Origin of the sequence: Polaromonas sp. JS666, from assembly GCF_000013865.1 — a bacterium.
In the GTDB taxonomy this organism is placed as follows: domain Bacteria; phylum Pseudomonadota; class Gammaproteobacteria; order Burkholderiales; family Burkholderiaceae_C; genus Polaromonas.
The window spans coordinates 4,455,001-4,512,334 of record NC_007948.1; the positions used below are offsets into that span (position 1 = coordinate 4,455,001).

Genomic DNA, 57,334 nt, shown 5'->3' on the forward strand with positions numbered 1-57,334 from the left:
TGGGCTACAAAGTCCACCTCCAGCCGCCGCCCAAAGCCGCCGCCCAGCAAGGTGACGGTCAGTTTGACATCCTTCACCGCCACCCCCGCCACCCGCGCCGCCGCCGCCACAGCCATCTGCGGCACCTGTGTGGGTGCCCACAGCAGCACCTTGCCATCCACCACTTGCGCCGTGCAGTTCATGGGCTCCAGGGTCGCATGCGCCAGGTACGGCGCACGGTACAGCGCGTCGATCTTGCGTACAGCGCCCGCTTCGGCAGTTTCCACGGCGCCTGTTTCATAAAAGGTAAAGCCATCCGTGCGCGTCAGGACGGTTTCCAGCTCTTTTTCGATCAGCCGGCTGTCCAGCGCGCCGGCGGGGCGCTGCTGCCAGTCGACCTGCACGGCCAGCGCGCCCTGCTGGGCATGCCACCAGGTTTTACCCACCACGGCAAACCCGGCGGTGGAGCCGGCGTAGGCGGGCAGGCGCACCAGGCGTTCCACACCGGGAAGGCCCAGCGCGGCATGGGGGTTGATGGCGCCAGGCGAGCCTCCGAGCATGGGGCACAGGCGGACTGAGGCAAACACCATGCCGGGCAGGCGCACGTCCAGCCCGAACAGGGCGCTGCCGTTGACCTTTGCCGGCACGTCCTGGCGCGGGGCACTCTGGCCTATCAGTTTCCAGTCTTTGCGGTCCTTGAGCGTGACCTCACCCGGCGGGGTGGCGGCGGCAAACCTGGCCAACTCACCATAGTGCGCCGAAGGGCCCGACGGATGGGAGATGACGCCGTTGCTGACGCTGAGCTCGTCCACCGGCAGCTTCCAGTCCAGCGAAGCGGCCCCCAGCAGGCTGGCCCTCGCCGTCGCCGCGGCCATTCGCAGGACCTCCCAGGCATCGGCCACGCTGGACGACGCGCCGGTCGCATTGATGCCCAGCTCCCGGGCCAACTTGCCCACCAGCCATTCACTGACCCTGATTTTCACCGGCGGCACCTGGGGTACCCCCTCCTCAGAGTAGGCGTCCCGCTCCATCGGGTGAAAGGGCAAACTTGCGACCAGCATGGCCACATTGCCGTAAATGGTGTCGCTGCCCGCCTGCTCCAGGCTCACCCGGGCCAAGGGCACGTCCAGCTCTTCAGCTACCAGCATCGCGAGCGCGGTATGCACGCCCTGCCCCATCTCACTGCGCGGCATGGCCAACACCACCGACCCGTCGTCCAATATCTTGATCCAGCCATTCAGCGCCACCCCGGTGGATTCCTCCCGCCCGGCCCGCAGAGCCGCCGGCGAGTGCGAGCCGGCGCTGCCCAGCCGGGAACGCGGTGGCAACACGCTCCAGCCGATGACCAGCGCGCCCGCAGCCCCTGCCGCACTCAGCAGCCAGGCGCGTCTTTTCATGGGCCGGCCTTTTTCAAGCCACCATTGGCCGCGATGCCCGCCGCCCGCTTGATGGCCGCCCGGATCCTCTGGTACGTACCGCAGCGGCAGATATTGGTCATGGCCGCGTCAATGTCGGCATCGGTGGGTTTGGGCTTCCTGTCGAGCAGGGCGGCTGCTGCCATCAGCATGCCCGACTGGCAATAACCGCACTGGGGCACCTGCTCGGCGATCCAGGCCAGTTGCAGGGCATGGGGTTTGTCGGGCGTGCCCAGGGCTTCAATGGTTTGCACGCGTTTGCCCAGCACGGCCGACACAGGCGTCATACAGGACCGCACGGCCTGGCCATCCACCCGCACGGTGCAGGCACCGCAGGCCGCCACGCCGCAGCCAAACTTGGTACCGGTCAGGTTCAGCACATCCCGCAGCAGCCAGAGCAGTGGCATGCCGGGGTCGGCATCGAGCTGCACAGCGCGGCCGTTGAGGTCCAGCTTGATCGGTAACTCCACGCGGCGTCTCCTGAAAGTCCATCAAGGACAGGACCACTATAACGCGACGATGCGGTGGCCAGCCCTCGCCCACCAAAGCCCGGGAAGCCCCGACAAATCGCCGTCCTTGGCTCCGGCCGGATAATCCATGCCCTATATGGCACTAATTACCCTACTTGACGCCCAACTCGCTTTTGGGCACGTCGCACTGCTGGACCACGCAGATTTCGCTCTCGAGACCAACCAACGCATTGGCCTGATCGGCCGCAACGGCACAGGCAAGTCCTCCCTGCTCAAAATCCTGGCAGGCCTGGAGAAGCCCGACGACGGCACCCTGCAGCTGCAGCAAAACCTGCGCATTGCCTACGTGCCGCAGGAACCCAGCCTGGACCCGCACGCCACCGTATTTATAGCCGCCAGCGCGGGGCTGGCGCGGACCCGGCATGTGGTCGAGCAATACCTGGCGGCCGACGAGCACACCGATCTGGACGCCCTGCAATCCGAAATCGAGGCGCTGGACGGCTGGAACTGGGAGCAGCGCGTCGAGGAAACCCTACACCGCCTGCACCTGGACAAGGACGCCATCGTCGGCTCGCTGTCGGGCGGCACCAAAAAACGCGTGGCGCTGGCCCAGGCGCTGGTCGCCAAACCCGACGTCCTGCTGCTTGACGAGCCGACCAACCACCTGGACCTGGACTCGATCGCCTGGCTGGAGGAACTGCTGGTCAATTTCAACGGCAGCATCATCACCATCACCCATGACCGGGCCTTCCTGGACCAGGTCGCCACCGCCATCGTCGAGCTGGACCGCGGCAAGCTAACCAGCTACCCCGGCAACTTTGCCCAGTACCTGGTGCAAAAGGAAGAGCAGATGGCTCAGGAAGCCGTCATCAACGCCAAGGCCGACAAACTGCTGGCGCAGGAAGAGGTATGGATCCGCAAGGGCGTGGAAGCGCGCCGCACCCGCAGCGTGGCCCGCATCGGCCGGCTGGAAGCCTTGCGTGACAACCGCGCGGCCCGGCGCGATGCCGTCGGCCGCGTCAATCTGGATGTTTCCAGCGGCGAGAAAAGCGGCAAGATCGTGGCCGAGCTCACCGATGTGTCGAAAAGCTTTGGTCACCCCGGCTCGGAAAAAATCATCGTCAACCGCTTCACCGGCACGCTGCTGCGCGGCGACAAGGTCGGCCTGCTCGGGCCCAACGGTGCCGGCAAAACCACGCTGCTCAAGCTCATCCTGGGCGAGCTGCAGCCCGACGTGACCACGCCACCCGGCAAGATCCGCCAGGGTGCCAACCTGCAGGTGGCCTATTTCGACCAGATGCGCGACAGCCTGGACCTGGACGCGACGCTGGAAGACTTCATCAGCCCGGGCAGCGAGTGGGTCGAGATCAATGGCCAGAAAAAGCACGTCAAGAGCTACCTGACCGACTTCCTGTTCTCGCCCGCGCGCGCCAACTCGCCGGTGCGCACCCTCTCGGGCGGCGAGCGCAACCGCCTGCTGCTGGCGCGCCTGTTTGCGCGGCCCGCCAATGTGCTGGTGCTGGACGAGCCCACCAACGACCTGGACATCGACACCCTGGAGCTGCTGGAAGACCTGCTGCAAAACTACGAAGGCACGGTCTTCCTGGTCAGCCACGACAGGCGCTTCCTCGACAACGTGGTCACCAGCACCATTGCCTACGAAGGCACGCCCGAGAACCCGGGCTTCTGGCGCGAGTACGAAGGCGGCGTGACGGACTGGATTACCCAGTCGAAGCGGGCTGCCCAAATCAGCGGCAGCAAAGCCACGGCTACGGCCACAGCCGCGGCCTCCAGCCCCAAAAACACCGGCAAAAGCAGCGTTGAGCCAAAGAAGGACGCAGCAGCATCGCCATCCAAAAAGAAGCTGAGCTACAAGGAGCAGCGAGAGCTGGAGGGCCTGCCAGCGCTGATCCAGCAGCTCGAGTCGCAGCAAAAGGCCATTGAGCAGGAGCTTTATGACGGCACGCTGTACACGCGCGACGCCAAACGGGCGGCCGAACTCAACGCGCGCAACAGCAAGATCGAGGAAGAATTGATGGCGGCACTGCAGCGCTGGGAAGCCTTGTCTTCCTGATTTTGCTGATTTTGCTGACTTTGTCCTCCTGGCCTGTCCTCCTCATCGCTTCCTGCAGGAGCGGACAAGCCGGGCGCCTACAGAAAGTGTAGACAGAAACCGGGGCGCCGCGGGCTCTCAAATCCCCCGGCCTGCGCTAAAGTGGTTTGCATCATGCCCACCGCCGCCGCATCCAGCCGAGCAGGCCCCGCCTTCTCCCGGGCCTTTTTTGGAGCCCGTTTATCAGGCGGCGCACGGTGGGCCTGCGCGCTGCTGTTGAGTTGCGGGATCAGCGGCTGCGCGTCGCTGCCCACCGAGGTCGACAGGCCGGTCTCGCACGCCCTCGCCACCCCCACGGAAACCGCGCTAGGCCGGGCTGTCGAAGCCTGGGCCGCCAAGGCCGGCACCCGCAACGATTCCGGATTTGCGCTGGTGGGCAGCGCCGAGCTGGCCTTTACCAGCCGCATGGCGCTGATCCAGGCGGCGCAAAAAACGCTGGACATCCAGTACTACGCCATCTTTGCCGACGACACCACCCAGCGCATGTTTGAGGCGCTGCGCGAAGCCGCCAACCGGGGCGTGCGCATCCGCATCCTGCTGGATGACTTCAACACCTCCGGCAAGAACGCCCAGGTCCTGAAGCTGGCCTTTGAGAAAAACATCGAACTGCGCCTGTTCAACCCCTTGCCCGGCGGCCGCAGCTCGTTGTTTTTCCGGATCTTGAGCAACCTCAAGGACGTGGACCGCATCCAGCGGCGCATGCACAACAAGATTTTCATCGCCGACAACGCCGTGGCGATCACCGGAGGCCGCAACCTGGGCGAGACCTATTTCGGCCAGAGCGAAAACACCAACTTTGTCGATATCGACATCCTGGCCGCCGGCCGCATCGCACGCGACCTGTCACGCAGCTTCGACCGATACTGGAACAACCCGCAAGCCTACCCGGTGCAGTCGCTGATGACCGCGAAGGAAATCGAGGCCCTCAAGCCACAGGCCAGCAACGCGGTAGCCTCCCCCGGCGCCCTGCCCTCCAACCCGGATAAAACCACGGTGGCGTCCGGCACTCCGACCGCCGCCGCAGGCAGCGTCAATCCAACCACCACAGAGCGCGTCGTCACTTCACCCGGCGGCGCCACCACCACCCTGCCCGCGCTGCCGGAATCAACGAATTTAAGCCAGCTCACCTGGACCTGGGCGCCCTCGGTGATGCTGGTGGACAAACCGTCCAAAATCGCCGCAGATGCCGACAGCACCGAGGAGTCGCAGGACACGGCCGTGGACGGCCTGCTGCAACTCATGTCGCAGGCCAAAACCGACCTGCTGATCGTCACGTCCTACTTTGTGCCGGGCCCTCGCATGATGGAACAGCTGGCCGCCATCCGCCAAAAAGGCGTCCGCATCCGCGTGCTGACCAACTCGCTGGCGTCCAACGACGCACCGGCCGCGCACGTCGGTTATGCCCGCTACCGCAAGGCGCTGCTCGGCATGGGCATTGAACTGTATGAAATGCGCGCCGAGCAGGAAGGCTCCATCACCAGCTTCGGCTCATCCGGGGGCTCCACCGGCGGCTCGCGCGCCAGCCTGCATGCCAAAGTGGTGGTGATGGACGATCGCCTGCTGGTGGTTGGCTCGATGAACCTGGACCTGCGCTCCAAGCTGCAAAACAGCGAAGTTGCCATCATCATCCGCAGCCGCGCGTTGTCGCAGGATGCCACGCGCCTGATCGAGCCCGCACTGGCGCGCAGCGCCTACCGGGTGGAACTGGTGGACGGCCAACTCGTCTGGCGCGCGCCGCAAGGCTCCCAGCTGAAGGATTCGACCACCGAACCGGATGCCAGCCTGGGCCTGAAGCTGATGCTCAAGCTGATCGGGCCGTTTGCACCGGAGGAGATGCTCTGAAGAACCGTTGAAGAACCGAAGTGCGCCGTTTTTTGATGAATTCGGCTGGGGCCGGTTTTCGCTTTCGACCCCCAAGCCCGGCAGGTTCCTAGACATGCACGACCGCGAGGACGGCCGGCTGGTTGCCGAGCACGCGGCTGCAATGACCCATGCCGGTGGTGTCTTCCAGCAGCAACGCACTGCCGGGCGCAATTTTTTGCTGCTCACCGTCGCCTGCCTCGAACTCCATTTCCCCCGACAGCACGATGATCCACATGCGCAGGGGCGAGGGATGCAAGTCTCCGATCCATCCCGCGGGCAAGTGCAGGAATCCATAGCGTGACGCTGTTTCCAGGGGCGAAACGCTGAACGGCGGCGCGAACTCGCGCGGCGCCATCTCGACGTCAAGCGGCGCAAAGTGCGAGACACCGTCGTCGTCGGTGTAAAGGCACCGGAAATTGAGAGTGGTCGACATGTTTTACCTCCTTTGCCGCTTAACGCCTTAACTTCGCCTTGAATTTCGTTCACTGCACCAGGTAGCGTTCCATGCAGGCTTCATTCCAGTTGATGCCGCTGCCCGGTGCGTCCGAAGCACCAGCATGGCCTTTTTCGATTCGCAGCGGGTCTGCTGCGGGCTCCGCATTGGCATCGGCACACTGACTGCGCGAACACGCAGCTCGCGAATGGTGCGGCCGGGGTGAGAAGTCATGGGTGTCTTCCCTGCAGGAGCACAGCGCCTCCACCAGGCTGAATTTTCCTGCAGTTATAAACCGCCCCACGCCAGGGCGCAACCCGCCGCATGGATTACTTCATGCCATCCCGCAAGCGCGCAAACACCTTCCAGAATGCCGCCTCCTGCGTGGTGGCGAAGTTGATGCGCATCAGGGTGCTGGGCTTGCGCACCGCATGGAACAGCGCGCCGGGGGCGATCAGGTAGCCCTCGTCGAGCATGCGCTGCGCCAGCGCGTCGGTGTCTACCCCGGTATCAACCCAGCCAAACAGGCCGGCCGGCTCGGCCGCAAAGGTGCAGCCGTGCGCCAGCGCGAGCTTGACGCTGCGCGCGCGCGCCTGGTCGAGCCGGGTGCGTATGCGTTCGGCGTGGCGCCGCAGCTGGCCCTGGTCTATGCACCAGGCCAGCGCTTTCTCAAGCAGGGCGGGCGTGGTCAGCGTCGCCAGCAGCTTGGTGTCGAGCAGGCGTTCGACGAGATCGGGCGGTGCGGCCATGAAGCCGACGCGCCAGCCGGGGGCGAGGATTTTGGCAAAGCCGCTGACGTAAATCGTGCGCTGCAGGCCGTCGAGGGCGCACAGCCGGGTGGCGTGCTCGGGCGCCAGGTGGCTGTAGGTGTCGTCTTCGGCAATGTGAAAGTTGTGCTGGTTGGCCAGTTGCAGCACACGGTGAGCGCTGCCGGGCGTGAGGCAGTAGCCGGTGGGGTTGTGGAACACGCTGACGCTGACAAACAGTTTGGGCTGGTGGATTTCACAGTACTGCGCCATCACCTCCAGGTCAGGCCCGTCGGCGCGGCGCGGCACCGGCAGAATGCGCATGCCCAAGGCATCGAGCCGGGCAAACTCCACGGCCCAGCCGGGTTCTTCGACCATCACGCAGTCGCCGGCGCGCAGCAGGGTGCGGCTCACAATATCCAGCGCATGGGTGGCGCCGACGGTGGTGATGATCTGCTCGGGCACGGCATGCACATTGAGCGCGCTCAACTTCTGCGACAGCGCCCGGCGCAGGCCGCTGTCGCCCATGGGTTCGCCATATTGCAGCGAGAAATCCCGCAGCGCGCTGACGCTGGTGACCTTGCGCACCGCCGCCGGCATGAAGGTGGTTTCCAGCCAGTCCGGCGGAAACACGCCCATGCCGGGCTGCGGCTTGTTGCTGATCTTGTGAAACATGCCGCGAATCAGCGCGGTGGCGTCCACGGGCGCCTGGCGCGTGGCCATCCAGGTGGCGGTGCTCCAGCTGTTCAGCGGGGCCGGCTCTTCGGCTGCGGGTGCGGCGCCCGTCGCGGTCGCCATGGTTTTTACGGCTGACGGCGCTTTATGAACGGTGGCCAGCGCCGCATTGAGCGATGCATCACGGACAAAAAAGCCGCGATTCTTGCGCGCCACCACCAGCCCCTGCGCCAGCAGCTGGTCATAGGCGGCCACCACCGTGGACGCGCTCACACCCTGCTGTTCAGCACACAGCCGCACCGACGGCAGGCGCGCGCCGGGTGCCAGCAGGCGGCTGCGAATGCGCTCGGCAAAGCGTGCGCTGAGCTGTTCCGTCAGGGATTGCGAAGCGGTTTTCATCAACATGGCGTGGCCTTGATGGGTCAGTGTGGGGTAAGTGTGCCGACAAGATGAACAATACAGTTTTGCGATTTGTACCCCCAACTGTATTGGTAGTGTGCTGGCTTCAACTATAAAGTCTGAGTCATGAATTGGCAAGAATTTATGGCTTTACTGGTACTGGCCACGGCGATGAGCTTTTCGCCGGGGCCCAACACCACGCTGTCCACGGCGCTGGCGGCCAACCACGGCCTGAAGCGCGCGCTGCCTTTTGTCTGCGCCGTGCCGGTCGGCTGGGGCGCGCTGCTCAGCCTGTGTGCGCTGGGCCTGGGCGCGCTGCTGCTGGCGGTGCCGCTGCTGGGCTGGACCGTCAAGGTCATCGGCGTGGCCTATTTGCTGTGGCTGGCCTCAAAAATTGCCCGCTCTCGCCAGCTCGGCAAAGCCGACGCGGCCCGCATGAATGTCACTTTCTGGCAGGGCGCGGCGCTGCAGTTTGTCAACATCAAGGCCTGGATGCTGGCGCTGGCGATTGTCAGCGGATGGATCGCCGGGCGCAGCGACCCCGCATTGCGCATGGCCGTGGTGCTGCCGGTGATGCTGGCCTTTGCCTTTGTCAGCAACCTGGCTTATGCGCTGGCGGGTTCCCTGCTGCGTGACTGGCTGTCCGGGCCTGAAGGCACGGCCCGCCGGCTGCTCTGGTTTAACCGCGCCATGGCGCTGGTACTCGTGATCACCGCCATCTGGATGCTCTATCTATGAACCGGGACGCCCACATCAACAAAGGGCTCTGGCTCGGCCTGCTGGGCATCGTGATTTTTTCGATCACGCTGCCGATGACGCGGCTGGCGGTGGGCACGCCCGACGCGCCGCAAATGTCGGGTGTCTTTATTGCGCTGGGCCGCGCCGTGGTCGCGGCGGGCCTGTCAGCCGTGTTTTTGCTGGCCACGCGCGCGCCCTTTCCCCGGCGCGAGGACTGGTGGCCGCTGGCCATCACCGCGGGCGGCGTGGTGTTCGGCTTCCCGCTGTTCACCTCCATCGCCATGCGCCACGTGGAGGCTGTGCATGCCAGTGTGATCGTGGGTGTGCTGCCGCTGGCCACCGCGGCGGTGGGCGCCTTGCTGCACCGCCAGCGCCCGTCCGCTGGCTTCTGGCTGTGCGCCGCCCTGGGCAGCGCCCTGGTGGTGGCGTTTGCCATGCTGCGTTCGGGCAGCGGGGCCAGCGGCCTGTCCATCAACATGGCCGACCTGTTGCTGCTGGCCGCCATGCTGTGCGCCGCCGTCGGCTACGGCTATGGTGCCAGGCTGTCGCAACACATGCAGGCCGAGCACGTGATCTGCTGGGCGCTGGTGCTGGCCTTGCCGCTCACCCTGCCGCTGGCCGTTGCCAGTTGGCCCGCCGGGCCGATCAAGGCTTCCGCATGGTGGGGCTTTGCGTATGTGGCGGTATTTTCGATGTGGCTGGGCTTTTTTGCCTGGTACCGCGGCCTGGCGCTGGGTGGCACGGTACGCGTGAGCCAGGTGCAGCTGGTGCAGCCGTTTTTGTCGATGCTGTTCGCCGTGCCGCTGCTCGGCGAGCGCCTGGACGCCGTGACGGTGGGCTTTGGCCTGGCGGTGATTGCCACGGTGTTTGTCGGCAAGAAAATGCCGGTGCACCAAGCCGCGCGCGCGCCAATGGCCGGCCCAGGCCCGCTGTTGAACACCCGGGAGCAGTGATGTATTCAGCCGCCTTCATCTTTGAACCCGGTACCTACGACGAGCGATTCCACGCCCTGGACGCACTGATCGAGCAGGCCGCCCACGCAACCCCCGGTTACCTGGGCGCGGAGTCCTGGAAGTCGCCGGACGGCACGAAGATCAACGCCACCTACTTCTGGGAGACCCAGGAGTCGCTCCGTGCTTTCTCGTTGCACCCCAAGCACCTGGAAGCCAAACGCCAGTACACCCAGTGGTACAGGGGCTTCCATATTGTCATCTCGGAGGTGCTGCGCTCGTATGGCGATGGCACGATTGCGCACATCACGCCCAACCAGAGAAAGCCGGCATGAGCAGTTCCATCACTTACGCGCAGGCAACATGAACATCAGCAACATCCCCTTTGGCACAACCGACTGGTCCGCGGTGGCGCGCACCGAACACCCGGGCATCACCGGCAAGGCGTTCTGGCGCACGCAGCACTTCGGTGACGTTCGCGTTCGCATGGTCGAGTACACCGCCGGCTATGTGTCCGACCACTGGTGCAGCAAAGGGCATATCCTGTTGTGCCTGGAAGGTGAATTGCACACCGAACTGGCAGACGGCAGGCAGCATGTGTTGCTGCCCGGCATGAGTTATCAGGTGGCCGACAACGCCGAGGCGCACCGCTCAACGGCGCCGGATGGCGCCAAACTGTTTATCGTGGACTGACTCGATGAAACCCTCTTTCGTTCAAACGTTTGCGCGCCTTTTGTAAGCGAATCACGCTTCTTTTTCAACCAGAACCGGGGCCATACTCATGCACATAGCCATCCTGACATTCGACGGGTTCAACGAGCTGGACTCATTGATTGCCTATGGAATGCTGAGCCGCATTTCATTATTGGGTGATGCCGACTGGAAGGTAAGCATTTCCAGTCCGACTGCGCGGGTGACATCGATGAACGGGTTAACCATCGATGCTCACATTGGCCTGAAAGAAGCCAACCAGGCCGATGCCGTATTAATAGGCAGCGGCATGAAAACGCGTGAAGTCGCCAACGACCCGTCCATCCTCGGTCAGCTGCAGCTCAACCCGCAAAGGCAACTCATCGCAGCGCAGTGTTCCGGAACATTTTTGCTCGCAAAGCTGGGCCTCATCGGCCAAACCCCGGCGTGCACAGACTCAAGCAGCAAGCCCTGGGTACAAGCTGCCGGGGTCAAGATTTTGAACCAGGCTTTTTTTGCGGATGGCAACCTGGCAACCGCTGGGGGCTGCTTGTCTGCTCAATACATTTCTGCCTGGATGATTGCCCGATTACGGGGGGCTGCCGAAGCCAGGGAGGTGCTGCACTATTTTGCCCCGGTAGGTGAAAAAGACGAGTACGTGGCGCGGGCACTTTCACATATCAACGCGAATTTACCGGAACAGCCGGTAGCGCCGGAAACTGCCAGCGCATCGTGAGCTTGCCGGATCAAGCTGATGGACATTACGCCGGAGACTCCCGAACAAGCACGCCAACGGCTTTTGCGCGTGATGGCACATGCGCGCGTGGACGTACTGCCTTGTGACTACACATTTGCCGAATTTCCTGTGGCGCAGTTTCCCGCGGACCTGGCATCAAGCCTCGCCAGCAATGCGCTGGCCCTGGTGCGCGACCAGGCCGTATGGAGTGCCTTGGTTCCCGCGTCTGCTCAAACGAAAGCAGAAGACTGCTACACGGTGGTGTGCTTCCATTTCGCCCCCAATATCCCCAACAGCGGCTTTGTAGGTTGGCTCGCCAGCGAGTTCAAGCGCCAGCTGGGTACGGGCGTGTTTGTCGTCTGCGGGCATAACTCGGCCGATGGCGGGGTGTTTGACTACTGGGGAATCCCCAACAGCGTGGCCCGGCAAGCCACCAGCCTGATCCACGCCATGCAATCACAGGGACAGGGGCAAGGGGGCGCAGAATGAAAGCGCCGATTCACCATGCCCTGGCGTGCCTGCCGGCCGCCGGTGCGCCGCACCATGCTGACAACTTTGCAGAAGATTTTTTGACCAGGGCTGTCTTTTACGGCCCGCAAGGAGGAGAGTGAAATGGAATGGACCCAAGCGCACCGCGCCCAAAAAATGAACCCCTCGGTGATCCGCGAGATTCTCAAGGTCACCGAGAAACCCGGCATCATCAGCTTTGCCGGCGGGCTGCCTTCGCCCAAGACCTTTCCGGTCGCCGCCTTTCGCGAGGCCTGCGACAAGGTGCTGCGTGAAGACGGCCATGCCGCGCTGCAGTACGCGGCCAGCGAAGGCTACGCCCCGCTGCGCGAGATGGTCGCGGCCATGTTGCCCTGGGATGTCGATCCGGCGCAGGTGCTGATCACCACCGGCTCGCAGCAGGGCCTGGATTTGATCGCCAAAATCCTGATCGATGCGGGCAGCCGCGTGCTGGTGGAAACGCCCACCTACCTGGGCGCGCTGCAGGCTTTCACGCCCATGGAACCCGACATCGTCAGCGTGGCCAGCGACGACGAAGGCGTGGACCTTGCCGATCTCGAACGCAAGGCGGCCGGCGCCCGTTTCTTCTATGTGCTGCCCAATTTCCAGAACCCGACCGGCCGCACCATGACCGAAGAACGCCGTGCGGCGCTGAGCGCTGAAGCCGCGCGCCTGGGTCTGCCCATCGTGGAAGACAACCCCTATGGCGATCTCTGGTTTGACAACCCGCCGCCGCTGCCGCTGACGGCACGCAACCCCGAGGGCTGTGTCTACCTCGGTTCGTTTTCCAAGGTGCTGGCGCCGGGGCTGCGGCTGGGCTTCATGGTGGCGCCCAAGGCGCTCTACCCCAAGCTGCTGCAGGCCAAGCAGGCCGCCGACCTGCACAGCCCGGGTTTTAACCAGCGCATGGTGGCTGAAGTCATGAAGGGCGGCTTTCTGGACCGCCATGTGCCGACCATACGGGCGCTCTACAAGTCGCAGCGCGATGCCATGCTGGCCGCGATGCAGCGCGAAATGCCCGAAGGCGTCACCTGGAACACGCCGGCGGGTGGCATGTTCCTGTGGGCGCGCCTGCCCCAGGGCATGAATGCGGTGGACCTGTTGCCCCATGCCGTGGAGCGGGGTGTGGCCTTCGTACCCGGCGCTGCGTTTTATGCGGACACGGCGGACGCGCGTACCCTGCGCCTGTCGTTTGTCACGGCAAGCGTGGAGCAGATCAATATCGGCATCGCCGCACTGGCCGCCGCGATTCGCGAGCTGCAGGCACCTGCCGCGCCGGCGGCTTCACAGGCCGCGACGAATCAGGCACTGGCAGCCAGCCTTTAAACCGTCCAAAATTCGTCAACACTTCAGGAAAGACATCCAGCATGCTGCATATCTGGGGACGCATCAGCTCCATCAATGTCAAGAAAGTCGTCTGGACCGCGCAGGAGCTCGGGCTGAACTTTCAGCGCACCGATGCCGGCGGCCTGTTCGGCATCGTCAAGACGCCCGAGTATGTGCGGCTGAATCCCAATTCCACGGTGCCCGTGATCGAGGACGACGACTTCGTGCTGTGGGAGTCCAATGTGATCGTGCGTTACCTGTGCGCCAAACATTCGGCGGGCCAGATGTACCCCACCGACCTGCGTGCGCGTTTTGACGCCGAGCGCTGGATGGACTGGCAGCAAACCACGCTGAACCCGGCCAGCCGCCCCGGCTTCTGGCAGCTGATCCGCACGCCGGCGGAGCAACGCAATGCGGCGGTGATTGCCGAGTCGAACGCCGCGGTCGAATCCCTGATGGCGACGCTGGACCGGCACCTCGCACAGCGCACCTACATGGCCGGCGAGCATTTTTCCATGGCCGACATTCCCCTGGCCTGCGAAGTGCACCGCTGGTTCGGCCTGCCGCAGCCGCGCCAGAGCCGGCCGAACCTCGAGCGCTGGTATGCGGGCATCCGCGCCCGGCAAGCCAGCAAGGGCGTGCTGGACCTGGCGCTGTCCTGACACCTTCAAACGGACCCACACCATGAAAACCAGACCCTTTCAACAAGTCGATGTGTTCACCGCGGTGCCTTATTTCGGCAACCCGCTGGCCGTGGTGCTCAACGCAAGCGGCCTCGATGACGAGGCGATGCAGCGCTTTGCCCGCTGGACGAACTTGTCGGAGACCACCTTCGTGCAACCGCCAGCCAACCCGTCGGCCGACTACCGGGTGCGCATCTTCACGCCCGGCGGCGAGCTGCCCTTTGCCGGCCATCCCACGCTGGGCAGCTGCCACAGCTGGCTGCAGGCGGGCGGACAGCCGCGCAACCCGGACTTCATCGTGCAGGAATGCAAGATTGGCCTGGTGAAAATCCGGCGCGAAGGCGCGCGTCTGGCCTTCGCAGCGCCGCCCCTCAAGCGCTCCGCGCCCAGCCCGGCACTGCTGGCCCAGGTCGCAGCCGCCCTCGGCGTGAAAGCGCCGCAGATTCTTGCCGCGCAGCTGCTCGACAACGGGCCGGTCTGGCTCGGCCTGCTGCTGGACAGCCCGGAAACCGTGCTGCAGCTCACGCCCAACCATCTGGAGCTTGAAAAGCTGGACGCCAAGGTTGGCGTGGCGGCCGTCTACCAACCCGAGGAAACGCCGTCGCTGATCGCCCGTGCCAACCGCGAAGCGCAGGCTTTTGTTGCCCCCACGCTTGCCACTGCGTGTGCTGCGCTGCCCCCCGAGGGGGCTGAACTTGCTCGGGGCGGCCCTTCGCTGCGTTCGATGGCCTCCATGACGGCCAGCGCCGAGCCGGACCTGGAAGTGCGCGCCTTTGTCGCCTCCATCGGCATCAACGAAGACCCGGTGACCGGCAGCCTCAATGCCGGCCTGGCGCAGTGGCTGATCGCGGAAGGGCATGTGCCCGAGCGCTATCTGGCCGCGCAAGGGGTGTGCCTGGGCCGCGCGGGACAGGTTCATATCGAGCGCGATGCCTCAGGGCAGGTGTGGGTCGGCGGTGAATCGGTGACCTGCATCACCGGCCAGGTCATGCTGTAGACCATGAAAATCGCGGCCCACGCCTCCCAGCCCCTGGCGTCGCAGGTCGACCACCTGGTGGTGGTGGCGGCCAGCTTGGCCGAAGGCGTGCAGTGGTGCGAAGCCTCGTTGGGCATCACGCCCGGGCCGGGCGGCGAGCATGCGCTGATGGGAACGCACAACCGCCTCTTCACCGTGGCCTCACCGGCCTATCCGCAGTCCTACCTCGAAATCATGGCCATCCACGCAGACGCCCCCTGCGCCCGCACTTCGGGTGCCAAGCGCTGGTTTGATCTGGACGACCGGGAGCTGCAGCTGCAGCTGGCCAAGCACGGGCCGCAACTGGCGCACTTTGTCGCGAGCACGACGCAGGCACAGGCCGGCGTGCGGGCGCTGGCCCGCCTGGGCCTGGACCGGGGGGAGGTGCTGCAAGCCTCGCGCATGACCCCGCAGGGCTTGCTGGACTGGAGAATCACCGTGCGCCAAGACGGCCAGCGGTTGTTCTATGGAGCGCTGCCGACGCTGATCCAGTGGGGCGCGGTCCACCCGACGCATCACATGGCCGCCTCGGGCGTCACGCTGCAGTCGCTGCAGGCCAGCCACCCGCGGCCCGACGCGCTGCGCGCAGGCTACCAGGCCATCGGGCTCACTGGCGTGGAGATCGTGCAGGGCTCCCCCAATCTCATCGCCACGCTGCAAACGCCGCGGGGTGTCGTCACGCTGGAGTCCAGGGGTATTTAAAGCGTCGCAAGAGTAAAGAGAAAGAGAAAAAGGAACACCATGTTGACAATTCAGGAACTCGCCTGGTTTGCACTTGCTGCGCTCGTGCTGGTGCTCACGCCCGGGCCGAACATGATTTATTGCATTTCGCGCACCCTGTGTCAGGGCCGCAGTGCCGGGCTCATTTCGCTGGGCGGCGTCGTGCTGGGTTTTGTGGTCCACCTGCTGGCCGCTTCATTCGGCCTGACGGCCCTGCTGCTGGCCGTTCCGCTGGCCTTTGACACCATCAAGCTGGCCGGCGCGATGTATCTGCTGTGGCTGGCCTGGCAGGCGGTCAAGCCGGGTGGATTGGCGCCGTTCGAGACGCACGAATTGCCGCACGATCCGCCGCACAGGCTGTTCCTCATGGGCTTCATGACCAATCTGCTCAACCCGAAGGTGGCCATGTTTTACCTGTCTTTCTTCCCGCAGTTTCTGCATCCGGAACGCGGCGAACTGCTGCTGCAAAGCCTGAGCCTGGGCACCGTGCAAATCGGCATCAGCACCGGCGTCAACACGGTGCTCGTCTGCTTCGCGGCCGGGATGGCCGGCTTCCTGAACCGCAACCGCCGCTGGATGCGCGTGCAGCGTTATGTGATGGGTAGCGTGCTGGGCTTGCTGGCGCTACGCCTGCTGTCCGAGAAGCGGGCTGCGGCATGAGCCGCCGGGCCGCTCCCAAGGCGAAAGGCACCGCAGCGCGCAGTGCGGAGGTCAAGCAATGAGCACCACGCTGCACGGCACGCCCACGGTCACCCCGCGGGCCGATGGCCTTCCTTCGCTGCGCGCCATCGAAGAGGCGGCCGGCGTGGTCTACCGGGAGTTCCAGGCCACGCCGCAATACCGCTGGGGCCTGTCCAGCCAGCGGCTGGGCACCGACTGCTGGATCAAGCACGAGAACCACACGCCGGTTGGCGCCTTCAAGATCCGCGGCGGCCTCACCTACTTTGACGCCCTGAAAAAAAGCGGCACGCTCCCCCTCGAGGTCATCAGCGCCACACGGGGCAACCACGGCCAGAGCATAGGCTGGGCCGCCCGCGCCCATGGTGTGGCCTGCACCATCGTCGTTCCGCACGGCAATTCGATCGAGAAGAATGCAGCCATGCGTGCGCTCGGCGTGACGCTGATCGAGCACGGCCAGGACTTCCAGGAGAGCCGCGAATTTGCCATCCAGCTGGCCGCCGAACGCGGCGCCCACATGGTGCCCAGCTTTCACGCTGACCTGCTGCGCGGCGTGGCTACCAGCTGGTGGGAATTCATGCAGGCCGTGCCGCAGCTGGACGTGGTGTACGTGCCGATTGGCCAGGGCTCCGGGGCCTGCTCGGCCATTGCCGCCAAACTGGCGCTCGGACGTAAGCTGCGCATCGTCGGCGTGGTGAGCGCGCATGCCACCACCTACGCCGATTCCCTGGCGGCAGGCCGCGTGGTCGAGGCACCGGTGACAACCCGGCTGGCCGACGGCATGGCCTGTCGTATCGCGGACCCTGCGGCGCTCGAACTCATGGCGCCCCATATCGACCACCTGGTGCAGGTCACCGATGACGAGGTCGCGCAGGCGATGCGCGATCTGTATGCGGACACGCACAACGTGGCCGAAGGGGCAGGCGCGGCCAGCTTTGCCGCCGCCATGCAGGAGCGCAGCGAGCTCAAGGGACAGGTGGTCGGCACCACGCTGTGCGGCAGCAATGTGGACAGCACCACGCTGGCCAGCGTACTCGGGGCCTGCTGACGCCCGCCCTGTCGTCGCACTTGGGACAGGCTGCGGCGCCCGCCTGGCCTAAATTCACGCCATGGGAACCCTTTACCTCGTGCGCCATGGCCAGGCCTCGTTTGGCGCCGATGACTACGATGTACTCAGTGCGATGGGGCACCAGCAAAGCGTGCGCCTGGGGGAATACTTCCAGCACAGGGGCGTGACCTTCGACGCCGCACTGACCGGCACCCTGAATCGCCAGATCCGGACCCTGGCCGGCATCTGCCAGGGCATGGGCGTGGAGTTTGCAGTACCAGATGAAGCCGAACGGAATTCAGTGATCGAACGTGGGAGCTCTTCATCCCAGCAGGGGCCGCGGGACTGGCTTTGCCAGACCGCAGGCGCAGCGGCCCCCTCGGGGGGCAGCGCATTACACGCAGTGAAAAGCGTGGGGGCCCATATCCTCTGGCCCGGCCTGAACGAGTACGATAGCCATGCGGTGATTGAAACCATTCACCCGCACAAGCTCGAAAAGCCGACATCGCCCGAGATGTACCGCAACCACTTCCGCCTGCTGCGCGACGGCCTGGCCCAGTGGATGGCCGGCGTGGTCAGCCCCCGGGGCATGCCCAGCTACACCGACTTTGTCGCTGGCGTGACCAGCGCGCTGGACCACGTCCGGAAAAATTTCGACGGCAATGTGCTGCTGATCTCCAGTGGCGGCCCGATCGCGACCGCGGTGGGCCATGTGCTGGGCACCAGCCCGGAAACGACGATAGAGCTGAACCTGCGTATCCGCAACTGCTCGGTCACCGAGTTCGCCTTCACGCCCAAGCGTCACATGCTGGTGACCTACAACACGCTGCCACACCTGGACGGGCCCGAGTACGCGGAATGGGTCACCTACGCCTGAGTCTGCACAACCGTCGGCATCAGCGGCGGGCAAGCGGTGTTTTCCCGATCTTGCCGAATCTGCCGCCAGCCCGGATACTCTGCGCCAGCATGCGCGCCGACCCTCATCTGTCACCCCATCCCGAACCCTTGCCCGGCGGTATCCGCCTCCACACCGACACCGAAGCGGCGCTGACAGCAGCCAGCCGCGTCGTGCAGCAGCAGCTCGTGCAGCTTGGCCTGCAAGGCTATGTCGACCAGGCGCCGGCGCGCCCCTTGCCGGACGGCAAGGGCATTGAACAGAGCTTTCATCTGCGGTCCGAGCTGGCCGACCGCTGGGCGCCGGGCCTGGACACGACCGGCCTGAACCAGCACCTGCAACGCGATACCGGGCAGCGCGACGACGATCTGGACCGGGAGATCCTGCTGGCCATGCTGCTGAGCCCGGTGGGATTTTCGTTTCCCAGCCATGCCGAGCTGGCATCGGCGGTGCGCATTCGCCGCAACATCGTGCTGGCCGCGCGCAAGACGGCGCTGGCGTTTCACACCACCGAGGCCGAGCGGCCGCACGACTGCTGGACCTACGCCGAGGGTCGGGGCTTCACCGTGCGGCCGGGCCACGCACTGATTCCGGCGCTGCAAAAGGCCACGCAACCGGACACCTCGGGCAAGCTGTACTCCTTTTCGTGCTACCGGGCCACCGAATACGTGATCCTGCTGGCGATTGCGCAGGAGCTCGAGCACAGCAACCCGGCCCTGCTGCACCGCCTGCAGCAGCAGTGGGAGCGCCGCGCCATCATGTCGGGCCAGTTCCATGACGTGTTCCTGCGCGAATACGGCTCCATGGAGGCGCCGCTGCCGCCCCGGTATTACGTGCCGGGCGACCGCCTGTGGTTTCGCAACCCGGACCCACACTCATCCGATGTGACGGGCTATGAAGGCTCCTGGGTGTTTTATCTGGGCGGCGGGCTGTTTACCAATTTCTGGAAACGGGAGCAGCCCTACACCTTGACGGCCAAATGCCTGGAGCTGTTCCATTGGCGCCATGCCACCTACACGGATGCAGCCGGCGAGTTGAAAATCGACGAAAGCATTGTCGAAGCCCGTGTGCAAGACTCGCTGGCCGACGCGGCCCAGGCGGCGCACATCCTGGAGTTGATGCTGCGCCTGCGGGAGCCCAAGGGGGTGTACCAGTCGGGCGGCTGCATTGACACTTCGCGCGAGTACCCGCGCTGGGTCTGTCCGGGAACGACCGACCTGGTATTGCCGCCCGCCTGAACGGTGGCATCGGTCAACCAGGTCAGCGCGGCAACAGCGGCAGGTCGGCCTTTTTCAGGGTGCGCAGCACAAAACTGGACTTGCTGTGGCGTATGCCCTTGATCTTGTAGAGGCGCTCGCGCAGCAGGCGCTCGTAGTCCTTGGTGTCGTGCACGGCAATGCGCAGCAGGTAGTCGTATTCGCCGGACACCAGATACGCCTCGATCACCTCGGGAATCGCCGCCAGGGTTTCGCCGAACTTTTCCAGCGTGTTGTCGGAGTGGCTGTCCAGCGTGACCTGCACCATCACCGTGTCGCCCAGGCCCAGCGCCTGCGCATTGAGCCGCACGGTGTAGCCCTCGATGACACCGGCTTCCTCCATTTTCTTGATGCGGCCCCAGCAGGGTGAGGGGCTCAGGCCAACGGCGTGGCCGATGTCTTGCAGGCTGGTCCGCGAATCCGCCTGCAAAATCTGAAGGATTTTCCGATCAAATATATCCATGCAGATAATTTATCTTATTTTTTATTATTTGCAGATTTTTTAATTGAATTTAAACAAAATTGCAGCAAATCAAGAAAATTCTTCGGTGACCCATGACCGATACTTGTCTGACACTGCAGCCCCGCTTACCGGCCCGGCCGGCAGTACAAGCCCTCAAGCTGGTTACCGCCGGTTTGGGGGCTTGCCTTTTTGAGGTATTGCACCACCTCTATCAGCAGACGGCGGGCATGGCGGCCGGACTTCTTCGCTATACCGCCACCGGGCTGCGCTCAGCAAACTGCCCGTTCCAGTACGGGTAGTAGGGATAGGGCGGCGTCACGGCGCTGGCCGCGTCGAGCCGCGCGACCTGCTCGGTCGTGAGTTGCCAGCCGAGCGCGCCAAGGTTCTGCATCAGTTGCTCCTCGTCGCGCGCACCGATCAGCACACTTGCGACGGTGGGCCGCTGCAGCAGCCAGTTGAGCGCAATCTGCGGCAGCGTCTTGCCGGTCTCCAGCGCGACCTCGTCCATCGCATCGACCACGCGGTACAGGCGCTCGTCATCGACCGGCGGCGCGAAGCCGGCCGTATCGTGCAAGCGACTGCCCGCAGGCAGTGGCTGGCCGCGCCGGATTTTTCCGGTCAGGCGGCCCCAGCCGAGCGGACTCCAGACAATCGCGCCCACGCCCTGGTCGATGCCGAGCGGCATCAGCTCCCACTCGTAGTCGCGGCCGATCAGCGAGTAGTAGGTCTGGTTCGCAACGTAACGCTGCAGCCCCAAACGGTCTGCGGCAGCCAGCGATTTCATCAGTTGCCAGCCGGAGAAGTTCGAGAGGCCGATGTAACGTACCTTGCCTGCGCGCACCAGGTCGTCGAGCGTGCCGAGCACCTGCTCCACCGGCGTCATCGCATCGAAGGCATGCAGCTGCAAGATGTCGATGTAGTCCGTGTCCAGCCGCTGCAGCGCCGCGTTCGTGGCCGCTATCAGGTGATGGCGCGAGGAGCCGACGTCGTTCGGCCCCTCGCCGATGCGCAGCGAGAGCTTGGTCGAGACGATGGCCTTGTCGCGCCGGCCCTTCAGCGCGGCGCCGAGGATGGATTCGGAAGCCCCGTTCGAATACACGTCAGCCGTGTCGAACAGGTTGACGCCTGCGTCCAGGCAGATGTCGATGATCCGGCGCGCGCCGGCCACGTCGGTGTTGCCCCAGGCGCTGAAGAGCGGGCCCTGGCCGCCAAAGGTGCCGGTGCCGAAGCCGAGGGCTGGCACCTTGAAGCCGGAGTTGCCGAGATAGCGGTGTTCCATGTTGAAGTCCTTGTGTAGCGTGAAACTGAATAGGAAAGGGAAAAGATCGCTCAGGCGCGCACGGCGGCACCTTCAGGCGGGGCAGCGCGCATATCGAGTGCTCGGCTCCACAGGGCGATTGCCAGGCCCAGCAGCGTGAGCAGCGCCGCCACCCAGCCCAGGGCGCCGAGGCCTGGGCCGTGGGCTATCACCACGCCGCCAACCCAGGCGCCGAGCGCGTTGCCGAGGTTGAAGGCCGCGATGTTCAGGCTCGACGCCAGGTTTTGCCCTGCACCGGTGGCCTGCTCCAGCACGCGCAGTTGCAACGGCGCGACGGTGGCAAAGGATGCAACCCCGAGCAAGGTGACGAAGATGACCGCCGTCACCGGCGTCTGGATCACCAGGTGCATCACGCCGAGCACGGCGGCCAGCGCCAGCAGCGTGCCCAGCACGGCCGGCATGAGCGACCGGTCGGCCAGCTTGCCGCCCAGCAGGTTCCCGACGGCGAGACCCGCGCCGAAGAGCAGCAAAACCGGCGACACCGCCGCGTCGGGCAAGCCCGTGACCTGGGTGAGCAAGGGCTGGATGTAGGTGAACACCACGAACAGGCCGGCGAAGCCGAGCACCGTCATCGCGAGCCCGAGCCACACCTGTGGCCGGGCCAGCACCGCGAGTTCGTCGCGCAGCGGTGCCGGGTGCGCATCGGCCTGGCCGCGCGGCACGAAGACCGCGAGCGCCGCGAACGCGACCACGCCGATCAGCGCCACCGCCCAGAACGCCGCGCGCCAACCGAAGTGCAGGCCCAACCAGGCGCCGGCCGGCACGCCCAGCATCGTCGCAACCGTAAGGCCGGTGAACATGATCGCGATCGCCGAGGCGCGCCGCTCCGGCGGCACCAGGCCCGTGGCCACCACCGAACCGACACCAAAAAAGGTGCCGTGCGCCAATGAGGTAACCACGCGCGCAGCCATCAGCATCTCGTAGTTCGGCGCCAGCGCGCAGGCAAGGTTACCTAGCGTGAAGATCGCCATCAGCGCCAGCAGCACGGTCTTGCGCGGCACCCGGCGCGTGGCGATGGTGAGCAGCGGCGCGCCGACGGCCACGCCCAGCGCATAGCCCGAAATCAGCAGGCCAGCCGAGGCAATCGACACCCCGAGGTCGCTTGAGACCTGCATCAGCAGGCCCATGATGACGAATTCGGTGGTACCTATGCCAAAGGCACCGGCGGTCAGGGCAAGAAGGGCAATCGGCAAGGAGGCAGGCATGACGGCACGCGGGAAAATTGACATGCCTTGTAGTGTGCGGACGCGGCACCATCTTGACTAGAATGACCAGATGAATATCACTCATGAATTGAATTCATGAATATCAGAGGAAAATTCCGCCATGCCCCGCATTGACGTCAACCGTTCCGGCGACATGGAAGCTTTTGTGCAGGTGGTGGAACGCGGCGGGTTTTCTGCAGCGGCGCAAACCCTTTGCATGACACCTTCCGCTGTCAGCAAACTCATCACCCGGCTGGAAGCGCGCCTGGGCACCCGGCTGCTGAACCGCTCGACCCGCAAGCTGCAAATAACGCCCGAAGGCACGACGTTTTACGAACACAGCACACGCGTGCTGGCCGACATGGATGAAGCCGAGCGCAGTGCCGCCGCCAGTGCCGCGCCGCGCGGGCGCGTCAGCGTGAACGCCAGCATGCCGACGGGCCACCACCTGCTGCTACCGCTGGTACCGGCCTTTCACGCACGTTTTCCCGACATCTTGCTCGACATCAGCCTGACCGACCGCGTGGTGGACCTGCTGGACGAGCGCGCCGATGTGGCGATTCGCTGGGGCGCCCTGGCGTCTTCACAACTGGTGGCGCGGCGCCTGGGCGACACGGCGCAGGTCATCGTCGGCGCGCCGGCTTACCTGGCGCGCCACGGCACACCGCAAACAATGCAAGAGCTGGCAGCACACCAGCGCCTGGGCCACAACTACAAGCGCAACGCACCTTACTGGCCGTTGCGCGTGAACGGGCAACTGCAGCAGCTGCCGATTGCCGGCTATGCGCGCGTGAGCGACGGCGAGGCGCTACGGCATCTGGCACTGGCCGGGGCCGGGCTGGCCCGCATGTCGGTGTTTCACATTCAGGCCGATATCAAGGCCGGCCGGCTGGTGCCTGTGGCCGAACACTTGAACCCCGGCGAGCGCGAACCAATTCATGCCGTGTTCTTGGGCAAAGGTGGCAGGCTGCCGGCGCGGGTCCGGGTGTTTCTGGACTTCCTGGTAGCCGCGGTGACGCAAGAGGTGCTGGATGCCGGCGGTTTGATGGGGCAAGGCTGAGCCTCAAGCATTAGACTATTTCCCCCGAGGGAAAGCCGCTGGTGCGGTGCAGGCCTGCGGTCGATAGCCGTTCCTAAATCTGCACCCGCGTCCCCAGTTCAATCACGCTGTTATTGGGCAGGCGCAGAAAACCCACCACGCTGCCCGCGTTGCGCGACATCGCGGCAAACAGGGCTTCGCGCCAATGGGTCATGCCGGCCCCTTTGGTCGGCACGATGGTTTCGCGGCTCAGGAAGTACGACGTTTCAAACAGATTGAGGGCCAGCCCCTGGTCGCGGCAGAGTTCCAGGGCCTGCGGAACGTCGGGCGTGTTCTTGAACCCGTAATTCACCTGGACTTTCCAGAAACCGGGAACCAGCGGCGTGACCTGCACGCGCTCCTCGAAGGGAATCCAGGGCACTTCATGGAACACCACGGTGAGAATCAGGTTGCGCTCGTGTATCACCTGGTTGTGCTTGAGGTTGTGCAGCAACGCCTGCGGCACGGTATCAGGGTTGGCGACGGCATATACCGCCGTTCGCGGGGTTCGATGCATGCTGTCTTTCGCCAGGCTGGAGATGAAAGGAAGCAACTCCGGGTCGTTGTTGCGGATGTTCTCGATCAACAGCTCACGTCCGCGCTTCCAGGTCGCCATCAGGATAAACAGCACCACACCCAGCACGAGCGGGAACCAGCCGCCCTGCCAGAACTTGAGCGAGCAGGCGATGACCAGCACCGTATCCAGCGCCAGGAAAACCCCGGTGGCGGCCAGCGCAACAGGCAGCGGGTAGCCCCAGCCGTGGCGGACCACGAAAAAGGTCAGCACCGTCGTGATCAGCATCGTCATGGTCACCGCGATGCCGTAGGCCGCCGCCAGCGCAGACGAACTGCCAAAGCCCACCACCGCCAGCAACACGGCCGCCAGCAAGATCCAGTTCACCTCTGGCATGTAGATCTGGCCGGCTTCCCTGGCCGAGGTGTACTGCACCTGCATGCGCGGCAGCAGGCCGAGTTGTACGGCCTGCTTGGTCATGGAATAGGCGCCGGAAATGACCGCTTGCGAAGCAATCACCGTGGCACAGGTCGCCAGTATCACGGCCGGGATCAGCCAGGCCTGCGGGAACAGGCGGTAGAACGGGTTCTCCAGCGCGGAAGGGTCGCGCATCAGCAGCGCCCCCTGGCCCATGTAGTTGAGCGCCAGGGCGGGCAGTACCAGGCCCATCCACGCCAGCTGGATGGGCCGTTTGCCAAAGTGCCCCATGTCGGCATACAGCGCCTCGACGCCCGTGAAAGCCAGAACGATGGCGCCGACGGCGACAAACAGGTGCCATCCCTGCGCGTGCAGAAACGCCACGGCACGCAAGGGATTGAGCGCCGCCAGGATGGCCGGCTGTTGCAGGATCTGCACGACCCCCGTGAACGCCAGCACGGCAAACCAGAGCACGATCACCGGGCCGAACAGCTTTCCCACCACGCCGGTACCGTGGCGCTGCACCATGAACAGCCCCACCAGCACCGCCAGGGAAACGGGGAGCACATACGGCTTGAGCCCCGGCGCCACCACCTCCAGCCCCTCGACCGCGCTCAGCACCGAAATGGCAGGGGTGATCACGCTGTCACCGTAAAACAGGGCCGCGCCGAGCACACCGGTCAGCAGCAGTGCGGTACGACGCCCTGGCGTCTTGCCGGCGGCATGGGCCGCCAGGGCCGTCAATGCCATGATGCCGCCTTCGCCTCGGTTGCTGGCACGCAGGATCAGCACCACATACTTCAGCGTGACGATCATCATCAGGCCCCAAAATATCACGGACACAGCGCCGATCAGGTGGGTGGCGTCCAGGGGAATACCGGTGGCCGGGCTGAAGATTTCCTTCATGGTGTACAGCGGGCTGGTGCCGATGTCGCCGTACACCACACCAATGGCACCCAGGGTGAGCGCGGCCACCCCTTGCCTCTGCGAAATTTGATTCATTGAAAGCGATCGATGAAGAACAGGGCTGCACTGTCGCCGCACCCGCATCAGGAACGCATAAGGATGGCGCCGGGCCGGCGCCCCCCTCAGGCGTCCGCCAGCCGGTAACCGACCCCCGTCTCGGTCAGCAGATGCCGCGGCTCGGCCGGATCCTGCTCGATTTTTGCGCGCAGTTGGGCCATGTAGAGCCGCAGGTAGTGCGTGTGCTCGGTGAATTCAGGACCCCACACGTCGACCAGCAGCTGCCGGTGCGTCACCACCCGGCCGGCGCTTCGCACCAGGCGCGCCAGCAGCTTGAATTCGGTAGGCGTGAGATGCAGGGTTTCACCGGCGCGCAGCACCACATGCGCCGCCAGGTCAATGCGCAAATCGTCCAGCTCATGCACCGTCACGGCCGCGGCCAGCGCCGTGCCGCGATGCCGCAGGGCAACCCGGATGCGTGCCAGCAGCTCGCCCACGCTGAAGGGCTTGGTCAGGTAGTCATCCGCCCCCGCATCGAGCAGCGCGATTTTCTGCGCCTCCTGATGGCGGGCCGACACCACGATGATGGGCACCGACTGCTGCCGGCGCACCTCGCGCACCAGTTGCACGCCATCCCCGTCGGGCAGCCCCAAATCGAGAACGATGACATCGGGCGGGTCGTGGCGCAACAGCGCGCCAGCCTCGCTCAGCGAGGCCGCGGTCCGGACGTCAAACCCCTCCACGGCGAGGGATGACTGCATCAACGCCCGTATTTCCCGGTCGTCTTCCACGACCAGCACCCGCAGGGTCATGGCAGGTCCTTCCCTATGGGCTGGGCCTCGATCGGCAGGCTGACAGTGAAGCAGCTGCCACCCCCACTGCGGCGCCTGAGCGCGAGCCGCCCGCCATGGGCCGCGGCAATGGCGCGGCACACCGCCAGACCCAGCCCGGCACCCCGGTGGCCGGACTGCTCACCGCGCGCATAGGGCTCAAAAATCGCCTCCTGGTCTGCCTCGGGAACACCGGGTCCGCGGTCTTTCACCGCGATCTCCAGTTCCAGGTTGTCGGCACTCACCCCCGCCGTCCCCACCGCTGCGACCACGCCTGTCACACCCACTGTCAGGTCGACGGTGCCATCGCTGTATTTCAGCGCATTGTCGAGCAGGTTGCCCAGCATCTGGGCGAGCAGCACCGGGTCCGCCCTGATCAGCGGCAAGCCACTCGCCACCCTGGACTTGATGCGGCGCTGCGGGTCACGCTGGCGCACGCGCGCCAGCACGGCGCCGACAATCTCCTCGATGGACTCCCAGTCGCGGCGAAGCGCCTGCTCCGAGCTGGACAGCCGCACGAATTGCAGGGTGTTCTCCGTCACCTCGCTCAGGTAAGACGCCTCGTTGACAATGCTGTCGAGCAGCCGGTCCTGATCCGGCAACGGCAGCCGGTCGCGCTGGGTTTGCAGGGACGATGCCGCGCCCATGATCGCGGCCAGCGGCGTGCGCAGGTCGTGCGACACCGCGGCGAGAAAGGTGCTTTGCAACTGGTGGCGTTGCATCTCGCCCTGCGCCTCGGCGACCGACGCGCTGAGGCGCAGCCGCCACAGTGACTGCGCCAGCAGGGCACACAGCGCCTGCGCGTGCTCCCGGCCGTCCGTGTCGCCCGACAGCGCGGGACGGACGCAGGCCGCGCCGACAACCGTGCGCGCCTTGTCACCCAGCGGGAGGTACCAGGCATTGAGCCCCGGCCAGCGTCCCGTCCCCGGCCCGAGCACGGCCGCCTCGTTCATGCAGCAGCGCAGGCCATCCAGCACGGCCGGCTCCGCCGCCGCGTCGGGTAGCTCGTGCCGGTCATTGGCCAGCACCAGGGTGCACGGCCCGGCAAAGGCCGTGTCCAGCGCCCGCTGCCCCAGCGACAGGACCTCCGCCGGCGATGCCGCGCTGGCCAGGTCGGTGGACAAGCCCTGCAACTGGCGCGCTCGCCGTTCACTCAGGCGGGCCGTCTCCGACTCGCGCCGAAGACGCGTCGCCAGATGGCTGATGACCAGCGCAAGCACCAGCATGGTCGCCAGCCCGATGAAGAGCTCGCGATTCTCGACAACCAGGGTCCAGCGCGGGGGCACAAAAAAGAAGTTCAAGGTGGTCACAGCACCGACCGCGCAAACCACCGATTCGATCCTGCGCAGCCTGTACGAGGCGATGACGACGGCCAGCACATAAATCATGGCTTGGCTCATGAGCGCCACATGCTGGTCGAGCAACATGCTGACAAGCGTGGCCGCCACCAGCAGCAACGCAACCGTGACCCAGCCCCGGGCCGATGCAACATCGCCGTCCTGGACTGTTGGAGCATTCATCATGCGATCAGCGTAACACCGGGCCCATCAGGAATGTATAAGGAACGCAGAGGCGGACAAGCCCGCCCCGGTTCGAGGCGGGCGTCAGAACGCGGTCTTGCTGCTCAAGGTATCGGCCGGCAGCTGGCCGATCTCCTCCAGCAGTTGCGCCAGGCTGCGGCCCGCTGCGCCCAGCAACGCTCGGCCCTTGTCGGCGGTAGCGGCGGCGGCATTGCCGACGGCCCCTTGCGGGTTGTAGTCCTGCATTTGCCAGGCCAGCTTGGCACTGCGGCCATCGCCCAGGATGCTGAATTTTTCGGCCCGGTCCTGCGAGGTGGAATGAAAGTCCTGCGCCTTCGCCATGTCCACCTGTTCGGGTTTGAGGGCCAGCATCATCGACGTTTCCATCTCGCCGGCATGAATGCCGAAGCGATGCTCCTGCGCGCTGAACAGGTCCGATACCGAAGCACCCTGCTCATCAACCAGCGGCAGGCTGAACCAGTTCACGCTGTACACCAGCATGCCAAGGCGTGCCCGCAGGTCACGCGCCACCACATCCAGCAGCCCCACCTGACCACCGTGTGAATTGAGCAGCACGAGTTTTTGAACGCCTGTCGCCGCCACGGACTCGGCGATCGCGGTCCAGAGCTGGATGATGGTTTCGGCTTTCAAGGTGAGCGTGCCGGCAAAGCGCGTGTGCTCGGGGCTGAAGCCGACCGACTGCGTCGGCAAAAACAGCACCGGCAGGTCCGCAGGCAACTGCGGCAGCGCGGCAGCAATCACGCCCTCCACCAGCGTGGCATCCACATTGAGCGGCAGGTGCGGACCGTGCTGCTCAATCGCCGCGACCGGCAGCACCGCGATGCAACGGGTTTTGTCCAGCCGCGCAAAGTCGGGGCTTTTGAGGTCGGACCAGAAGCGGGTCGAGACAGTGGGTTTGGGTGGAGAGCTCATGGGGGTATTTTGAGCTATCCGGGATTTGATGCTGCAGGGGCCTGTTCTGGGGGTTCTGTTGGTGGGGTTGCGTTGGTGGGGGTTGCTTATGAGGTTATCGCTGTGGGCTTTCACGACCAAGCCGGGTCTCGCCCCGGCGGGCGACTCACTTTCTCTTGCGTCGCCAAGAGAAAGTAAGCAAAGAGAAGGCGACCCGCAGTCTGGGTCCCTACGCTGCGCTTCGGGCAACCTGCGCTGCTCGACTCCGGCGGGGGTCCGCAGAACTCGCCTGCGGCTCAGACAACTGCGGCCCTGATCCCGCCTCCATCTGTGCTGCTCGGCCCAGCCAGGACGGGGCAAGCGGGAGCGGGAACCGAAGACCGGAAGACAAAGAAAACCAAGACAAACCAGGACACGCCACGGCGTGTCCTGGTGGTTTTCGGACTTCGGTATTCGGGCTGTTCCTCTCAAACTCCCTTCTGGCTGCGCCGAGGAGCGCAGGGCCAGGCGGATCAGGGATCGCGATTGTCTGAGCGCAGCGAGTTCGAGCGAGACCCCGCCTGGCCCGAGCACCACAGGCTACCCGTAGCGCAGCGGAGGGACGCAGACAGCAGGGTCGCCTTTTGGTATTCGCGTAACTTCGCTTTGCGAAGTGAGCGAATCCCCACTGCGTGAACTTTTGCTTACTTTCTTTTGGCGAATGCAAAAGAAAGTGAGTAGCCGCCGGGCTACCCCCGGCCAGCCGCCCTCAGAAAAGCCAACAGGCTATCAATTCAATAGCAAATGACCACCATATTCGGCCAGACACAGGCCCAAAGAACATCAAGCCGCCGCCGCAGCCTTCTGAATCTCCTCACGATGCGCCTGCTGACTGACATGCCGGCTTTGCCGCTCAGCCCTGAGCTTTCCGGAAACCGCCGGCAAGGCAAACCGCTCGGCACTCAGCAGTTCAGCCAGGCATTGGGGCCGCCCCCGCGCCCCACTGGCCCGGTAATCGGCCATCAACGCGGCGCGCACTTCACCTGCCGCCAATCCGCGGGTCAGGGTGAGGTGCTCAAACAGCAGATCCACCAGCTTCTCCAGCGCAAATTCGTGCGTCTTGCCGGTGGTTTTCCAGAGCCAGTCACCGAAAGTCAAAAAGTGGTTGAACGCCGAACCGGGCTCCAGCAGCAGTTTGAGCCCCAGCGCAAACCGACCCGAGTTGGCCACCATCTCCCAGTAGCGTGCAAAGCGGTTGATGCGCTGCATGGTGGCGAAGTCAATCGTCGAATTCTGCAGAATCGTGTAGGGCGTCTGCGGGTCGTAGGCCATGGCAAAGTCGGCCGTGTGCCGGGTAATGGGCGTGCCGCGCAGACGCTTCAAAATGCCAAACTGGATTTCGTGGGGGGCCAACTCATACAGGCGGTCAAACCCCTGGGCAAAGCTTTCCAGCGTTTCACCGGGCAGGCCAAAAATCAGGTCGGCATGCACATGCGCCTGGCTTTGCCCCACCAGCCAGCGCAGGTTGTCGGCGGTTTTGACGTTGTCCTGCTTGCGTGAAATGCGCTGCTGCACGTCGGGGTTAAAGCTCTGGATGCCGACCTCAAACTGCAGCGAACCGGCGGGGAACTGCACGATCAGGGCTTTCAGCCGGTCGGGCAGGCTGTCGGGCACCACCTCAAAATGCACGAACAGATCGGGCGCGGCCTGAATCCGGCCGTCCGCATCCTTCATGCGGTCCAGGAAAAACTGCAGGATGCGCACCGAGTGCTCCACCTTCAGGTTGAAGGTGCGGTCGACAAACTTGAAGTTGCGCGCGCCGCGCCGGTAGAGCGCCTCCATCTCGGCCATGAACAGGTCCAGGTCAAAGGCCCAGGCGGTCTTGTCGAGCGAGCTCAGGCAGAACTCGCACTTGAAGGGGCAACCGCGCGAGGCCTCCACATACAACAGGCGCTTGGCCAGGTCTTCGGCGGTGTACTCACCGTAGGGCAAGGCCAGTTCCGCGAGGGCGGGCTGCTCGCCGGCAATCACCTTCATCAGTGGCTTCGGGCCGTCCAACAGGGCGCGGCACAGCTTGGGAAAGCTCACGTCGCCCCAGCCGGTGATCACATGGTCGGCCAGGCGGCAAATCTCCTGTTCGCCCGTTTCGTAGCTGACCTCGGGCCCGCCCAGCACCAGCTTGATGTCCGGCCTCAGGGTTTTCAACAGGCGCACCACCTGGGTGGTTTCGACCACGTTCCAGATATAAATGCCAAGGCCTATCACCTCGGGCTTGAGCGCCAGCAGTTCCTCGACAATCTGCATGGGCCGCTGCTGGATGACGAACTCCCGCAGCTGCGCCTGCGCCCGCAGCCCCGCCCCGCCCTGCGCATCCATATTGGCCAACAGGTAGCGCAGGCCCAGCGAGGCATGGATGTATTTGGCGTTCAGGGTGGCAATAACGATGCGGGGCATGGGCCTATTATCGGAGTTGCACCCAAAATGGCTGTAATAAACCCCTCCGGGGACGGACCAACAGGCAGGTCATGCCGCGCCATCCCTGAGTTTGCCCTGATTGGGCCCTCCTTCGATTGCGGGGCGACCCGTTTTGACAAACAGGCCCTCAAGAAAGGCCAGGAACACCCCGGAACTAATGCCGCCGTCCTTTGCTCACACATCCACCATGAATTTCAAGTGCTCTCCGTTTGCCGCGTTTTTTGCTTCTGTTTTGATAGCTGTTGGCGCAATAAGCACGCCGTCTCAGGCCCAGAATTTCCAGACAAACATCCTGAACCAGGGTAGCCGCAATGAGGCGGGCGCACTGGTAACCACCGAGCAGGTGCGCGCCGAACTGCTGGCCTGGGCGCCCGAGGGCGTGGAGGCAGGCAAGCCGGTCTGGCTGGGCCTGCAGCTGACGCACCAGCCCGAATGGCACACCTACTGGAAAAATTCCGGCGATTCCGGCCTGCCAACCCAGCTGACCTGGCAGCTGCCGGCCGGCATCACAGCAGGCGAGATCGCCTGGCCCACACCGAAAAAAATACCGGTGGGCACCTTGGCCAACTACGGCTATGAAAACACCGTGCTGCTGCCCGTGCCGCTGACGGTGGCGCCCACATTCAACGCTGCGCAGCTCAACGTCAAGCTCCATGCCACCTGGCTGGTGTGCCGCAAGGAGTGCATCCCGCAGGAAGGCGAGTTCACGCTGAGCCTGCCGGTCAAAAGCTCCACGGCGCTGAGCGGCCAGGCCTTTCAGGCCGCTTTTGCCGCCACGCCCACCGCCTTGCCGGCGGGCGGCAGCCAGGTCGAAGTCAGCGGCAAGGCCATTAAGGTCGCCCTGAGCGGGCTGCCGGCTGGCCTGCAGGGCAAAACCCTGGAATTTTTCCCCGAAACCGGCAGCGTGATTGAGCCGGCGGCGCCGTGGCAGCAAGCCTGGCAGGGCGCGGTGTGGACGGCGCAAGTGCCGCTGTCCGGCCAGCGTACCGCCAGCCCCGCGCAAATGCCGCTGGTGGTTGCTTTCAACCAGAGCGCTTATCGCATCGAAGCCCCCGTCAAGGGGACCTGGCCGGCCGTGGCCGCTGCCGCCGTGGTGCCGCCCGCGCTGGAAGCGGCCCTGAAGGCCAATGCCTCGGCCGGTGCCGCGCCAGTGCAAAGCAGCGGGCCGCCCCTGAGCCTGCTGGCCGCGTTGTTCGGCGCGCTGGTGGGAGGGATGATCCTGAACCTGATGCCCTGCGTGTTTCCGGTGCTGGCCATCAAGGTGGTGAGCTTTGTGCATGTGAAGGACCCGGGCACGCGCCTGAGCACTGGCCTGGCCTACACCGCCGGCGTGGTGCTGTCGTTTTTGGCGCTGGGCGCCCTGCTGCTGGGCCTGCGCGCCGCGGGCGAGCAACTGGGCTGGGGCTTTCAGCTGCAAAACCCGGCGGTGGTGGCCGCGCTGGCGGCCCTGTTCACGCTGCTGGGCCTGAACCTGGCGGGCCTCTTCGAGTTTGGCCACTTCCTGCCCGAACGGATCACCAGCCTGCAGTCCACGCGCCCGACCATCAACGCTTTCCTGTCGGGCGTGCTGGCCAGCGCGATTGCCTCCCCCTGTACCGCGCCTTTCATGGGCGCCTCGCTGGGGTATGCGGTGGGCTTGCCGGCGCTGCAGGCGCTGGCCATGTTTGGCATGATCGGCCTGGGCATGGCCTTGCCCTACCTGGCCGCCAGTGCGGTGCCGGCCGTGGCCCGCGTGTTGCCGCGTCCCGGCCACTGGATGGTGACCTTCCGCCAGCTGATGGCCTTTCCGATGTTTGCCACCGTGGCCTGGCTGGTCTGGGTGCTGGGCCAGCAAAGCGGCATCGACGGCGCGGGCGCGCTGCTCGCCCTGCTGGTGCTGATGGCGCTGGTGCTCTGGTCGCTGACCCTGAAGGGTCGGGCCCGGGCCGTATTTGCGACTTTTTCAATAGCGCTTGCCGCAATTGGGGTGCTGACTGTTGGCCAAACCATCACCAAGCCTTTGCAGGCGTCCGCGGGGCCCGCGCTGGCCACCTCCGGAAGATGGCAGGCCTGGGAGCCGGGCCGCGTCGACCAGCTGACGGCCCAGGGCCAGAGCGTGCTGGTGGATTTCACCGCCGCATGGTGCGTCACCTGCCAGTACAACAAGAAAACGACGCTGGCCAACACCGCCGTGCTGGCTGACATCGATGCGAAAAACGTCGCGCTGCTGCGCGCCGACTGGACACGCCGCGACCCGGCGGTGACGGCGGCGCTGACCCAGCTGGGCCGCAGCGGCGTACCGGTGTATGCCATCTACAAACCAGGCCACGCGCCGGTCATCCTGTCGGAAGTGCTGTCGGTCGATGACCTGCGGACCGAACTGGCCAAGCTGTGACCTTTGTACGAAGTGGTAACGCCGCGGATAAGGCCGTCAGAAAATGGTAAGTTAGCTAGTATAGTGACCCCTCACAGCCCGTGAGGTATTTGCCATGACCCAGGTTTCCCACGCGGAACGTATTCCGCACATTCTCAAAAACACCCAGACCATTGCGGTGGTTGGCCTGTCGCCCAAGCCGCATCGCACCAGCTTTGGTGTGTCGCGCTATATGCAGGCGCAGGGCTACCGCATCATCCCGGTCAACCCCAACGCCACCGAGGCTCTCGGCGAGAAGTCCTATCCCTCGCTGACCGAAGCCGCCAAGCATGAAAAGATTGATCTCGTGAACTGCTTTCGCAACAGCGAAGACATCCCGCCCATCGTCGATGAAGCCATTGCAATAGGCGCCAAAGCCGTGTGGATGCAGTTAGGCATCGAGAACCAGGCGGCGGCCGCCAAGGCGCAGGCGGCCGGGCTGCTGGTCGTGCAGGACCAGTGCATCAAGGTCGACCACACGGTGCTGCCGTCGCGCGGTCTGATATAGACCAACAGGCTGACAGGCTGACAGGCCGGGCACGCTGCGGCCGTCACAGCTTCCGGCTTCCGGCTTCCGGCTTCTCGCAGCATCCGCTGTTGCCACGCTGTGCCAGCGGGGCTGATCGCCACCACCCGTCCCTTCTTCAACCTGAACAGGCGCAGCCAGCTATTTAATCCATAGCAAGCCACGTTTGGTGCTTGCGGCATTGCAGCTTGTCTCCGAGAATGCCGCATGCCCACCTTGCGCCCCCCTGTGCCGCCTTCGCTCCTGCTGTCCGGCCTGCTGGCCCTGCTGCTGGCGGGCTGCGCCTCCACCGCACCCACATCGCGCGGCGAGGCGCAATCGGCCGCCATGACCTCATCGGAACTGGCGCAATCCGACGTCAACCGCATGGCCACGCTGGGCATGCGCGACAACCTGGACAGCCTGCTGCGCCTGGGCGACAAGCTCTACCGGCGCAACCCGGCCGAATGGCGAAAAACCGGCCTGGCCAGCCGCGAGGCGGCGCTGGCCCGGCTGCGCAGCGCCATCGAGGCGCGCAGCGCCTGGCCCGAACTGCAGGGCAAGCGCGACATCGCCGCCCTGTCGCTGGCCCTGGCGGGCGACTTCAAGGGCGACCGCGTGGCGGCTTTCATTTACGCCAGTGCCGACATGCTGGTCACCGCCCATGGCGGCAAAACCAGTTTCTACCTGACCGATGCGCTGGACCCCCAATACATCTACAACGCGGCCCGCAACATCGAGATCGCGGTGTGGCTGCTCTCCAGCCGGCGCAACAGCGCAGGACAGCCGCTGCTGCTGGCCGACGAGATCTCCGAGCGCGAGCGCAACCTGAGTTTCGAGCGCGAGTTCGGCAAGGTGATCGGCCGGCTGGACCTGCTGGCGGCCGTGCTGACCGAGAAATACCGCCGCGCCGTGATCACCTATGTACAGAACCTGCTGGGTGGCACCTTTCTGCAGTTTTTGCCGGTTAGATAAGCTCACCCCCGTCTCGGCTCACTTTGTGTAGCCGGATCCCCCCTTGCAGGGGGCGACAGCTGCGGCCCGGCGGAGCCGGTTCCGCGCTGCCACTTGCTTGGGCCGGAATGCTTTGGCGCCGGTCAAATAGGTTCACCCCCTTCTCGGCTCACTTTGTGTAGCCGGATCCCCCCTTGCAGGGGGCGACTGCTGTGGCCCGGCATAGCCGGTTCCACGCCGTCACTTGGTCTGGGCGGCTGCGCTGGCGTCATGGCTCTTCGGCCGGAGACAATACCTCTGTTCGCCATTCCTTTTTCCGGAAAATGCCATGCCCGACAACTACCTGCCGCAGGTCAGAAGCCAGTACGAAGCCCTGCCCTACCCGCCGTGCAATCCGGAGGACGACCGCCAGCGGCTGGTGCTGACCTGGCTGGAAGACCTGCCGATGATCAATCACTACTGCTTTGCCGGAAAGCAGTCGTTTCGCAACGGTTTCAGGGCCCTGGTGGCGGGTGGCGGCACCGGGGACGCCACGATCTTCCTGGCCGAGCAGCTGCGCGCCACCGACGCACAGATCGTGCACCTGGACATGAGCGAGGCCAGCATCGCGCTGGCAAAGGAAAGGGCGCGCATTCGCGGCCTGAGCAACATCACCTGGGTGCACGACTCGCTGCTCAACCTGCCCCATCTGGGCCTGGCGCCCTTCGACTACATCAACTGCAGCGGCGTGCTGCACCACCTGGCCGACCCCGACCTGGGCTTCCGGGCCCTGCGCGCGGTGCTCAAACCCGAGGGGGCCATCGGCCTGATGGTGTACGCCACGGCGGGGCGCACCGGGGTCTACCAGATGCAGGCCCTGATGCGGCTCGTCAACGGCACGCAGGCTGACGACCAGCGCAAGATTGCCAATACCCGCGACCTGCTGGCCAGCCTGCCGCCCAGCAACTGGTTCAAGCGCAGCGAAGACCTGCACCACGACCACAAGGCCGGGGACGCCGGCATCTACGACCTGCTGCTGCATTCGCAGGACCGCTCGTACTCGGTGGGCGAACTGTTTGACTGGCTGGGGCACGACGCCGCAGGCACGGGAGGGCACGGCCTGCACCTCGAATTTACCGACGTGCAGCGCGGCCGTTCGCCCTACCTGCCGCACATGGTGCTGGGCAGCCAGCCACCGGCCATGGCCGGCGAACTGCGCAAGATGCCGCGCCGACGGCAGTATGAGATGGCCGAGCTGATGATAGGCAACCTCATCACCCATTCGCTGTACGTCACGCGCGATGCCGGCTGTACCGCGCCTTACGGCAATGCCGAATACGTGCCTTTTTTCTTCCATGAGCCGCTGACCGGCGACATCGCGGCACAGGTCTTCAGCAGCAACCGCGGCCAGCCCTTCCTGCTCCGGCACCAGCACTCCGGCGTGTCGGTGATGGTCAACCCCGGCCGATATGGGCCGCAAATCCTTCGCCTGATTGACGGCCAGAGAACATTCGGCGAGATTTTTGATCAGTTTCGCGCCGACTGGCGCGGCCAGGCGGCCGCGCCGGACAACGCGGCGCTGTTTGCCGACTTTTCCGAATCATTTGACGTGCTGAACGCGCTGGACCGCCTGCTGCTGAAGCATCCGCAAGCCGACGCGGCTAAGGCGCCTTAGGGCTCGTTCGGGAATAGGTTGTGCATTTGACCGTCGGATTCGGGATGCGCTGCTAGGCGCGGTGAGCGCCGTGTGGCCAGGCCACACAAGCGAGTCGCAACAACGCAGCGCGCCTGAAGCTGGCGAGCAAAATGTGCAAGTTATTCCCGAACGAGCCCTTAGCCTCGCGGCTCGTCCAGCCACCTATGCCGTCTGGGTGAAAAGATCCAGAGTCATCTGTGGCGTCTCGGGCGCCTGCAAATCGACCACGACCACGAGTTCTCCGCCGAAGCGGCCAATACCCAGCCCGCTCATCAGGCGGAGCTCCTCTTCGGGTGATGACATTCGCACAAAGCACAAGGCCTGCTGCTTGCCTGCCTGCGTGGCCGGCAGGATGTTGAGCTGGCTGACTGAACCGAATCTGGCGCACAGCTCACCCAGGGCGGACCGCAGTGCAGTCATGTCGGGGCAACGCCCCAGTTGGTCGAGTTCCTCGGTCGTCATCAGCCATTTACCCCCTGTATGTACATTCAGCATCGCGGGTGGCAGACAGGCGTTTGATGAGGCAAATGCGAACTGCACTGTAGGACAAGGTCGCCGTCCGGTAAAAAACAGAACGTTTTGCAACGCTTTGCCGTGAACGCTTGCAAATCTGGCCCAAAAAAAGCGGCGCAATACGCCACGATTCCGGCTTGTGCCAAAAAACAGGGTTTGTCCGTGTCTGTTTCACTTTCCGTTATTGATTCAGCCGCCCAGCGGCCAGCCGCCTCGCTGCACCATGAGGCTTCAGTCCCTCCCTCGCATCCATTCCTTCGGGAAACCGACCGGCTCACCCGGCTGGCCGCCCGGTCGTGCGGCGTATCCATTGCCATGGTGGTGGTGCTGGAAGATGGCCAGGCGGTTTTCAGTGCCGGCACCGGCTTTGCGGCGCCAGCGCGCGAGGGGCTGGTGACGCTTTGTGCCGCCACGCTGGACACACCGCTGTGCGCCCCGACGCTGCCAGCCCCCTACGCGCCGGGCATCCGCTTTTACCGCGGTTTCCAGATGGTCGGGGAAGACGGTGCGCTGCTGGGCCTGCTGGCGGTGATGGACACACTGCCCCGAAGCCTGAGCCGCGAGCAGGAAGAAGGCCTGCAAACGCTGGCCAGGCTGCTCGCGGGGCAACTGGAGTTGCGCCAGCAGCGGCACGCGCTGGATGCCCAGCGCCAGCACCTCGGTACGACCATGCGGCAGACCCAGGAAGACGCACACCGGCTGGCAACGCGGCTGAGCATCACGCTGGAAAACATCTCGGAAGGCTTTTACACGCTCGATCCCGAATGGCGATTTACCTACCTCAGCCGCGAAGGCGAACGGCTGCTGGGCAGGCCCGGTACGGAGTTGCTCGGGAAAAGCATCTGGAAGGAATTTCCCGGCATCATCAATACCGCCTTCGGGGAACAGATAGGGGCCGCGGTCGCGGGCAACCAGCAGGCGGAGCTTGAGGCCCACTTTGCGCCGATGGACAGGTGGTTTGAAGTCCGCGCCTACCCGTATCCGGACGGCGTGGCGATCTACTTTCGGGATGTCAGCGAACGGCGCAAGGCCCGCGAGCAGCTCATGCTGCTGGAAACCAGCATCTCGCACCTGAACGACATCGTGCTCATCACCGAGGCCGTGCACACCGGCAAACCCGGCCTGCGCATCATCTTCGCCAACAATGCCTTCGAACGGCACACCGGCTATGGCCGCAACGAGGCGCTGGACCAATCACCCCGGCTGCTGTGCGGACCGTTGACGCAGCGCAGCGAGCTGGACCGCATCAACAAGGCTTTCCTGCGCGGAGAGCCCGTGCAGGCCGAGCTCATCACGTACCGCAAGGACGGCAAGCACTTCTGGATGGAAGTCGACATCGTGCCGGTGGCCGATGATGCAGGCGTCTTTTTCACCCACTGGGTGGCCGTGGGACGGGACATCACGCGGCGCAAGGTGGCCGAGAGCGAAATCATGCACCTGGCCTTCTACGATCCGCTGACCCAGCTGCCCAACCGCCAGCTGCTCATGGACCGCCTGCAGCAGGCATTGGCCCACCCCCCGCAACTGCCGCGCGAGGGGGCCCTGATGTTCATCGACATGGACAACTTCAAGACCCTCAACGACACCCTGGGCCACCATAAGGGCGATCTGCTGCTGCAGCAGGTGGCCGAGCGCCTGACGGGGTGCGTGCGCACCGCCGACACCGTGGCGCGCCTGGGCGGGGACGAGTTTGTGGTGATGCTGGAGAACCTCGGCCACGACCCCCGGGAGGCTGGCGCGAGGGCCCGCGCGGTGGGTGAGCAGATTCTTGCGGCGCTCAGCGAGCCCTACCTCCTGGCAGGCTACCAGCACTACAGCACCTGCAGCATCGGCGTGACCTCCTTCAACCAGAACCACGACAGCATTGGGGACCTGCTGAAACAGGCGGACCTGGCCATGTACCAGGCCAAGACCGCCGGACGCAACACCCTCTGCTTTTTTGACCCGGTGATGCAGGCGGCGGTGTCGGCCAGCGCAGCGCTGCAGTCGGACCTGCGCCAGGGCCTGCGCGAAAAACAGTTTCTCCTGTATTACCAGCCACAGGTCGGGCGCGATGGCCGCATGATGGGCGCGGAAGCCCTGCTGCGCTGGAACCACCCGGTGCGCGGCATGGTACCGCCTGCAGATTTCATCCCTGTAGCGGAAGAGTCGGGGCTGATCCTGCCGCTGGGCCAATGGGTGCTGGAAACCGCCTGCCGCCAGCTGGGCGCCTGGGCTCAACGACCTGAAACGGCGGCACTGAGCATTTCAGTCAACGTGAGTGTGCGGCAGTTCCGCCACCCGGAATTCGTCGACCTCGTCATGGCCGCCCTGAACGACACGAAAGTCAGCCCGCACAAGCTCAAGCTGGAGCTGACCGAAAGCCTGCTGGCCGATGACATGGAGATCACCATCGGCAAAATGGCCAAACTCAAGGCCATGGGGGTGACCCTGTCGATCGACGATTTCGGCATGGGGTATTCCTCGCTCTCCTGCCTCAAGCGCCTGCCGCTGGACCAGCTGAAAATCGACAAATCCTTTGTGGCCGACATACTGCGCGACCCGAACGATGCGGCGATTGCCCGCACCATCATCGGCCTGGCGCAAAGCCTGGGGCTGGGCGTCGTGGCCGAGGGTGTCGAGACCGAAGCGCAGCGCGAGTTTCTGTACCGCCAGGGCTGCGAGAGCTACCAAGGCTACCTGTTCTGCAAGCCGCTGCCGATCGAGGCACTGGAAGCATTCATGAAAAACCCGGCGCCTGGCGGCTGAACCGGCGGGCGAGCCCCCGCCCGTTCACGCGACCTCTGAAAGAGAAAGAGGCCAGGCGTGAAAAGTCAAGAGAGTCAAGAGAGTCCAGAGCTTGTTTCTGGAGCGGCTTTGGCAGCCTTGCCGTGCTCCAGCAAAAAGACCACCTCCCTGACGATGCCGAACATCACCGCCCGGTCCCGATTGGGGTGGTCGGCAAAGTGAACCACGGTGGAGCCCATGGTGGCAAAGCTGGTCTCCGGCTGCCCCGACTCCTTGCCATACACCACCGTGATGCCGAAGCGGGTCATCAGCGACCCGCAGGCGCCCCAGTCGCGCGTCCACTGCGGCAAGGCCTGGGCGTTGTCCCAGAGCGTGCCCGCGCTTTCATAGCACTCCTCGATGTGCTGGTGGCCCAGCAACTGCGCGAGGTGCCGCTCCTTGGCAATGCAGCTGCGAAAGTACTCCTGGTCGTTCATGCGCATGGCGAAGTCCTTCTTCGAGTCAGACGAAAAGTCATACGAAAGCTCACGGCACCATGGTAAAGCTGAATCGCGGCGCTGGATAGACGACGCCTGCCCCCCATGCTGCCTGCCGCACCGCCCCTGCCGACACCTGAGACAATCTGCTCATGTTTGCACCACTTCAAAACGACACCTTTCTGCGTGCCTGCCTGCGCCAGGCCACCGACTACACGCCCGTCTGGCTGATGCGCCAGGCCGGCCGCTATTTGCCCGAATACCGCGCCACTCGCGCCCGTGCCGGCAGTTTCATGGGGCTGGCCACCAACACCGATTACGCCACCGAGGTCACGCTGCAGCCGCTGGAGCGTTACCCGCTGGACGCCGCCATCCTGTTTTCCGACATCCTGACCGTGCCCGATGCCATGGGGCTGGGCCTGTCATTTGCGCTCGGCGAAGGCCCGCGCTTTGCCACCCCCGTGCGCGACGAGGCGGCGGTAGCCCGGCTGGAGGTGCCTGACATGGGCAAGCTGCGCTATGTGTTCGACGCCGTCACCTCGATCCGCAAGGCCCTCAACGGCCGGGTGCCGCTGATCGGGTTTTCCGGCAGCCCCTGGACGCTGGCCTGCTACATGGTCGAGGGAGCGGGCTCGGACGACTACCGGCTCGTCAAGACCATGCTGTACCAGCGCCCCGACCTGATGCACAAAATGCTGGCCGTCAACGCCGATGCGGTGGCCGCCTACCTGAACGCGCAGATTGAGGCCGGCGCCCAGGCCGTGATGATTTTTGACAGCTGGGGCGGCGTGCTGGCCGACGCGGCCTTCCAGACCTTCAGCCTGGCCTACACCGCGCGCGTGCTGGGCCAGCTCAAGCGCGAGCACGATGGCGTGAAGATTCCCCGCCTGGTCTTCACCAAAGGCGGCGGGCAGTGGCTGCAAGCCATGGCGGCCCTCGACTGCGAGGTGCTGGGCCTAGACTGGACCGTCAACCTCGCCCAGGCCCGCGCGCGGGTCGGCGAGAACGGGCCCCATGCCAAGGCCCTGCAAGGCAACCTGGACCCGAACGTGCTGTTTGCCAGCCCGGCCCAAATCGAAACCGAAGTGGCTGCCGTGCTGGACAGCTTTGGTCGACCCCATCTGGATAGCAGCCAGCCCGGACCGACCCATATTTTCAACCTCGGCCACGGCATCAGCCAGCACACGCCACCGGAAAGCGTCGAAGTGCTGGTCAACGCAGTGCACACTCACTCTCGCAGCATGCGCGCCGTCCGGACTTGATGCCGTCTGCCGAGGCCAGGAAACACCTGATTGAGCCGTCATTTCACCCATGACTAGCACAAAATCAGCGCCTCGCGCTCGGACTTATGCACAAAATCCGTGCTGCTGCGCCGCAACATACGCACCCCCGCCCCCACCCCGCTATCAAACCCATAGCGCAGCTAAGTTGTTGATTTGTATAGAAATTTCAAATTGCTTTTTTTCCGGGCATTTTAAGAAAAGCCTTGATTTACAAGGCCTCGCGCCGCTCGGGAAGAAACTATCAACAAAGTTATCCACAGAAAATCTGGAAATCTGGAAAGCAGTGGTAAATCAAGCACTTAGCGCGTTAACTGGAAGTGCTTTTGAAGACATCCTCGCATCTGGTTGTCCCGCATGACTTACTGGATCGAGGTGGTCGTGGCCACGCCGGCCCACAGTGCTGTCGCCGGACCGCTGACTTATCGAAGTGAGTTCCCACTGTTCCCGGGCGCGCTGGTGCGTGTTCCCCTGGGCAAGCGGGAAGTGCTGGGCGTGGTGTGGAACCTGCTGCCGGACAGCGGTGGCCTGCCGGAAAAGCAGATCCGTTCCATTGCCGGCGCCCTCGATGGGCTGGCCCCCCTGGCCACGACCTGGCGAAAACTGGTCGCATTCACGGCTGGCTACTACCAGCGCTCGCTGGGCGAAGTGGCGTTGGCCGCCCTGCCGCCGCAACTGCGCGAACTCAGCGCCGTGCAGCTGGCGCGCCGGCTCAAGCGCCCCGTGCTGGACACCAGTTGCGCCCCGGGCACTGCTGATTTAATAGCACTCACCCCACAACAGACGAAAGCACTGGCCGAATTTGATGGCGATGCTGATGCCCGGCCGGCCCTGCTGTTTGGCGCCACCGGCAGCGGCAAAACCGAAGTCTACCTGCGGGCGGCGGCCCGCGTGCTGGAGCAGGACCCGGACGCCCAGGTGCTGGTCATGGTGCCCGAAATCAACCTCACGCCGCAGTTGCAGGCCCGGTTTGAGGCGCGCTTTGCCCACCTGGGCAAGGAGCGGGTCGTGCCCATGCACAGCGGGCTCACGCCGGCCCAGCGACTCAAAGGCTGGCTGGCGGCCCACACAGGGCAGGCCCGGCTGGTGCTGGGCACCCGCATGGCGGTGCTGGCCTCTCTGCCCAACTTGCGCCTGCTGGTCGTCGATGAAGAGCATGACCCGAGCTACAAGCAGCAGGAAGGTGCGCGCTACTCGGCACGCGACCTGGCGGTTTACCGCGCCAAGCTCGAAACCGCCGAAGCCAGACATGCGCACGGCCCCTGCCGCGTGCTGCTGGGTTCGGCCACGCCCTCGCTGGAAAGCTGGCAGGCCACCCTGACCGGCCGCTACCAGCGCCTGACCATGACCGAACGCATTGGTGTTCCATCATCGATAGGCATGGAAGCGCTGCAATTTTCCGACGGGCCGCCCCTAGGAAAATTAGCCCCCCCGGGGGGCAGCGAGCTACGCGCAGCGAGCGAGCGTGGGGGCCTACCGTTAGTGCGCCGGGTGGACATGAACCACCAGCCCAAACACTGCATCATTGCCCCGCCCCTGGTTGAAGCGATTGCCCAGCGGGTGGCGCGCGGCGAGCAATCGCTGATTTTCCTGAACCGGCGCGGCTATGCGCCGGTACTGGCCTGCCACGATTGCGGCTGGAAAAGCGAATGCCCGCACTGCAGTGCCTACCGGGTGTTTCACAAGATAGACCGCACCCTGCGCTGCCACCACTGCGGTTTCACGGAGCGGGTGCCGCGAGCCTGCCCGGACTGCGGCAACATCGACATCGCGCCCGTGGGGCGCGGCACCGAACGGCTGGAAGAGCACCTCGCCGAGCTGCTGGCCCATGTGCAGCGGCCCGATGACGGCGGAGTGCCGGGGCCGGTCAGGATTGCCCGCATCGATGCCGACAGCACGCGGCTCAAGGGCGCCCTCGAATCGCAACTGGCCAGCGTCCATGCCCGCGAGGTCGATGTCCTGGTCGGCACGCAAATGATTGCCAAGGGCCATGACTTCCGGCACATCACGCTGGTGGCGGCCATCAACCCCGACGGCGCGCTGTTCTCCAGCGACTTCCGTGCGCCCGAACGCCTGTTCAGCCTGTTGATGCAGGCCGGCGGCCGGGCCGGCCGCGATGCCCGGCACAGCGAGGCCAGCGAGATGTGGGTGCAGACTTTCCACCCGGACCATCCGCTGTTCGAAGCGCTGAAAAAGCACGACTACCCGGCCTTTGCCGCCCGGCAGCTGGCCGAGCGGGAAGCCGCCGGCATGGCGCCCTTCGGCTTTTCAGCGCTGGTGCGCGCCGAGGCCCGCGCGCAGGAGGTGGCGCAGGGCTTCCTCAACGCCGCCGCCGCATCGGCAAAAGCGCAGCAGGTCACCGGCCACGACCAGGTGGCGGCCTACCCGGCCGTACCGATGACGATCCAGCGCGTGGCCAACATCGAGCGCGCACAAATGCTGGTGGAAAGCCCGTCACGCGCAGCCCTGCAGCGCTTCCTGGCCGCGTGGCAGCCGGTGCTGTTTGAAACCCGCCAGCACAGCGATTTCAAAAGCCTGATCCGCTGGGCGGTGGATGTGGACCCGATTGCGATTTAAGGGCCGGTTACCGGCCAGGAGCCACCGGTCGAATGTCCATGGCGACTGAAGACTGAACGCAGTCCGTCACCCTTGCGCAAAGCCGAGCTTCAACGTTCAAAGCCCGGTGAACCCAGTCGCAGAAAGACAGAACTTGAGCGGGCCGCCCTGTTTCGACAAGCCATTTTGTCTAGGGGCCCTTCATGCGCTCGGATTCCATGGCAGCATTGCGCTCCTCACTGGCCTCAATGGGTTCCATGTCCTCGTCGATGGATGCCCCCGCGCGTTCTGCGGCCGCTTTCGTTTCGTCAGCAGTGTCGCCTAGTCCTTCATCATCGTCGCCTGGAGGCTCCAGCATGTCTTTCAGCATGGCTGCCAGCTCCGGTGTGTCCCACGGCTCGCCATGCTGCTTTTTCTTTTTGATGTAGTGTCTGACTTCTGCGTCCTGTTCCGCGCTCAAAGGAAGCCCACGGAAGGTGCTGTTAGGGTCAATGTCGGGCATGGTGTTCCTCCGGGGTTCGTCTCGCACTCCGGCGCAGCGGAGCTTGCCGTCGGCACGGATACGTGAAGGACGTGAAGACCGCCAGCACGGCGGATTCGTCGGAACCCGCCACGGGCGGACGCGATGGCATCGCGTCGTCTGCCAGCAAGTCGGTCTCGCGCGCGCAGCCCCAGAGGCACACACAGTGCCTGGATGCGTCGTAGCTGCGGCTGGGGTTGGAAAAGTTGAGCGCCATGCTGTCATCCTAGTCCTTTTTGGTCACGGCGTAAGTAATCACCATGCATCGTGCCGGCTGCCGTTCCTGGGTCAGCCCCTCAGGTCTGAGGCCGGGTTTGTGACAGGAGAAGAGCTGCCCGCAGAGGCGGAATATCCTTGGGCCAGCGAATGGCCGCCCCTGCCAGACTGTGCCTGCCGTGGTTCAGGGTCGTGACGCAACCCAAAGCCGGGATTTAACCTTGTCCATGCTTGGTGACGCTTGCATTTCCGGATATTTAGGACTAAATTGGTACTATATAAAGGGGAAGGCCACGGCAATGTTGAGACTGAGCAAGCTGACCGACTACGGCACCGTGATCATGACCCACATGGCGCGGCAGCCGGCTCACGTCTACAGCGCCGCCGAGGTGGCTCTCGCGGTCAGCGTGACCGTCCCCACGGCGAGCAAGATCCTGAAAACGCTGGCACGGGCAAACCTGCTGCAGTCGCTGCGCGGCACCCACGGGGGCTACCTGCTGTCGCGGCCGCCGGATGAGATCTCCATCGCCGAGGTTGTCGACGCGATGGAAGGGCCGGTCGGCGTGACCGAGTGCAGCGCCGCAGTTGGCCTGTGCGCGCAGGAGGGCTCGTGTTCGCTGCGGGCCAACTGGCAGCACGTCAACCAGGTCATTCGCAACGTGCTGAGCGACCTCACGCTGGCGGACATGGCGCAACCGGTGTTTCGGCCGGTGAACGTCGGCGCACTGCGGGCCCGGCGGCCACGCGAGGGCGTGAGGCAGTAGCAGACGCGGTCGCAACGGGCAACGGGTAACGGGAGATGACACATGGCAAACTCCACAGTCCAACTCGACAAACTGATCAGTCAGGGCTACCAGCACGGCTTCTACACCACCGTGGAGACGGACACTGTGCCGCGCGGGCTCTCCGAAGATGTGGTCCGCCTGATCTCGGCCAAGAAGGGTGAACCGGACTTCATGCTCGACTGGCGGCTGCAGGCCTATCGCCACTGGCTGACGATGACCGAGCCGCGCTGGGCCACGGTGCGCCACCCGCCTATCACCTACCAGGACATCGCCTACTACTCCGCGCCGAAGTCGCGCAAGGACGGGCCGCAAAGCCTGGACGATGTGGACCCGGAACTGCTGCGGACCTACGAGAAGCTGGGCGTGCCGCTCGAGGAGCGCGCGCTGCTGGCCGGCGTGGCGGTGGACGCGGTGTTCGACAGCGTGTCGGTGGCAACCACTTTCAAGGAGAAGCTGGGCGAGCTGGGCATTGTGTTCTGCTCGTTTTCCGAGGCGGTGCAGCAGCACCCCGACCTGGTGCGGAAATACCTCGGCTCGGTCGTACCCTACACCGACAACTTTTTTGCCACGCTCAACTCGGCGGTGTTCAGCGACGGCTCGTTCTGCTACATCCCGCCGGGGGTGCGCTGCCCGATGGAGCTGTCCACCTACTTCCGCATCAACGCCCAAAACACCGGCCAGTTCGAACGCACGCTGATCATCGCCGACAAGGGCGCCTACGTGAGTTATCTCGAAGGCTGCACCGCGCCGATGCGTGACGAGAACCAGCTGCATGCCGCGGTGGTCGAGCTGATCGCGCTGGAAGGCGCGCAGATCAAGTACGCGACGGTGCAGAACTGGTACCCCGGCGACAAGGAGGGCAAGGGCGGCATCTACAACTTCGTCACCAAGCGCGGCGACTGCCGCGGCGCCAACTCGAAGATTTCCTGGACCCAGGTGGAGACCGGCTCGGCCATCACCTGGAAGTACCCCAGCGTGATCCTGCAGGGGGACAACGCCGTGGGCGAGTTCTACTCGGTGGCGCTGACCAACCACTACCAGCAGGCCGACACCGGCACCAAGATGATCCACCTCGGGAAGAACACCCGCAGCACCATCCTGTCCAAGGGGATCTCGGCCGGCCACGGGCAGAACGCCTACCGCGGACTTGTGAAGGTGGCCAAAGGCGCTGCCGGCGCGCGCAACTACACGCAGTGCGACTCGCTGCTGCTGGGCGACCGGTGCGCGGCCCACACCTTCCCCTACATCGAAGTGAAAAACCCTACCGCCCGGGTCGAGCACGAAGCCTCGACCTCGCGCATCGGCGAGGACCAGTTGTTCTATTGCCAGAGCCGCGGCCTCGCGCCGGAAGACGCGGTGTCGATGATCGTCAACGGCTTTTGCAAGGAAGTGTTCAAGGAGCTGCCGATGGAATTCGCGGTGGAGGCGCAAAAGCTGCTGGGCGTGAGCCTGGAAGGCAGCATCGGATGACAAGGACAGACCATGCTCGAAATCAGAAACCTGCACGTCAGCGTCGATGACAAGCCCATTCTGCGCGGCATTGATCTCACGATCCGGGCGGGCGAAGTGCACGCCATCATGGGGCCGAACGGCTCGGGCAAGAGCACGCTGGCCCACGTGCTGGCCGGGCGCGACAACCATGTGGTGACCGCCGGCGAGGTGCGCTACGAAGGCCGCAACCTGCTCGATCTGCCGCCTGAAGAGCGGGCGCGGGCGGGGATCTTTCTGGCCTTCCAGTACCCGGTGGAAATCCCCGGCGTCGCCAACATCTATCTGCTGAAGGCGGCGCTCAATGCGCAGCGCTTGCACCGCGGCGAGCCGGAGCTGGACGCGGTGGACTTCCTCGCGCTGGTGAAGGGCAAGCTGGCGCTGATGGGCATGGACACCAGCCTGCTCTACCGCGCGGTCAACGAGGGTTTCTCCGGCGGCGAGAAGAAGCGCAACGAGATCCTGCAGATGGCCGTGCTAGAGCCGAAACTCGCCATCCTGGATGAGACCGATTCGGGCCTGGACATCGATGCGCTCCAGGTCGTCGCCGGCGGCATCAGCGCCATGCGCAGCCCGGAACGGGCCATCGTGCTGGTGACCCACTACCAGCGCCTGCTCAACTACATCGTGCCGGACCACGTGCACGTGCTGGCGCAAGGCCGCATCGCGCTGTCCGGCGGGAGAGAGCTGGCGCTGGAGCTGGAAAAACACGGTTACGGCTGGATCGAGGCCGAGACCAGCCGTCAGGCGGGGGTGGTCTTATGAACGTCACCGCCACCGATTTCTACCGCGACGAATTTGCCCGCCTCAAGGCGTCACTGCCCGGCGGGCACCTGCCGTGGCTGCGCCGCGCGCGCGAAGCAGGGCTGGCGTCTTTCGCCGACACTGGCTTGCCGACGCTGCGGCAGGAGGACTGGAAGTACACCAGCGTCGCCGCCATCGAGAAAGGCCGTTTTGTGCTGGCCACGCTGACGCCGCCGACGCCGAACGGTGTCACGGCGCAGCAGATCGAAGACTGGAGCCTGCCCGACACGCAGCGCCTGGTGTTTGTGAACGGCCACTATCAGCCACGCTGGTCGCGCATAGCGCCGCTGCCCGCAGGCGTCACGCTGGCCAGCCTCGCCGAGCTGCTGGAACGCGACCCCGAGTGCCTGGAAAGCCTGCTGGGGCCGACGCCGCACGCCTACCCGTCCGGCTGCTACCCGTCTGCCTTTGCGGCGCTGAACGCGGCCTTCATGAGTGACGGCGCCTATGTCCATCTGGCCGCTGGCGTGGCGCTCGACACACCGATCCACCTGCTGTTTGTCACCACCGAAGCGGGCCTGGCGGTGCAGACGCGCAACCTCGTGGTGGCCGACGCCGGCAGCCGGGCCAGCCTGATCGAGCACCATGTGGCCGTCGGCGAAGGCGCCTACTTCACCAACGTGATCACCGACCTCGTGGCCGGGCGCGACGCCGAAATCGAGCACCACAAGCTGCAGCAGGAGAGCCTCAAGGCCTTCCACGTCGCCGCGGTGAATGCGGACCAGCAGCATGGCAGCCGCTTCACCTCGCGCTCGTTCGCACTGGGCGCGGTCCTGGCGCGGATCGATATCGGCGTCGGGCTCAATGCCGAGCACACCACGTGCGCGCTCGACGGGCTGTACATGACCGACGGCCGCCAGCATATCGACCACCACACCCGCATCGACCATGCCCGGCCGCACGGCACCAGCCGCGAGTTCTACAAGGGCGTGCTGGCCGGCGCATCCCGCGCGGTGTTCAACGGCAAGGTGATCGTGCATGCCGATGCGCAGCACAGCGATGCCGATCAGACCAACCGCAACCTGCTGCTGTCGGACAACGCCGAAGTCGATACCAAACCGCAACTGGAGATCTACGCCGACGACGTGAAATGCAGCCACGGCGCCACCGTCGGCCAGCTCGACCCCGAGCAGATCTTCTACCTGCGCTCGCGCGGCGTGGACGATGCGTCCGCGCGCGCGCTGCTCACCTTTGCCTTCGCCGAGGAAGTGGTTGACCGGGTGGGCATTGCGCCGCTGCGGGCGCGGCTGGAGAAGCTGCTGCTGGGGCGCCTGCCCGAGCGGGTGAAGGAGTTGTTATGAACGCCGCCGGGCCGTCCCAAGGCGCGAAGGCCCCCTTGGGGGGCAGCGCAGCACACGAAGTGGCAAGCGTGGGGGCACGTATGAACGCCCCAGTGAATGCGAAAGAACTGACTGCACGCGCCAGCGCGCCCGAGACAGTCCTGGCAGTGGCGCGGCTGCGGCAGGATTTCCCCATCCTGCACCGGACCGTGCACGGCAAGCCCCTGGTCTACCTGGACAACGCGGCCACCAGCCAGAAGCCGCAGTACGTGATCGACTGCGAGGCGCGCTACTACGCCGAGCTGAACGCCAACATCCACCGCGGCGTGCACAGCCTGAGCCAGCAGGCGACCGAGGCCTATGAGGCGGCACGCGACACGGTGCAGCGCTTCATCCATGCAGCCCGCCGCGAGGAAATCGTGTTCGTGCGCGGCACCACCGAGGCGATCAACCTGGTGGCGGCGAGCTACGGCCAGCGCCTGCGGCCCGGCGACGAAATCCTGATCACCGAGATGGAGCACCACTCCAACATCGTGCCATGGCAGCTGCTGTGCGAGCGCACGGGCGCGGTGCTGCGCGTCGCGCCCATCGACGACGCCGGCGAGTTGCGCCTCGATGAGTTCGAGCGCCTGCTGGGCCCGGCGACACGCATCGTCGCGCTCACGCAGCTGTCGAACGCGCTCGGCAGCATCAACCCGGTGCAGCGCCTCGTCGCGCTTGCCCATGCGGTGGGGGCGGTGGTGCTGGTCGATGGCGCCCAGGCGGTGGCCCACCTGCCGGTTGACGTCCAGGCGCTCGACTGCGATTTCTACGCCTTCTCCGGCCACAAGCTCTACGGCCCGACCGGCATCGGCGTGCTCTACGGCAAGGCGGCGCTGCTGGACGCCATGCCGCCCTGGCAGGGCGGCGGCGACATGATCCGCGAGGTCACCTTCGCCCGGACGACATACAACGACCTGCCGTACAAGTTCGAGGCCGGCACCCCGCATATCGCGGGCGGCATCGCCCTGGGGGCGGCGATCGACTATGTGGGCATGGTGGGTTTGCCCGCCATCGCCGCCCACGAACACGCGCTGCTGGCCTACGCCACCGAACAGGCGGCCGGAATGGCCGGCCTGCGCCTCATCGGCACCGCCCGGGACAAGGCGAGCATCCTGTCGTTCACCGTGGAGGGCGTGCACCCGCACGATGTCGGCACCATCCTCGACGACGAGGGGGTGGCGGTGCGCGCCGGCCACCATTGCGCCATGCCGGTGATGGCGCATTTCGGCGTGCCCGCCACGGTGCGCGCCTCGTTCGCCCTCTACAACACAGTGGAAGAAGTGGATGTGCTGCTGCGCGCGATCCGCAGGGCGCAGGAGGTATTTGGCTGATGTCTGACTTGCGCGATCTGTATCAGGAACTCATCGTTGACCACTACCGCCACCCGCACAATTTCGGGCCACTGGCGGGGGCCAACCGCCGCGCCGAGGGTTTCAATCCGCTGTGCGGCGACCGGCTGACGCTTTACCTCCAGGTCGTGGACGGCGTGATCGAAAACGCCCGCTTCGAAGGCTCGGGCTGCGCCATTTCCACCGCCTCGGCATCGCTGATGACCGACGCCCTGAAGGGCAAGACCGAAACTGAGGTCGAGAACCTGTTCGCCAGTTTTCACGCGCTGGTGGCGGGCGGCAGCGACTCGCCATCCACGGTCGCGCTGGGCAAGCTGGAGGTGCTGGCCGGCGTGCGCGAATTCCCGGTACGGGTGAAATGCGCCACCCTGGCCTGGCATACGCTGCGCGCGGCGCTGCGCGAGGTCAGCCAGCCGGTTTCGACGGAGTGAATGCGATGAACATTTTCGATTTGATACACCAGGCCAAGGAGGCCGTTGCCCCGCCCCCTGCTGCGCCCGCTGCCACGCCCCCCGTCACGGGCTTGCAGGCGCGCGTGATCGAGGCCCTGCGAGGCGTGTTTGACCCGGAAATCCCGGTCAACATCTACGACCTGGGCCTCGTCTACGGTCTGGACGTGGACGAGGCCTTGGGCAAGGTGCATATCCGCCTGACACTGACCGCCCCCGGCTGCCCGGTGGCGCAGACCTTTCCCGAGGTGGTCGGCAGTACCGTCGATGGCGTGCCCGGCGTGAACGAGGTCGAGGTCGAGCTGGTGTGGCAGCCGCCCTGGTCCAAGGGCATGATGAGCGAGGCGGCGCGCCTGCAACTGGGGCTGCTGTGATGGCCGACTGGACCGACGTCGCCCCGGCGGACGGCTTCCCGCCCGGCAGCTGCCGCACCGTGGACGTGGACGGCGTACCCATCGCCGTGTTCAACGTCAAAGGCCGCTACTACGCGATCGAGGACCTGTGCACCCACGAGGCCGAGACTCTGTCCGACGGCGAAGTGCTGGACGACATCATCGTCTGCCCGCGCCACGGCGCGCAGTTCTCGCTGGTCACCGGCGAGGCGCTGTCGCCGCCGGCCTACGAGGCGGTGCCGACCTTCCCGGTGCGGGTCGAGAACGGCATGGTGCAGGTGAAGGACGACCGCTTCGACTGACACCTTATCTCTTATCCATATCGCGGCGGCAGTCCCTGGCGGAAAGCCGCATCGGCCAAAGCGGCACCCGCCCCTTCAGGTTGCCGATTCGCTGCGTTGACCCAGGGTAAAGCAGAACATCGCGCCTTCGTTCAATTTGCCTTCAGCCCAGACACGGCCGCCGTGACGGTCGATGACACGCTTCACGGTGGCCAGCCCGATGCCGGTCCCGGCGAAATCTCCCGGTGAATGAAGGCGCTCGAAGGTGCCAAAAAGCTTGTGCGAGAAGGCCATGTCAAATCCGACACCGTTGTCCTTGACAAAAAAGACGGTGTCGCCATCGGAGCCCCGCTCGCAGCCCACCTCAATCCGCGTCAGCGACTGCCTGGAAGTGAACTTCCACGCGTTGGCCAGCAGGTTTTGCAACACGGCCGACAGCAGGCGGGGGTCGCCCTGCACGCACAAGCCCTCCTGGATGAGCACCTGCGCCTGGCGCTGCGGCTCCCGCTCCCGGTGCTCCTGCTCGATCCGCCGGGCGACTGCCGAAAGATCGACATGCTCGGACTTGATCTGCTCGCGGGACAGCTGGGCCAGGGTCAGCAGGCCCTCGATCAACTCGCCCATCTCCTTGACCCCGACACCAATCCGGTCCAGGTAGTGCTTGCCCTTGTCGCTGATATTTTCTGCTTCGGCCTTCGCGAGCAGCTGGCTGAATCCGTGGATGGTATTGAGGGGCGAGCGCAGGTCATGGGACACGGAGTAGGCGAAAGACTCCATTTCCTTGTTCGCCGCTGCGAGCTGGGCTGTGCGCAGCAATACCCGCTCCTCGAGTTCGCCGTTGAGACTGAGAATTTCTTCCTGCTGTTGCCGGCGCTCGGTAATGTCGCGCTCGACGGCCACCCAGTGGGTAAACCTGCCGGACTCGTCGGCAATGGGCGCGACCTCTGTTTCCAGCCAGAGCTCCTGACCGGCCTTGGTGTAAACGACAATTTCCGCGCGTACCGCTTGCCACTTTTTCATCGCGGCGCGAATCCGGTCCAGTTCGGCCTGCTGCGTTTTGGGCCCCCACAGAAGCGCCGAGGTATGTCCAACGGCCTCCTCCCGGCTGTAGCCGGTGTGCCGCTCAAAGGCATCGTTCACAAAAACAATCCGCGGACCCGCATCGCTGAAGGCTTCAGCCTCCGTGATGACCACCATGTCGTTCAGGCGCGAAACCGCCGTTTCCAGCAGGCGCAGCTGCGCCTGCTCTGCACGCCGCTGGGTGATGTCCTGAAAGTAAACCGCGAGCCCCGCCTCGGTGGGGTAGACGTGGAAGGCAAACCAGGTCTGCAGCGGCTGATGAAAAGCCTCAAAGCGGGTCGTGTGTTGCGCTTGAGCCGCCAGGCGGTATTCGCGTTCGATGCGCGCGCCCACGGCCTCGGGAAGTTCCTGCCACAGCGTATGGCCCATCAGGTCTTCCCGGCGGCGCTTGAGCATTCGCTCTGCCTGACCGTTGACGAAGGTGAACTTCCATTCCCTGTCGATCAGGAAAAACCCGTCGGTGATGCTCTCCAGCGTGGTGAGGAGCTGTGCCTCCAGCGCGAGCGTGCGCGCTTCCGCCTCCTTCTGCTCCGAGATATCCTGGAAGGCCCCCTGAATGCGGATGATCTTTCCGGTGGCATCACGCACTGCCTCGCCAATGGACCGCACCCAGATGCGCCGGCCCTTGGCGGTGAGCTTGGGCAGCACAAATTCGTAAGGCGTGCCATGTTCCGCGCAGTCCTGCACATAACGGATGACTATCGGCCGATGCTCCGGGAGAAAGTAGCTGATCCCCTCTTCCAGCGTCGGTTGATAGCCGGGCGCAACGTCGTGAATCAGGCAGTTTTCATCCGACCAGGTCAGCGTGCGGTCCGGCAGTTCAATCGTCCATCCCCCCAGGCGCGCAACCCTGCCAGCGATGCGGTTCATGGAGAGATCTTTCTCCAGAGAAACAGCGGCCTGCTTCAGGTCGTCAATATCGGTCAAGGTACCCAGCCAGTGGGCCGTCAGGCCCGCCGCATCATATTGCACAACCGCCCGGCCCAGCATCCAGCGATAGACGCCATCGGCCCGGCGCAGACGGTATTCGACCTCACAGGTCTCGCCACTCTTGAATGCCTGCGCCCAAAGTTCCGCAACTCGCGGGCCGTCATCGGGATGAACGAGGCCGGGCCAGCCGCAGTCCAGGCTCTCCTCCAGGGACAAGCCGCAATAGTCAAACCACCGTCGATTGAAGTAGGTGTACCTGCCATCGGCCCGCATCATCCAGACGATCTGGGGTATTGCGTCTGCCAGCAGGCGCAATGGTGTGTCACCCATGCCGCCCGCGCACAAGGCCTCGGCGGGGAGCTTGCGGTCAATGATGCCCTGCGCGGTGCCTGACAAAGTTATCGAGCAGCTGCCTGTCCTGTTCACGCACTCTCCCCGTGTGTGTCGTTCTGACTGAATCCTGGATCAGCGAACACGATTGAAATCTTTTCGCAGTCCCGCTTCACCCGCGGCTTTACGTATTGTGGATTATCACGTGCCACGTCCGGCCACTTCGACGGAGTTTATGATTGTTGTTGAAATGTTGCAGGTCTTGACGGAACGCCTGCTTTGCCTGAGAGAATGCCCGGCGCAGCCCGCGCACGCCGGCTGGGGAGATCGTTTTGAGCAGCGAGTCATGCCCGCCGTGACTCCCCGGGTGCCGCGCACCCCGGACCACTTCCATGCCGTGGGCTTACACCGCGGGCTGGACCGCGATCTCCCGCTCTGCCATGATCAGGAAATCTCCGCTCTCCCATGACGGACTCCAGCCCGTCGTCGAACCGAAGCGATGGCCACACCCACCGTCCGTGTTGTTGCCGCAGCGCTCCTCTTGGCCATGACAGGGGCACAGACCGCCGCAGCCGAAGACTTCGCGTCCGGGCACCGGCGGATGATGGAGGAAATCACGGCGCTCGTTCGCGAGACCCGCACCGAGACCGGCAAGCCAGCCCTTGATGAGCGGGTGATGGCGGTCATGGGGAAGGTGCCGCGACACGAGTTCGTTCCCGCTGACCAGCTTCCCCGTGCCTACCAGAACCGCCCCCTGCCGATCGGCCACGGGCAGACCATCTCGCAGCCTTACATCGTCGCGCTGATGACCGATCTGGCCAGGGTGGAACCCGGCCACAAGGTGCTCGAGGTCGGCACCGGTTCGGGTTATCAGGCGGCGGTGATGGCGCACCTAGCGCGTGCCGTCTACACCATCGAGATCATCGAGCCGCTGGGGCTGCAAGCCCGGCAACGCCTGCAGAAGCTGGGCTACGACAACGTCCAGGTGCGGCTGGGCGACGGCTACCACGGCTGGGAGGAACACGCGCCGTACGATGCCATTCTCGTCACCGCGGCGGCCAGCCACATTCCGCCGCCACTCATCCGCCAGCTCAAGGCCGGCGGCAGGATGGTGATTCCGGTGGGCGCAGCATTCATGGTCCAGCAACTGATGCTGGTCGAGAAGAACCGCGATGGGACGGTGTCGACCCGGCAGATCCTGCCGGTGGCCTTCGTTCCGCTGACCGGCCAGCGCTAGGATGAAACCCACCCCCGTTGCTGGCTCACTGCGTGTAGCCGCCTCCCCCTTCGAGGGGGCAACACCAGCGGCCCGGCAGAGCCGGTTCCGCGGTGTTCCCCGCACAGGCCTCGCGTTTCATGCGTCGCGGCTCGTGCGAAGCGCGGTGGAGCAACTGAGATGCCCATGACCTGGACACGCGAGCTTGCACGTGGCGGGCCCGTCCCGCCGGTGATCGGCGTGGCCCTGATCTCGGCCGCCGCGCTGGCCTACGAAATCCTGCTGATGCGGTTGTTCTCCATCATCCTGTGGCACCACTTCGCCTACATGATCATCAGCCTAGCGCTGCTCGGCTACGGCGCCAGCGGCGCCGTGCTGACCTTGGCGCAACACGCCGTGCAGCGGCATTTTGCACCGCTGTTCAGCGCGGCCGCCGCGGCGTTCGGAGTCAGCGCCATAGGCTGCTTTGTGCTGGCGCAGCGCGTGCCGTTCAATCCGCTCGAAATCCTCTGGGACCCGCGCCAGCCGGTGTACCTGCTGGCGGTCTACCTGCTGCTTCTGCTGCCCTTCCTGTTCGCCGGCGCCTGTGTGTGCATGGCCTTGTCATGCTTTCGCGGCAAGGTGCCGCGCATCTACAGCTTCGACATCCTGGGCGCCGGGGCGGGCAGCCTGGGCGTCGTGGCCCTGCTGTTCGTGCTGTCGCCGGCGGACACCCTGAAGCTGATCGGGGCCTTGGGATGGGCCGCCGCGGCGGTGGCGTGGCTCGAATGCCGGGGTCCCAGGCACTGGCGGCCGGCGGCCCTGCTGATGGTCATGGCCAACCTGCCCTTGCTGTTGCCGCCAGCCTGGGTGGCACCCGTCATGTCGCCGTACAAGGAGCTGTCGCAGACCTTGCGCATTCCCGAAACCCGGGTGGTCGAGCAACGATCGAGCCCGCTGGGCCTCGTCAGCGTGGTCGAGAGTCCGCGCATTGCGCTGCGCCACGCGCCGGGACTGAGCCTCAATGCAACGGCCGAGCCGCCGCCGCAACTCGGGGTCTTCATCGACGGCGAAGGTCTCAACGCGCTGACCCGATTCGACGGGCGGCAGGGCAGCCTGGTCCATCTCGACCAGATCAGCTCGGCACTGCCCTACCACCTGCTGCGCCATCCGCGCGTGCTGGTACTGGGTGCCGGCGCCGGAGCCGACGTGCTGCAGGCCTACCATCACGGCGCCAGCCAGATCGATGCGGTGGAGCTCAACCCGCAGGTCGTCGATCTGGTGCGGCGCCGGTTCGCGGACTATGCCGGCGGCATCTATTCGAGAATCGCGCGCGTGCATGTGGCCGAGGCGCGCGGCTTCGTCGCGGCCAGCAAGGAGCGCTACGACCTCATCCACGTGGCGCTGCTCGACTCCTTCAGCGCTTCCTCGGCCGGCCTCTACGCGCTAGCCGAAAACTATCTCTACACGGTCGAAGCCGTGCAGGACGACCTGCGGCATCTGCAGCCCGGCGGCCTGCTGGCGATCACACGCTGGGTCACGCTGCCGCCGCGCGATGCGCTCAAGCTCTTTGCCGCCGCCGCGCTGGCGCTGGAGCGATCGGGCGTCGCCGATCCCGGATCACGGCTCGCCCTGGTGCGCAGCTGGAAGACCACCACGCTGCTCGTCAAGAACGGCGCCTTCGACGGCGCGGACATCGCGGCGATCAAGGCCTTCTGCGCCGCCCGCTCGTTCGATGTGGCTTACTACCCCGGCATGCGGCCGGAGGAGGCGAACCGCTATAACGTGGTCGAAGGTCCCGACCTGTTCGACGGCGCGGTGGCGCTGCTCGGTCCGGGCCGGGAAGCATTCCTGCAGGGCTACAAGTTTCACATTGCCCCGGCCACCGACGACAAGCCGCACTTCTTCCACTTCTTCAAGTGGCGCTCGCTGCCCGAGCTCTTGTCGCTGAAGGGGCAGGGCGGCTTGCCGCTCCTCGAATGGGGCTATCCGGTGCTCGTGGCGACGCTGGTTCAGGCGGTGCTTGCGAGCCTGCTGTTGATCGGCCTGCCGTTGGCATGGGTCACATGGGTAGATGCCCGGCAGGACCACAGCACGCCGCTCACC

50 protein-coding genes (2 of these 50 running past the window's edge) are annotated in these 57,334 nt (G+C 65.0%); 34 read left to right on the forward strand and 16 right to left on the reverse strand.

Annotated elements, in window-relative coordinates:
- Both BPRO_RS21135 and BPRO_RS21140 read right to left on the reverse strand, forming a co-directional pair.
- Positions 1-1,376, reverse strand: partial view of a xanthine dehydrogenase family protein molybdopterin-binding subunit gene (locus BPRO_RS21135; protein WP_011485108.1) — the 5' portion only. Its footprint begins 943 nt before the window's first position; 1,376 of the gene's 2,319 nt are visible here — the first part of the coding sequence; it begins with the start codon at positions 1,374-1,376; its stop codon lies beyond the left edge, outside the window.
- Positions 1,373-1,852 (reverse strand): (2Fe-2S)-binding protein, encoded by a 480-nt coding sequence (locus BPRO_RS21140; RefSeq protein WP_041390115.1) that lies wholly within the window; start codon positions 1,850-1,852, stop codon positions 1,373-1,375. Before BPRO_RS21140 ends, BPRO_RS21135 begins: the two co-directional genes overlap by 4 nt.
- Before the next feature lie 148 nt (positions 1,853-2,000).
- Here BPRO_RS21140 and BPRO_RS21145 point away from each other — a divergent pair, with 148 nt between their 5' ends.
- Positions 2,001-3,938 (forward strand): ATP-binding cassette domain-containing protein, encoded by a 1,938-nt coding sequence (locus tag BPRO_RS21145; protein WP_041388993.1) that lies wholly within the window; start codon positions 2,001-2,003, stop codon positions 3,936-3,938.
- A 153-nt stretch (positions 3,939-4,091) separates the two neighbouring features.
- Complete coding sequence (locus BPRO_RS21150) at positions 4,092-5,819, forward strand: phospholipase D family protein (protein ID WP_011485111.1); 1,728 nt, start codon at positions 4,092-4,094, stop codon at positions 5,817-5,819.
- Positions 5,820-5,907: 88 nt separating this feature from the next.
- Here the strand turns inward: BPRO_RS21150 and BPRO_RS21155 are convergent, their stop codons facing one another.
- A complete protein-coding gene (locus tag BPRO_RS21155) occupies positions 5,908-6,273 on the reverse strand; it encodes a cupin domain-containing protein (RefSeq protein WP_011485112.1) in 366 nt (121 codons plus the stop codon).
- 329 nt (positions 6,274-6,602) lie between these two features.
- Positions 6,603-8,099: a PLP-dependent aminotransferase family protein gene (locus BPRO_RS21165; protein ID WP_011485114.1), complete on the reverse strand. Its 1,497-nt coding sequence runs from the start codon at positions 8,097-8,099 to the stop codon at positions 6,603-6,605.
- A gap of 120 nt (positions 8,100-8,219) precedes the next feature.
- Between BPRO_RS21165 and BPRO_RS21170 the strand changes: the two genes are divergently transcribed.
- The 14 genes from BPRO_RS21170 to BPRO_RS21235 all read left to right on the forward strand — a co-directional run bounded on the left by BPRO_RS21170 (position 8,220) and on the right by BPRO_RS21235 (position 19,317).
- On the forward strand, positions 8,220-8,831 hold the full coding sequence (locus BPRO_RS21170) for a LysE family translocator (RefSeq protein ID WP_011485115.1): 612 nt from the start codon (positions 8,220-8,222) through the stop codon (positions 8,829-8,831).
- Positions 8,828-9,784 (forward strand): DMT family transporter, encoded by a 957-nt coding sequence (locus BPRO_RS21175; RefSeq protein ID WP_011485116.1) that lies wholly within the window; start codon positions 8,828-8,830, stop codon positions 9,782-9,784. The genes BPRO_RS21170 and BPRO_RS21175 overlap by 4 nt, the downstream gene beginning before the upstream one ends.
- On the forward strand, positions 9,784-10,116 hold the full coding sequence (locus BPRO_RS21180) for an antibiotic biosynthesis monooxygenase family protein (protein WP_011485117.1): 333 nt from the start codon (positions 9,784-9,786) through the stop codon (positions 10,114-10,116). The genes BPRO_RS21175 and BPRO_RS21180 overlap by 1 nt, the downstream gene beginning before the upstream one ends.
- A 28-nt stretch (positions 10,117-10,144) precedes the next feature.
- The gene (locus tag BPRO_RS21185) at positions 10,145-10,474 is read left to right on the forward strand and encodes a DHCW motif cupin fold protein (RefSeq protein WP_011485118.1); all 330 of its coding nucleotides are present in this window, start codon (positions 10,145-10,147) and stop codon (positions 10,472-10,474) included.
- 88 nt (positions 10,475-10,562) lie between these two features.
- Positions 10,563-11,207: a DJ-1/PfpI family protein gene (locus BPRO_RS21190; protein ID WP_011485119.1), complete on the forward strand. Its 645-nt coding sequence runs from the start codon at positions 10,563-10,565 to the stop codon at positions 11,205-11,207.
- An 18-nt stretch (positions 11,208-11,225) separates the two neighbouring features.
- A complete protein-coding gene (locus BPRO_RS21195; RefSeq protein WP_011485120.1) occupies positions 11,226-11,696 on the forward strand; it encodes a DUF6196 family protein in 471 nt (156 codons plus the stop codon).
- Positions 11,697-11,819: 123 nt separating this feature from the next.
- Positions 11,820-13,040 (forward strand): PLP-dependent aminotransferase family protein, encoded by a 1,221-nt coding sequence (locus BPRO_RS21200; RefSeq protein WP_011485121.1) that lies wholly within the window; start codon positions 11,820-11,822, stop codon positions 13,038-13,040.
- Positions 13,041-13,081: 41 nt separating this feature from the next.
- A complete protein-coding gene (locus tag BPRO_RS21205) occupies positions 13,082-13,702 on the forward strand; it encodes a glutathione S-transferase family protein (protein ID WP_011485122.1) in 621 nt (206 codons plus the stop codon).
- A gap of 22 nt (positions 13,703-13,724) precedes the next feature.
- A complete protein-coding gene (locus BPRO_RS21210) occupies positions 13,725-14,720 on the forward strand; it encodes a PhzF family phenazine biosynthesis protein (RefSeq protein ID WP_011485123.1) in 996 nt (331 codons plus the stop codon).
- Positions 14,721-14,723: 3 nt separating this feature from the next.
- A complete protein-coding gene (locus BPRO_RS21215; protein WP_011485124.1) occupies positions 14,724-15,440 on the forward strand; it encodes a VOC family protein in 717 nt (238 codons plus the stop codon).
- A gap of 39 nt (positions 15,441-15,479) precedes the next feature.
- Positions 15,480-16,118, forward strand: coding sequence for a LysE family translocator (locus BPRO_RS21220; RefSeq protein WP_011485125.1), 639 nt, complete (start codon positions 15,480-15,482; stop codon positions 16,116-16,118).
- A gap of 58 nt (positions 16,119-16,176) precedes the next feature.
- Complete coding sequence (locus tag BPRO_RS21225) at positions 16,177-17,184, forward strand: threonine dehydratase (RefSeq protein WP_011485126.1); 1,008 nt, start codon at positions 16,177-16,179, stop codon at positions 17,182-17,184.
- Between the two features lie 61 nt (positions 17,185-17,245).
- A complete protein-coding gene (locus tag BPRO_RS30555) occupies positions 17,246-18,061 on the forward strand; it encodes a histidine phosphatase family protein (RefSeq protein ID WP_011485127.1) in 816 nt (271 codons plus the stop codon).
- Between the two features lie 89 nt (positions 18,062-18,150).
- Positions 18,151-19,317: a hypothetical protein gene (locus BPRO_RS21235; protein ID WP_157045843.1), complete on the forward strand. Its 1,167-nt coding sequence runs from the start codon at positions 18,151-18,153 to the stop codon at positions 19,315-19,317.
- A 22-nt stretch (positions 19,318-19,339) separates the two neighbouring features.
- Here BPRO_RS21235 and BPRO_RS21240 read toward each other — a convergent pair whose 3' ends face one another.
- From BPRO_RS21240 to BPRO_RS21250, 3 genes are all read right to left on the reverse strand, one after another.
- Positions 19,340-19,798 carry an Lrp/AsnC family transcriptional regulator gene (locus BPRO_RS21240; RefSeq protein ID WP_011485129.1) on the reverse strand — a complete coding sequence of 153 codons (459 nt, stop codon included), beginning with the start codon at positions 19,796-19,798 and terminating at the stop codon, positions 19,340-19,342.
- A gap of 247 nt (positions 19,799-20,045) precedes the next feature.
- The gene (locus BPRO_RS21245) at positions 20,046-21,077 is read right to left on the reverse strand and encodes an aldo/keto reductase (protein WP_011485130.1); all 1,032 of its coding nucleotides are present in this window, start codon (positions 21,075-21,077) and stop codon (positions 20,046-20,048) included.
- Positions 21,078-21,127: 50 nt separating this feature from the next.
- Positions 21,128-22,345, reverse strand: a complete 1,218-nt coding sequence (locus BPRO_RS21250) for an MFS transporter (protein WP_011485131.1) — start codon at positions 22,343-22,345, stop codon at positions 21,128-21,130.
- A gap of 97 nt (positions 22,346-22,442) precedes the next feature.
- Here BPRO_RS21250 and BPRO_RS21255 point away from each other — a divergent pair, with 97 nt between their 5' ends.
- Entirely contained in the window at positions 22,443-23,381 is a 939-nt protein-coding gene (locus tag BPRO_RS21255) for a LysR substrate-binding domain-containing protein (protein WP_011485132.1), read from the forward strand.
- A 73-nt stretch (positions 23,382-23,454) separates the two neighbouring features.
- Here the strand turns inward: BPRO_RS21255 and BPRO_RS21260 are convergent, their stop codons facing one another.
- The 5 genes from BPRO_RS21260 to BPRO_RS21280 all read right to left on the reverse strand — a co-directional run bounded on the left by BPRO_RS21260 (position 23,455) and on the right by BPRO_RS21280 (position 30,988).
- Positions 23,455-25,332 carry a potassium transporter Kup gene (locus BPRO_RS21260; protein WP_041388996.1) on the reverse strand — a complete coding sequence of 626 codons (1,878 nt, stop codon included), beginning with the start codon at positions 25,330-25,332 and terminating at the stop codon, positions 23,455-23,457.
- A gap of 86 nt (positions 25,333-25,418) precedes the next feature.
- Positions 25,419-26,105 (reverse strand): response regulator, encoded by a 687-nt coding sequence (locus BPRO_RS21265; protein WP_011485134.1) that lies wholly within the window; start codon positions 26,103-26,105, stop codon positions 25,419-25,421.
- Positions 26,102-27,646, reverse strand: a complete 1,545-nt coding sequence (locus BPRO_RS21270; protein ID WP_011485135.1) for an ATP-binding protein — start codon at positions 27,644-27,646, stop codon at positions 26,102-26,104. The genes BPRO_RS21265 and BPRO_RS21270 overlap by 4 nt, the downstream gene beginning before the upstream one ends.
- A gap of 81 nt (positions 27,647-27,727) precedes the next feature.
- On the reverse strand, positions 27,728-28,576 hold the full coding sequence (locus tag BPRO_RS21275; RefSeq protein WP_011485136.1) for a creatininase family protein: 849 nt from the start codon (positions 28,574-28,576) through the stop codon (positions 27,728-27,730).
- An 801-nt stretch (positions 28,577-29,377) separates the two neighbouring features.
- On the reverse strand, positions 29,378-30,988 hold the full coding sequence (locus tag BPRO_RS21280) for a B12-binding domain-containing radical SAM protein (RefSeq protein WP_011485137.1): 1,611 nt from the start codon (positions 30,986-30,988) through the stop codon (positions 29,378-29,380).
- A gap of 208 nt (positions 30,989-31,196) precedes the next feature.
- On the opposite strand from BPRO_RS21280, the gene BPRO_RS21285 reads away from it, so the two are divergent.
- The 4 genes from BPRO_RS21285 to BPRO_RS21300 all read left to right on the forward strand — a co-directional run bounded on the left by BPRO_RS21285 (position 31,197) and on the right by BPRO_RS21300 (position 36,514).
- Entirely contained in the window at positions 31,197-33,383 is a 2,187-nt protein-coding gene (locus tag BPRO_RS21285) for a protein-disulfide reductase DsbD family protein (RefSeq protein ID WP_041388997.1), read from the forward strand.
- 94 nt (positions 33,384-33,477) lie between these two features.
- Complete coding sequence (locus BPRO_RS21290) at positions 33,478-33,909, forward strand: CoA-binding protein (protein ID WP_011485139.1); 432 nt, start codon at positions 33,478-33,480, stop codon at positions 33,907-33,909.
- 225 nt (positions 33,910-34,134) lie between these two features.
- A complete protein-coding gene (locus BPRO_RS21295; protein WP_011485140.1) occupies positions 34,135-34,881 on the forward strand; it encodes a hypothetical protein in 747 nt (248 codons plus the stop codon).
- A 307-nt stretch (positions 34,882-35,188) separates the two neighbouring features.
- The gene (locus tag BPRO_RS21300) at positions 35,189-36,514 is read left to right on the forward strand and encodes a class I SAM-dependent methyltransferase (RefSeq protein WP_011485141.1); all 1,326 of its coding nucleotides are present in this window, start codon (positions 35,189-35,191) and stop codon (positions 36,512-36,514) included.
- Positions 36,515-36,697: 183 nt separating this feature from the next.
- On the opposite strand, the gene BPRO_RS21305 is transcribed toward BPRO_RS21300, so the two are convergent.
- The gene (locus tag BPRO_RS21305; protein WP_011485142.1) at positions 36,698-36,997 is read right to left on the reverse strand and encodes an RNA recognition motif domain-containing protein; all 300 of its coding nucleotides are present in this window, start codon (positions 36,995-36,997) and stop codon (positions 36,698-36,700) included.
- A gap of 213 nt (positions 36,998-37,210) precedes the next feature.
- On the opposite strand from BPRO_RS21305, the gene BPRO_RS21310 reads away from it, so the two are divergent.
- Positions 37,211-39,796, forward strand: coding sequence for a GGDEF and EAL domain-containing protein (locus BPRO_RS21310; protein ID WP_011485143.1), 2,586 nt, complete (start codon positions 37,211-37,213; stop codon positions 39,794-39,796).
- A gap of 74 nt (positions 39,797-39,870) precedes the next feature.
- Here BPRO_RS21310 and BPRO_RS21315 read toward each other — a convergent pair whose 3' ends face one another.
- Positions 39,871-40,257 (reverse strand): hypothetical protein, encoded by a 387-nt coding sequence (locus BPRO_RS21315; protein ID WP_011485144.1) that lies wholly within the window; start codon positions 40,255-40,257, stop codon positions 39,871-39,873.
- Positions 40,258-40,403: 146 nt separating this feature from the next.
- Between BPRO_RS21315 and hemE the strand changes: the two genes are divergently transcribed.
- Positions 40,404-41,513, forward strand: a complete 1,110-nt coding sequence (hemE, locus tag BPRO_RS21320) for a uroporphyrinogen decarboxylase (protein WP_011485145.1) — start codon at positions 40,404-40,406, stop codon at positions 41,511-41,513.
- Positions 41,514-41,888: 375 nt separating this feature from the next.
- A complete protein-coding gene (gene priA, locus BPRO_RS21325; protein ID WP_011485146.1) occupies positions 41,889-44,108 on the forward strand; it encodes a replication restart helicase PriA in 2,220 nt (739 codons plus the stop codon).
- 169 nt (positions 44,109-44,277) lie between these two features.
- Here priA and BPRO_RS21330 read toward each other — a convergent pair whose 3' ends face one another.
- Positions 44,278-44,589 (reverse strand): hypothetical protein, encoded by a 312-nt coding sequence (locus BPRO_RS21330; RefSeq protein WP_011485147.1) that lies wholly within the window; start codon positions 44,587-44,589, stop codon positions 44,278-44,280.
- Positions 44,590-45,122: 533 nt separating this feature from the next.
- Between BPRO_RS21330 and BPRO_RS21335 the strand changes: the two genes are divergently transcribed.
- The 8 genes from BPRO_RS21335 (at position 45,123) to BPRO_RS21370 (ending at position 51,714) form a co-directional block, all read left to right on the forward strand.
- On the forward strand, positions 45,123-45,587 hold the full coding sequence (locus tag BPRO_RS21335) for an SUF system Fe-S cluster assembly regulator (protein WP_011485149.1): 465 nt from the start codon (positions 45,123-45,125) through the stop codon (positions 45,585-45,587).
- A gap of 42 nt (positions 45,588-45,629) precedes the next feature.
- The gene (gene sufB, locus BPRO_RS21340; protein WP_011485150.1) at positions 45,630-47,078 is read left to right on the forward strand and encodes a Fe-S cluster assembly protein SufB; all 1,449 of its coding nucleotides are present in this window, start codon (positions 45,630-45,632) and stop codon (positions 47,076-47,078) included.
- A gap of 12 nt (positions 47,079-47,090) precedes the next feature.
- A complete protein-coding gene (gene sufC / locus BPRO_RS21345; protein ID WP_011485151.1) occupies positions 47,091-47,861 on the forward strand; it encodes a Fe-S cluster assembly ATPase SufC in 771 nt (256 codons plus the stop codon).
- Positions 47,858-49,201: a Fe-S cluster assembly protein SufD gene (gene sufD, locus BPRO_RS21350; protein WP_011485152.1), complete on the forward strand. Its 1,344-nt coding sequence runs from the start codon at positions 47,858-47,860 to the stop codon at positions 49,199-49,201. The genes sufC and sufD overlap by 4 nt, the downstream gene beginning before the upstream one ends.
- Positions 49,202-49,281: 80 nt before the next feature.
- Entirely contained in the window at positions 49,282-50,553 is a 1,272-nt protein-coding gene (locus BPRO_RS21355) for a cysteine desulfurase (protein ID WP_041388998.1), read from the forward strand.
- A complete protein-coding gene (gene sufU, locus BPRO_RS21360; RefSeq protein WP_011485154.1) occupies positions 50,553-51,002 on the forward strand; it encodes a Fe-S cluster assembly sulfur transfer protein SufU in 450 nt (149 codons plus the stop codon). The genes BPRO_RS21355 and sufU overlap by 1 nt, the downstream gene beginning before the upstream one ends.
- Before the next feature lie 5 nt (positions 51,003-51,007).
- The gene (locus tag BPRO_RS21365) at positions 51,008-51,394 is read left to right on the forward strand and encodes an SUF system Fe-S cluster assembly protein (RefSeq protein ID WP_011485155.1); all 387 of its coding nucleotides are present in this window, start codon (positions 51,008-51,010) and stop codon (positions 51,392-51,394) included.
- Positions 51,394-51,714: a non-heme iron oxygenase ferredoxin subunit gene (locus BPRO_RS21370; RefSeq protein WP_011485156.1), complete on the forward strand. Its 321-nt coding sequence runs from the start codon at positions 51,394-51,396 to the stop codon at positions 51,712-51,714. Before BPRO_RS21365 ends, BPRO_RS21370 begins: the two co-directional genes overlap by 1 nt.
- 75 nt (positions 51,715-51,789) lie before the next feature.
- Here the strand turns inward: BPRO_RS21370 and BPRO_RS21375 are convergent, their stop codons facing one another.
- Positions 51,790-54,129, reverse strand: coding sequence for a PAS domain-containing sensor histidine kinase (locus BPRO_RS21375; protein WP_011485157.1), 2,340 nt, complete (start codon positions 54,127-54,129; stop codon positions 51,790-51,792).
- 403 nt (positions 54,130-54,532) lie between these two features.
- Here BPRO_RS21375 and BPRO_RS21385 point away from each other — a divergent pair, with 403 nt between their 5' ends.
- The gene (locus tag BPRO_RS21385) at positions 54,533-55,270 is read left to right on the forward strand and encodes a protein-L-isoaspartate(D-aspartate) O-methyltransferase (protein WP_049764151.1); all 738 of its coding nucleotides are present in this window, start codon (positions 54,533-54,535) and stop codon (positions 55,268-55,270) included.
- A gap of 165 nt (positions 55,271-55,435) precedes the next feature.
- Positions 55,436-57,334 carry the 5' portion of a spermidine synthase gene (locus tag BPRO_RS21390; RefSeq protein WP_041389000.1) on the forward strand. The gene runs 552 nt beyond the window's last position, so only the first 1,899 of its 2,451 coding nucleotides appear in the window; it begins with the start codon at positions 55,436-55,438; the stop codon falls past the right edge of the window.

Coding starts and splice junctions, on each gene's coding strand:
- BPRO_RS21265 (WP_011485134.1), bottom strand. CDS start 26,105: ATGACCCTGCGGGTGCTGGTCGTGGAAGACGACCGGGAAATACGGGCG.
- priA (WP_011485146.1), top strand. CDS start 41,889: ATGACTTACTGGATCGAGGTGGTCGTGGCCACGCCGGCCCACAGTGCT.
- BPRO_RS21180 (WP_011485117.1), top strand. CDS start 9,784: ATGTATTCAGCCGCCTTCATCTTTGAACCCGGTACCTACGACGAGCGA.
- BPRO_RS21285 (WP_041388997.1), top strand. CDS start 31,197: ATGAATTTCAAGTGCTCTCCGTTTGCCGCGTTTTTTGCTTCTGTTTTG.
- BPRO_RS21315 (WP_011485144.1), bottom strand. CDS start 40,257: ATGCGCATGAACGACCAGGAGTACTTTCGCAGCTGCATTGCCAAGGAG.
- BPRO_RS21220 (WP_011485125.1), top strand. CDS start 15,480: ATGTTGACAATTCAGGAACTCGCCTGGTTTGCACTTGCTGCGCTCGTG.
- BPRO_RS30555 (WP_011485127.1), top strand. CDS start 17,246: ATGGGAACCCTTTACCTCGTGCGCCATGGCCAGGCCTCGTTTGGCGCC.
- BPRO_RS21250 (WP_011485131.1), bottom strand. CDS start 22,345: ATGTCAATTTTCCCGCGTGCCGTCATGCCTGCCTCCTTGCCGATTGCC.
- BPRO_RS21205 (WP_011485122.1), top strand. CDS start 13,082: ATGCTGCATATCTGGGGACGCATCAGCTCCATCAATGTCAAGAAAGTC.
- BPRO_RS21385 (WP_049764151.1), top strand. CDS start 54,533: ATGGCCACACCCACCGTCCGTGTTGTTGCCGCAGCGCTCCTCTTGGCC.
- hemE (WP_011485145.1), top strand. CDS start 40,404: ATGTTTGCACCACTTCAAAACGACACCTTTCTGCGTGCCTGCCTGCGC.
- BPRO_RS21305 (WP_011485142.1), bottom strand. CDS start 36,997: ATGACGACCGAGGAACTCGACCAACTGGGGCGTTGCCCCGACATGACT.
- BPRO_RS21210 (WP_011485123.1), top strand. CDS start 13,725: ATGAAAACCAGACCCTTTCAACAAGTCGATGTGTTCACCGCGGTGCCT.
- BPRO_RS21365 (WP_011485155.1), top strand. CDS start 51,008: ATGAACATTTTCGATTTGATACACCAGGCCAAGGAGGCCGTTGCCCCG.
- BPRO_RS21215 (WP_011485124.1), top strand. CDS start 14,724: ATGAAAATCGCGGCCCACGCCTCCCAGCCCCTGGCGTCGCAGGTCGAC.
- BPRO_RS21235 (WP_157045843.1), top strand. CDS start 18,151: ATGCGCGCCGACCCTCATCTGTCACCCCATCCCGAACCCTTGCCCGGC.
- sufB (WP_011485150.1), top strand. CDS start 45,630: ATGGCAAACTCCACAGTCCAACTCGACAAACTGATCAGTCAGGGCTAC.
- BPRO_RS21150 (WP_011485111.1), top strand. CDS start 4,092: ATGCCCACCGCCGCCGCATCCAGCCGAGCAGGCCCCGCCTTCTCCCGG.
- BPRO_RS21195 (WP_011485120.1), top strand. CDS start 11,226: ATGGACATTACGCCGGAGACTCCCGAACAAGCACGCCAACGGCTTTTG.
- BPRO_RS21240 (WP_011485129.1), bottom strand. CDS start 19,798: ATGGATATATTTGATCGGAAAATCCTTCAGATTTTGCAGGCGGATTCG.
- BPRO_RS21170 (WP_011485115.1), top strand. CDS start 8,220: ATGAATTGGCAAGAATTTATGGCTTTACTGGTACTGGCCACGGCGATG.
- BPRO_RS21200 (WP_011485121.1), top strand. CDS start 11,820: ATGGAATGGACCCAAGCGCACCGCGCCCAAAAAATGAACCCCTCGGTG.
- BPRO_RS21370 (WP_011485156.1), top strand. CDS start 51,394: ATGGCCGACTGGACCGACGTCGCCCCGGCGGACGGCTTCCCGCCCGGC.
- sufD (WP_011485152.1), top strand. CDS start 47,858: ATGAACGTCACCGCCACCGATTTCTACCGCGACGAATTTGCCCGCCTC.
- BPRO_RS21190 (WP_011485119.1), top strand. CDS start 10,563: ATGCACATAGCCATCCTGACATTCGACGGGTTCAACGAGCTGGACTCA.
- BPRO_RS21255 (WP_011485132.1), top strand. CDS start 22,443: ATGCCCCGCATTGACGTCAACCGTTCCGGCGACATGGAAGCTTTTGTG.
- BPRO_RS21155 (WP_011485112.1), bottom strand. CDS start 6,273: ATGTCGACCACTCTCAATTTCCGGTGCCTTTACACCGACGACGACGGT.
- BPRO_RS21280 (WP_011485137.1), bottom strand. CDS start 30,988: ATGCCCCGCATCGTTATTGCCACCCTGAACGCCAAATACATCCATGCC.
- BPRO_RS21275 (WP_011485136.1), bottom strand. CDS start 28,576: ATGAGCTCTCCACCCAAACCCACTGTCTCGACCCGCTTCTGGTCCGAC.
- BPRO_RS21175 (WP_011485116.1), top strand. CDS start 8,828: ATGAACCGGGACGCCCACATCAACAAAGGGCTCTGGCTCGGCCTGCTG.
- BPRO_RS21260 (WP_041388996.1), bottom strand. CDS start 25,332: ATGAATCAAATTTCGCAGAGGCAAGGGGTGGCCGCGCTCACCCTGGGT.
- BPRO_RS21225 (WP_011485126.1), top strand. CDS start 16,177: ATGAGCACCACGCTGCACGGCACGCCCACGGTCACCCCGCGGGCCGAT.
- BPRO_RS21355 (WP_041388998.1), top strand. CDS start 49,282: ATGAACGCCCCAGTGAATGCGAAAGAACTGACTGCACGCGCCAGCGCG.
- BPRO_RS21165 (WP_011485114.1), bottom strand. CDS start 8,099: ATGTTGATGAAAACCGCTTCGCAATCCCTGACGGAACAGCTCAGCGCA.
- BPRO_RS21145 (WP_041388993.1), top strand. CDS start 2,001: ATGGCACTAATTACCCTACTTGACGCCCAACTCGCTTTTGGGCACGTC.
- sufU (WP_011485154.1), top strand. CDS start 50,553: ATGTCTGACTTGCGCGATCTGTATCAGGAACTCATCGTTGACCACTAC.
- BPRO_RS21185 (WP_011485118.1), top strand. CDS start 10,145: ATGAACATCAGCAACATCCCCTTTGGCACAACCGACTGGTCCGCGGTG.
- BPRO_RS21245 (WP_011485130.1), bottom strand. CDS start 21,077: ATGGAACACCGCTATCTCGGCAACTCCGGCTTCAAGGTGCCAGCCCTC.
- BPRO_RS21335 (WP_011485149.1), top strand. CDS start 45,123: ATGTTGAGACTGAGCAAGCTGACCGACTACGGCACCGTGATCATGACC.
- BPRO_RS21295 (WP_011485140.1), top strand. CDS start 34,135: ATGCCCACCTTGCGCCCCCCTGTGCCGCCTTCGCTCCTGCTGTCCGGC.
- BPRO_RS21290 (WP_011485139.1), top strand. CDS start 33,478: ATGACCCAGGTTTCCCACGCGGAACGTATTCCGCACATTCTCAAAAAC.
- sufC (WP_011485151.1), top strand. CDS start 47,091: ATGCTCGAAATCAGAAACCTGCACGTCAGCGTCGATGACAAGCCCATT.
- BPRO_RS21300 (WP_011485141.1), top strand. CDS start 35,189: ATGCCCGACAACTACCTGCCGCAGGTCAGAAGCCAGTACGAAGCCCTG.
- BPRO_RS21270 (WP_011485135.1), bottom strand. CDS start 27,646: ATGATGAATGCTCCAACAGTCCAGGACGGCGATGTTGCATCGGCCCGG.
- BPRO_RS21330 (WP_011485147.1), bottom strand. CDS start 44,589: ATGCCCGACATTGACCCTAACAGCACCTTCCGTGGGCTTCCTTTGAGC.